General features: G+C 43.8%; 52 protein-coding genes and 1 rRNA gene (1 of these 53 only partly in view). 16 read left to right on the top strand and 37 right to left on the bottom strand.

Annotated elements, in window-relative coordinates; genetic code table 11:
* Both BDE27_RS14755 and gmhB read right to left on the bottom strand, forming a co-directional pair.
* Positions 1-11, bottom strand: a 16S ribosomal RNA gene (locus tag BDE27_RS14755) (it extends 1,532 nt beyond the left edge of the window).
* 366 nt (positions 12-377) lie between these two features.
* Positions 378-944, bottom strand: a complete 567-nt coding sequence (gene gmhB / locus BDE27_RS14750; RefSeq protein WP_099133528.1) for a D-glycero-beta-D-manno-heptose 1,7-bisphosphate 7-phosphatase — start codon at positions 942-944, stop codon at positions 378-380.
* A 178-nt stretch (positions 945-1,122) separates the two neighbouring features.
* Here gmhB and metN point away from each other — a divergent pair, with 178 nt between their 5' ends.
* The 6 genes from metN (at position 1,123) to proS (ending at position 6,800) form a co-directional block, all read left to right on the top strand.
* Positions 1,123-2,154, top strand: coding sequence for a methionine ABC transporter ATP-binding protein MetN (metN, locus tag BDE27_RS14745; protein ID WP_099133526.1), 1,032 nt, complete (start codon positions 1,123-1,125; stop codon positions 2,152-2,154).
* A complete protein-coding gene (locus tag BDE27_RS14740) occupies positions 2,147-2,800 on the top strand; it encodes a methionine ABC transporter permease MetI (RefSeq protein WP_099133524.1) in 654 nt (217 codons plus the stop codon). Before metN ends, BDE27_RS14740 begins: the two co-directional genes overlap by 8 nt.
* 166 nt (positions 2,801-2,966) lie before the next feature.
* On the top strand, positions 2,967-3,782 hold the full coding sequence (locus tag BDE27_RS14735) for a MetQ/NlpA family lipoprotein (protein WP_099133522.1): 816 nt from the start codon (positions 2,967-2,969) through the stop codon (positions 3,780-3,782).
* Between the two features lie 93 nt (positions 3,783-3,875).
* The gene (gene rcsF / locus BDE27_RS14730; protein WP_099133520.1) at positions 3,876-4,271 is read left to right on the top strand and encodes an Rcs stress response system protein RcsF; all 396 of its coding nucleotides are present in this window, start codon (positions 3,876-3,878) and stop codon (positions 4,269-4,271) included.
* A 22-nt stretch (positions 4,272-4,293) separates the two neighbouring features.
* On the top strand, positions 4,294-5,001 hold the full coding sequence (gene tsaA, locus BDE27_RS14725; protein ID WP_099133518.1) for a tRNA (N6-threonylcarbamoyladenosine(37)-N6)-methyltransferase TrmO: 708 nt from the start codon (positions 4,294-4,296) through the stop codon (positions 4,999-5,001).
* Between the two features lie 77 nt (positions 5,002-5,078).
* Entirely contained in the window at positions 5,079-6,800 is a 1,722-nt protein-coding gene (gene proS / locus BDE27_RS14720) for a proline--tRNA ligase (protein WP_099133516.1), read from the top strand.
* Positions 6,801-6,878: 78 nt separating this feature from the next.
* On the opposite strand, the gene nlpE is transcribed toward proS, so the two are convergent.
* The gene (gene nlpE / locus BDE27_RS14715) at positions 6,879-7,562 is read right to left on the bottom strand and encodes an envelope stress response activation lipoprotein NlpE (protein ID WP_099133532.1); all 684 of its coding nucleotides are present in this window, start codon (positions 7,560-7,562) and stop codon (positions 6,879-6,881) included.
* A gap of 311 nt (positions 7,563-7,873) precedes the next feature.
* Here nlpE and rof point away from each other — a divergent pair, with 311 nt between their 5' ends.
* Entirely contained in the window at positions 7,874-8,137 is a 264-nt protein-coding gene (gene rof / locus BDE27_RS14710; protein ID WP_099133514.1) for a Rho-binding antiterminator, read from the top strand.
* A 146-nt stretch (positions 8,138-8,283) separates the two neighbouring features.
* On the opposite strand, the gene tilS is transcribed toward rof, so the two are convergent.
* The 19 genes from tilS to rpsB form a co-directional block, all read right to left on the bottom strand.
* Entirely contained in the window at positions 8,284-9,645 is a 1,362-nt protein-coding gene (gene tilS, locus BDE27_RS14705) for a tRNA lysidine(34) synthetase TilS (protein WP_099133512.1), read from the bottom strand.
* Between the two features lie 32 nt (positions 9,646-9,677).
* Complete coding sequence (locus BDE27_RS14700) at positions 9,678-10,595, bottom strand: DMT family transporter (protein ID WP_099133510.1); 918 nt, start codon at positions 10,593-10,595, stop codon at positions 9,678-9,680.
* A gap of 213 nt (positions 10,596-10,808) precedes the next feature.
* Positions 10,809-11,768, bottom strand: a complete 960-nt coding sequence (gene accA, locus BDE27_RS14695; protein ID WP_099116998.1) for an acetyl-CoA carboxylase carboxyl transferase subunit alpha — start codon at positions 11,766-11,768, stop codon at positions 10,809-10,811.
* Between the two features lie 12 nt (positions 11,769-11,780).
* The gene (gene dnaE, locus BDE27_RS14690) at positions 11,781-15,263 is read right to left on the bottom strand and encodes a DNA polymerase III subunit alpha (RefSeq protein ID WP_099133508.1); all 3,483 of its coding nucleotides are present in this window, start codon (positions 15,261-15,263) and stop codon (positions 11,781-11,783) included.
* A 27-nt stretch (positions 15,264-15,290) separates the two neighbouring features.
* Positions 15,291-15,884 carry a ribonuclease HII gene (gene rnhB / locus BDE27_RS14685; RefSeq protein WP_099133506.1) on the bottom strand — a complete coding sequence of 198 codons (594 nt, stop codon included), beginning with the start codon at positions 15,882-15,884 and terminating at the stop codon, positions 15,291-15,293.
* The gene (gene lpxB / locus BDE27_RS14680) at positions 15,881-17,065 is read right to left on the bottom strand and encodes a lipid-A-disaccharide synthase (RefSeq protein ID WP_099133505.1); all 1,185 of its coding nucleotides are present in this window, start codon (positions 17,063-17,065) and stop codon (positions 15,881-15,883) included. The genes rnhB and lpxB overlap by 4 nt, the downstream gene beginning before the upstream one ends.
* Positions 17,066-17,073: 8 nt before the next feature.
* Positions 17,074-17,871 (bottom strand): acyl-ACP--UDP-N-acetylglucosamine O-acyltransferase, encoded by a 798-nt coding sequence (lpxA, locus tag BDE27_RS14675; protein WP_099133503.1) that lies wholly within the window; start codon positions 17,869-17,871, stop codon positions 17,074-17,076.
* A 3-nt stretch (positions 17,872-17,874) separates the two neighbouring features.
* Positions 17,875-18,327 (bottom strand): 3-hydroxyacyl-ACP dehydratase FabZ, encoded by a 453-nt coding sequence (gene fabZ, locus BDE27_RS14670; RefSeq protein WP_099133501.1) that lies wholly within the window; start codon positions 18,325-18,327, stop codon positions 17,875-17,877.
* A gap of 162 nt (positions 18,328-18,489) precedes the next feature.
* Complete coding sequence (lpxD, locus tag BDE27_RS14665) at positions 18,490-19,518, bottom strand: UDP-3-O-(3-hydroxymyristoyl)glucosamine N-acyltransferase (protein ID WP_099133499.1); 1,029 nt, start codon at positions 19,516-19,518, stop codon at positions 18,490-18,492.
* 4 nt (positions 19,519-19,522) lie between these two features.
* Positions 19,523-20,020, bottom strand: a complete 498-nt coding sequence (skp, locus tag BDE27_RS14660) for a molecular chaperone Skp (RefSeq protein ID WP_099133497.1) — start codon at positions 20,018-20,020, stop codon at positions 19,523-19,525.
* A gap of 72 nt (positions 20,021-20,092) precedes the next feature.
* A complete protein-coding gene (gene bamA / locus BDE27_RS14655; RefSeq protein ID WP_099133496.1) occupies positions 20,093-22,474 on the bottom strand; it encodes an outer membrane protein assembly factor BamA in 2,382 nt (793 codons plus the stop codon).
* A 34-nt stretch (positions 22,475-22,508) separates the two neighbouring features.
* Complete coding sequence (gene rseP, locus BDE27_RS14650) at positions 22,509-23,861, bottom strand: sigma E protease regulator RseP (protein WP_099133494.1); 1,353 nt, start codon at positions 23,859-23,861, stop codon at positions 22,509-22,511.
* 9 nt (positions 23,862-23,870) lie between these two features.
* Positions 23,871-24,734 carry a phosphatidate cytidylyltransferase gene (gene cdsA, locus BDE27_RS14645; RefSeq protein WP_099133492.1) on the bottom strand — a complete coding sequence of 288 codons (864 nt, stop codon included), beginning with the start codon at positions 24,732-24,734 and terminating at the stop codon, positions 23,871-23,873.
* A gap of 9 nt (positions 24,735-24,743) precedes the next feature.
* Positions 24,744-25,436 (bottom strand): polyprenyl diphosphate synthase, encoded by a 693-nt coding sequence (gene uppS, locus BDE27_RS14640; protein WP_244208802.1) that lies wholly within the window; start codon positions 25,434-25,436, stop codon positions 24,744-24,746.
* A gap of 313 nt (positions 25,437-25,749) precedes the next feature.
* Positions 25,750-26,946: a 1-deoxy-D-xylulose-5-phosphate reductoisomerase gene (gene ispC, locus BDE27_RS14635; protein ID WP_099133488.1), complete on the bottom strand. Its 1,197-nt coding sequence runs from the start codon at positions 26,944-26,946 to the stop codon at positions 25,750-25,752.
* Positions 26,947-27,130: 184 nt separating this feature from the next.
* Positions 27,131-27,688, bottom strand: coding sequence for a ribosome recycling factor (frr, locus tag BDE27_RS14630; protein WP_099133486.1), 558 nt, complete (start codon positions 27,686-27,688; stop codon positions 27,131-27,133).
* A gap of 171 nt (positions 27,689-27,859) precedes the next feature.
* Positions 27,860-28,588: a UMP kinase gene (gene pyrH, locus BDE27_RS14625; RefSeq protein WP_099133484.1), complete on the bottom strand. Its 729-nt coding sequence runs from the start codon at positions 28,586-28,588 to the stop codon at positions 27,860-27,862.
* 143 nt (positions 28,589-28,731) lie between these two features.
* The gene (gene tsf, locus BDE27_RS14620) at positions 28,732-29,589 is read right to left on the bottom strand and encodes a translation elongation factor Ts (RefSeq protein WP_099133483.1); all 858 of its coding nucleotides are present in this window, start codon (positions 29,587-29,589) and stop codon (positions 28,732-28,734) included.
* A gap of 168 nt (positions 29,590-29,757) precedes the next feature.
* On the bottom strand, positions 29,758-30,483 hold the full coding sequence (gene rpsB, locus BDE27_RS14615; protein ID WP_099133481.1) for a 30S ribosomal protein S2: 726 nt from the start codon (positions 30,481-30,483) through the stop codon (positions 29,758-29,760).
* 403 nt (positions 30,484-30,886) lie between these two features.
* Between rpsB and map the strand changes: the two genes are divergently transcribed.
* The 3 genes from map to dapD all read left to right on the top strand — a co-directional run bounded on the left by map (position 30,887) and on the right by dapD (position 35,370).
* Positions 30,887-31,684 carry a type I methionyl aminopeptidase gene (map, locus tag BDE27_RS14610; protein ID WP_099133479.1) on the top strand — a complete coding sequence of 266 codons (798 nt, stop codon included), beginning with the start codon at positions 30,887-30,889 and terminating at the stop codon, positions 31,682-31,684.
* Between the two features lie 169 nt (positions 31,685-31,853).
* On the top strand, positions 31,854-34,532 hold the full coding sequence (gene glnD, locus BDE27_RS14605; protein WP_099133477.1) for a bifunctional uridylyltransferase/uridylyl-removing protein GlnD: 2,679 nt from the start codon (positions 31,854-31,856) through the stop codon (positions 34,530-34,532).
* A gap of 13 nt (positions 34,533-34,545) precedes the next feature.
* Entirely contained in the window at positions 34,546-35,370 is an 825-nt protein-coding gene (dapD, locus tag BDE27_RS14600; RefSeq protein WP_099133475.1) for a 2,3,4,5-tetrahydropyridine-2,6-dicarboxylate N-succinyltransferase, read from the top strand.
* Between the two features lie 32 nt (positions 35,371-35,402).
* Here dapD and BDE27_RS20625 read toward each other — a convergent pair whose 3' ends face one another.
* Positions 35,403-35,516 carry a hypothetical protein gene (locus BDE27_RS20625; RefSeq protein WP_478207879.1) on the bottom strand — a complete coding sequence of 38 codons (114 nt, stop codon included), beginning with the start codon at positions 35,514-35,516 and terminating at the stop codon, positions 35,403-35,405.
* Between the two features lie 146 nt (positions 35,517-35,662).
* Here BDE27_RS20625 and BDE27_RS14590 point away from each other — a divergent pair, with 146 nt between their 5' ends.
* The gene (locus BDE27_RS14590) at positions 35,663-36,049 is read left to right on the top strand and encodes a DUF3461 family protein (protein WP_099133473.1); all 387 of its coding nucleotides are present in this window, start codon (positions 35,663-35,665) and stop codon (positions 36,047-36,049) included.
* A gap of 82 nt (positions 36,050-36,131) precedes the next feature.
* On the opposite strand, the gene BDE27_RS14585 is transcribed toward BDE27_RS14590, so the two are convergent.
* The 4 genes from BDE27_RS14585 to syd all read right to left on the bottom strand — a co-directional run bounded on the left by BDE27_RS14585 (position 36,132) and on the right by syd (position 38,859).
* Positions 36,132-36,578 (bottom strand): flavodoxin, encoded by a 447-nt coding sequence (locus BDE27_RS14585; protein ID WP_099133472.1) that lies wholly within the window; start codon positions 36,576-36,578, stop codon positions 36,132-36,134.
* Between the two features lie 35 nt (positions 36,579-36,613).
* Positions 36,614-37,366, bottom strand: a complete 753-nt coding sequence (gene truC / locus BDE27_RS14580) for a tRNA pseudouridine(65) synthase TruC (protein WP_099133470.1) — start codon at positions 37,364-37,366, stop codon at positions 36,614-36,616.
* 1 nt (position 37,367) lies between these two features.
* Positions 37,368-37,694 carry a YqcC family protein gene (locus BDE27_RS14575; protein WP_099133468.1) on the bottom strand — a complete coding sequence of 109 codons (327 nt, stop codon included), beginning with the start codon at positions 37,692-37,694 and terminating at the stop codon, positions 37,368-37,370.
* A 613-nt stretch (positions 37,695-38,307) separates the two neighbouring features.
* Complete coding sequence (gene syd / locus BDE27_RS14570) at positions 38,308-38,859, bottom strand: SecY-interacting protein (RefSeq protein WP_099133466.1); 552 nt, start codon at positions 38,857-38,859, stop codon at positions 38,308-38,310.
* Between the two features lie 312 nt (positions 38,860-39,171).
* On the opposite strand from syd, the gene BDE27_RS14565 reads away from it, so the two are divergent.
* The 5 genes from BDE27_RS14565 to BDE27_RS14545 all read left to right on the top strand — a co-directional run bounded on the left by BDE27_RS14565 (position 39,172) and on the right by BDE27_RS14545 (position 45,419).
* Positions 39,172-40,863, top strand: coding sequence for a cholesterol oxidase substrate-binding domain-containing protein (locus tag BDE27_RS14565; protein ID WP_099133464.1), 1,692 nt, complete (start codon positions 39,172-39,174; stop codon positions 40,861-40,863).
* Between the two features lie 263 nt (positions 40,864-41,126).
* Positions 41,127-41,972, top strand: a complete 846-nt coding sequence (queF, locus tag BDE27_RS14560; RefSeq protein ID WP_099133463.1) for an NADPH-dependent 7-cyano-7-deazaguanine reductase QueF — start codon at positions 41,127-41,129, stop codon at positions 41,970-41,972.
* Positions 41,973-42,085: 113 nt separating this feature from the next.
* A complete protein-coding gene (gene ppnN / locus BDE27_RS14555; protein WP_099133461.1) occupies positions 42,086-43,453 on the top strand; it encodes a nucleotide 5'-monophosphate nucleosidase PpnN in 1,368 nt (455 codons plus the stop codon).
* A gap of 72 nt (positions 43,454-43,525) precedes the next feature.
* Complete coding sequence (gene xni / locus BDE27_RS14550; protein WP_099133459.1) at positions 43,526-44,281, top strand: flap endonuclease Xni; 756 nt, start codon at positions 43,526-43,528, stop codon at positions 44,279-44,281.
* Between the two features lie 100 nt (positions 44,282-44,381).
* Positions 44,382-45,419, top strand: coding sequence for an IS630 family transposase (locus BDE27_RS14545; RefSeq protein WP_120211325.1), 1,038 nt, complete (start codon positions 44,382-44,384; stop codon positions 45,417-45,419).
* A 109-nt stretch (positions 45,420-45,528) separates the two neighbouring features.
* Here BDE27_RS14545 and BDE27_RS14540 read toward each other — a convergent pair whose 3' ends face one another.
* The 10 genes from BDE27_RS14540 to BDE27_RS14495 form a co-directional block, all read right to left on the bottom strand.
* Positions 45,529-46,944 carry a TolC family outer membrane protein gene (locus BDE27_RS14540; protein ID WP_099133458.1) on the bottom strand — a complete coding sequence of 472 codons (1,416 nt, stop codon included), beginning with the start codon at positions 46,942-46,944 and terminating at the stop codon, positions 45,529-45,531.
* Between the two features lie 5 nt (positions 46,945-46,949).
* A complete protein-coding gene (locus BDE27_RS14535) occupies positions 46,950-48,287 on the bottom strand; it encodes an HlyD family type I secretion periplasmic adaptor subunit (RefSeq protein ID WP_099133456.1) in 1,338 nt (445 codons plus the stop codon).
* A gap of 51 nt (positions 48,288-48,338) precedes the next feature.
* Complete coding sequence (locus BDE27_RS14530; RefSeq protein ID WP_099133454.1) at positions 48,339-50,111, bottom strand: type I secretion system permease/ATPase; 1,773 nt, start codon at positions 50,109-50,111, stop codon at positions 48,339-48,341.
* Positions 50,112-50,286: 175 nt separating this feature from the next.
* Positions 50,287-50,871 (bottom strand): tetratricopeptide repeat protein, encoded by a 585-nt coding sequence (locus BDE27_RS14525; protein WP_099133453.1) that lies wholly within the window; start codon positions 50,869-50,871, stop codon positions 50,287-50,289.
* A complete protein-coding gene (locus BDE27_RS14520; RefSeq protein ID WP_099133451.1) occupies positions 50,868-52,196 on the bottom strand; it encodes a hypothetical protein in 1,329 nt (442 codons plus the stop codon). The genes BDE27_RS14525 and BDE27_RS14520 overlap by 4 nt, the downstream gene beginning before the upstream one ends.
* Positions 52,197-52,375: 179 nt before the next feature.
* Positions 52,376-52,705 carry an AprI/Inh family metalloprotease inhibitor gene (locus tag BDE27_RS14515; protein ID WP_099133449.1) on the bottom strand — a complete coding sequence of 110 codons (330 nt, stop codon included), beginning with the start codon at positions 52,703-52,705 and terminating at the stop codon, positions 52,376-52,378.
* Between the two features lie 170 nt (positions 52,706-52,875).
* Positions 52,876-54,309, bottom strand: coding sequence for a serralysin family metalloprotease (locus tag BDE27_RS14510; RefSeq protein WP_099133447.1), 1,434 nt, complete (start codon positions 54,307-54,309; stop codon positions 52,876-52,878).
* A gap of 528 nt (positions 54,310-54,837) precedes the next feature.
* A complete protein-coding gene (gene rlmM / locus BDE27_RS14505) occupies positions 54,838-55,935 on the bottom strand; it encodes a 23S rRNA (cytidine(2498)-2'-O)-methyltransferase RlmM (protein ID WP_099133446.1) in 1,098 nt (365 codons plus the stop codon).
* On the bottom strand, positions 55,928-56,323 hold the full coding sequence (locus BDE27_RS14500; RefSeq protein ID WP_099133444.1) for a DUF423 domain-containing protein: 396 nt from the start codon (positions 56,321-56,323) through the stop codon (positions 55,928-55,930). Before BDE27_RS14500 ends, rlmM begins: the two co-directional genes overlap by 8 nt.
* 29 nt (positions 56,324-56,352) lie before the next feature.
* Positions 56,353-57,276: a transcriptional regulator GcvA gene (locus tag BDE27_RS14495; protein ID WP_099133442.1), complete on the bottom strand. Its 924-nt coding sequence runs from the start codon at positions 57,274-57,276 to the stop codon at positions 56,353-56,355.
* Between the last annotated feature and the right edge of the window lie 395 nt (positions 57,277-57,671).

Below are 57,671 nucleotides of genomic sequence, written 5' to 3'. Positions count from 1 at the left end.
CTCTTCAATTAAAAGTTTGATGCTCAAAGAATCTTACTGTTAGTTCATCATGAATTAACTGTCAGGTCACTCTTTAAGACTTTAATCTTTTTTGCCTTTCGGCATATCGATAGTGTCTTGCGAGTGCCCACACAGATTGTCTGATTAATTTGTTAAAGAGCGTTGGCAACCGGAAGTGCCTTCCGGGTTGCGAGGCTGCGTATCTTACGCTTTCCTCTTATCGTGTCAAGCCTTATTTTTCAGGGCTTTTCACGTTGTCATCCCGACAGGTTTGTGTGTTTGTCGTGACAACGGAAGCGCATTATAGGGAGCCTTCTAATTTAGGCAAGTCTTTTTTGTGATTTTTTATTTAAACGCTCACAATTTAACCCAAAAGGTTATTTTTGCCTATTTTTTATTACATTTGGCAAGTCTGACAAGCTATTAACGACCAAATCCGCAACCTGTTCTGCTTCTTCTATTATTGGTTTTCCTGTACGAACAAGAACCTTGGTACCAACTTTCGCAGCCTTGGCTGCCAACATATCTTCTATTTTATCTCCTACCATATAAGAAGAGGACATATCGATATGTAATGCTTTCTGTGCATCTAACAACATACCTGGTTGTGGTTTACGACAGTCACAGCTCTTCTTATATTCTTCATCCTCTGCTTCTGGATGATGTGGACAATAATAGATGCCATCAAGATCAACCCCCCTATCTGCCAATGACCAATCCATCCATTCTGTTAATTGCATAAATTGATCTTCAGTAAAAATCTTACGTGCAATGCCTGATTGATTGGTAACCAAAATCAGAGCGTAGCCCATTTTTTTCAATTCAAGCATGGCTTCAATAGCACCATCAATAAATTGAAAATTATCTATTTCATGTACATAACCATGATCGATGTTAATCGTGCCGTCACGATCTAAAAATACGGCGGGAATACCTTGAGTCACCTGATTACTCCAAGAATGTACCAAGTGGACAGTATCGCATGATTCATTACTGATTGAGAATGCAGCATTTAATTTATTCCTAGTTGACTTAGACGTCTAGACGCCTTAACATCCACTTTAATTCATGACTTGTTGAAATGTTCTCAAGTCATTCATCTTTACATCTAATAAGAAAAAAATGATAAGACTGACTCAGATAAATAAGATATTTCAACAAGGAACGCGCACGATAAAAGCGCTTTCAGATATCAACCTACATGTCCCGCAGGGACAAATATATGGTGTTATTGGTTCTTCCGGTGCAGGCAAAAGCACCTTAATTCGCTGTGTGAATATGCTTGAACGGCCGACTTCTGGTCAGGTATTAGTGGCAGGGCAGGATCTCACTTCTCTTTCAGAACGTGAGTTAACGCATGCACGTCGTCATATTGGCATGATTTTCCAGCACTTTAATTTATTGTCATCCAGAACCGTGTTTGACAACGTCGCGTTACCTTTGGAGCTTAATAACACGCCAAAAGCCGAAATAAAGGCTAGGGTTAACGAATTACTAGAGTTAGTTGGACTTACTGAAAAACATGATGCTTATCCTGCCAATTTATCGGGTGGTCAAAAGCAGCGTGTTGCTATTGCGCGGGCTTTGGCAAATTCTCCCAAAGTGCTTTTGTGTGACGAAGCCACCAGCGCTCTGGATCCAGCAACAACGCGCTCTATTCTGGAATTATTAAAAGACATTAACCGTCGACTGGGTTTGACCATTCTTCTCATTACCCATGAAATGGATGTTGTTAAACGTATCTGTGATCAAGTTGCCGTCATCAGTGGTGGTCAATTGATCGAACAAGATGTTGTGAGCGAGATATTTTCGCATCCCAAGACACCGGTTGCTCAGGAATTTATCAAATCTACGTTGCACTTGGATATTCCTGAAGATTATTTACAGAAGTTACAACCGGAATCCGCGCCTGATCGCAGTCCATTATTGAAGCTGGAGTTCACAGGTAAATCAGTTGATGCACCTGTAATCTCTATAGCCGTTCGCCGCTTTAATATCGACATCAGCATATTAAGTTCTCAAATTGACTACGCTGGCGGTGTGAAATTTGGGGTTATGCTGGCTGAATTAGATGGGGAAAACGATAGTATCAAATCAACAATTGCATTTTTAGAAGAGCATCATGTGAAAGTAGAGGTTCTCGGTTATGTCTGAAGGAATGATTTTATTAATGGCTAAAGGAGTCTGGGAAACCCTCGTTATGACTTTCGTCTCTGGTTTCTTTGGCTTTGTTATTGGATTGCCGGCGGGTGTGCTTCTATATGTTACTCGCCCTGGGCAGATAATTGAAAATGGCACGCTTTATCGCATACTTTCTGCATTGGTAAATATTACGCGTTCAATACCTTTTATTATTCTATTGGTATGGATGATCCCATTTACCCGTCTGATTGTAGGAACATCTATCGGCTTGCAGGCAGCCATTGTTCCGCTGACTGTGGGTGCGGCGCCGTTTATTGCTCGCATGGTGGAAAATGCATTGTTGGAAATCCCGACTGGCTTAATTGAAGCAGCGCGTGCAATGGGAGCAACCCCATTTCAGATCGTCAAAAAGATCTTATTGCCGGAAGCATTACCAAGTTTGATTAATGCCGCCACCATCACTTTAATTACATTAGTTGGTTATTCCGCAATGGGTGGCGCTGTTGGTGCCGGTGGCCTGGGCCAGATTGGCTATCAATATGGCTATATCGGCTACGATGCGACAGTGATGAATACCGTATTAGCATTATTAGTTGTTTTAGTGTTCTTAATTCAGGTCGGCGGTGATCATTTAGTGAAAGCCGTTAATCGCAAATAAATTATTTTCAACAAAGTGGCAAGGCTTATACCTATACCCGACAAATTTCAAGTTGCTGCTTTATTGGCTGCAATTTGAAAGATGAAGGGAATAAGAGCCTCATTATAGTAGTACGCAGTAACTTGATAAGACAGGTTATAAATCAGTATTCAATAGGGGTGAAAATATGTCAGTAAAATTGAAATCCATTGCTACAATCAGTGCATTGTTAGGTACATTAATTCTTGCTGGTTGCGGACAAGAACAACGTGATCCAAACCATATCAAGGTTGGCGTTATTGCAGGACCTGAACTTAAAGTTGCTGAAGTTGCTAAACAAGTGGCTAAGGATAAATATGGCCTTGATGTTGAGCTGACTACATTCAATGATTACGTTCTGCCAAATGAGTCATTGAGTAAGGGGGATATTGATGTGAATGTCTTCCAACATAAGCCTTTTTTAGATCAGCAAGTGAAAGAACGTAACTACAAATTGGCAATTGTTGGTAACTCTTTCATTTTCCCAATGGCAGCATACTCTAAAAAAATTAAGTCACTGGATGAATTGCAAGATGGTTCTCAAATTGCCATCCCCAACGATCCGACTAACCAAGGCCGCTCTCTGCTGTTATTACAAAAACAAGGTCTTATCACTCTGAAAGAGGGTGTTGGTCTGCTGCCAACTATTTTGGACATTACCAGCAATCCTAAGCACCTAGATATCGTACAGTTGGAAGCACCACAACTACCACGTTCACTGGACGACCAAAAGATTGCTTTCGCTATTATCAATAATACCTATGCGGGGCAAATTGGTTTAACACCAGAGCAAGATGGGATTTTTGTTGAAGATAAAGATTCACCTTACGTAAATATTATTGTCAGCCGTGAAGACAATAAAGATGCAGAAAATGTGCAAAAATTCGTGAAAGCATACCAGTCTCCAGAAGTAGAAAAAGAAGCCAATGAAGTCTTCAAGGGTGGAGCAATAAAAGGCTGGTAATCTTTCCTATTCAGACAATCAAGATTAAAATCATTGGGTGGGTATTTTTATATCCACCCATTTTTATTAAATAAAATATGAGGATTCAACTCGATGCGTGTGTTACCTATCTGTTTCATAGCGCTCTTTATAGCCGGTTGTACTTCATCACCAACCCAGTCCAATAAATCTGGTATATCAGATCCGAAGTTGAAACATCAGTCAGTCAAGAAAAGTAAGATGCCCTCTTATGTCCACCTCTATACCAAGCCGGATGAGCTTTTAGGTTTGCCATTTAAAGAGTTAGGTATTGTAGCCGGAGAATCCTGCCGTAATACGCTGCAAGACTCTCCCGCCAGTATTGCAACCGCACGACAAAATATGCTGACGAAAGCATCTTATCTAAACGCAAACGCAGTTTTACTTCATCAATGTGCAATTTTACCGGGTCAGGGTTGTTACCAAATTGCCATCTGTGAAGGCACTGCATTACTGACAACCAATAAATAATTATTATTAATAAAAAGCGCTTATGGCAGATTTTCATTTTACGCAAATAGGGACCATTCATTCTCCTTACAAAGAGAAATTTGCTATTCCCCGTCAACCGGGTTTGGTCGAAGATGGTACAGGGCAGCTAGAGTTACTTGCGCCTTACAACCAGGTTGATGCAGTACGCGGGCTGGAGCAGTTCAGTCATTTATGGATTATTTTTGTCTTCCATCAAACCATGGAGGGTGGCTGGAATCCATTAGTGCGCCCACCCCGTTTAGGAGGAAATGCCAAAATGGGCGTTTTTGCCACCCGTTCAACCTTTCGCCCCAATCCAATTGGCATGTCACTGGTGGAATTGAGAGATATTCAATGCGAGAACAACCGCGTTATTCTGGAACTTGGTAGTTTGGATTTGGTGGATGGTACACCAGTTATCGACATCAAACCTTACCTGCCTTTCGCCGAATCACGACCAGAAGCCAAGGCTGGTTTTGCCCAAGCCGCACCAGAGGCAGATATGGCAGTGAATTTCTCACCAGAAGCGGAATACCAACTTTTATCCCACAAAACCCATTATCCTCATTTGAGGCGCTTTATTAGCCAAGTATTAGCTCAAGATCCTCGTCCTGCCTACCGTAAAAAAGCGCAGGAAAACCGCCTATATGCCGCTCATATCTTGGATTTTAACGTCCGCTGGCGAGTTTTTAATACCACAACAGAAGTGGTTTCTATCGAACACCGCTAAAACTCCTTTTGACATCGCAAGCTCGCTGGTAGACTAGCGATTTGTCTTTATTTTTCGCTATCCAATGGAAACTTACTATGCGTACTAGCCAATATCTGCTCTCTACTTTAAAAGAGACGCCTGCTGATGCAGAAGTCGTCAGTCATAAACTGATGCTTCGTGCTGGAATGATCCGTAAACTCGCTTCAGGTCTGTACAACTGGATGCCGACAGGTGTCCGCGCGTTGAGAAAAGTTGAAAACATTGTTCGTGAAGAGATGAATAATGCGGGAGCGGTTGAGGTTTCCATGCCAGTAGTTCAGCCAGCAGATTTGTGGCAGGAAAGTGGCCGTTGGGAACAATATGGCCCAGAATTACTGCGTTTTGTTGATCGCGGTGAACGCCCTTTCGTTTTGGGACCAACCCATGAAGAAGTTATCACTGATCTGGTTCGTAACGAGGTCACTTCCTATAAGCAGCTTCCACTGAACCTGTTCCAGATCCAGACCAAATTCCGTGATGAAGTTCGCCCACGTTTTGGTGTCATGCGTTCACGTGAATTTATCATGAAAGATGCATACTCTTTCCACACCAGCCAGGAGTCCCTGCAAGAAATTTACGATAAGATGTACGATGCCTACAGTAAGATCTTTACCCGCATCGGCTTAGATTTCCGCGCAGTTCTGGCTGATACGGGTTCAATCGGTGGCAGTGCTTCCCATGAATTCCAAGTCCTGGCAGACAGTGGTGAAGATGATATCGTTTTCTCTACCGAGTCTAACTATGCAGCTAATATTGAATTAGCGGAAGCAGTTATGCCATCTCAAGAGCGTACAGCTCCATCTGAAGAGATGCGCCTGGTCGATACACCAAACGCCAAAACGATTGCTGAGCTGGTCGAACAATTCAATCTGCCAATTGAAAAAACCGTTAAGACTCTGATCGTTCACGCCGCAGAAGAAAGCGGACATAAACTAGTTGCCTTGCTGGTACGCGGTGATCATGAACTGAATGAGATCAAGGCAGAAAAATTGCTTTTAGTCGCCAGCCCGCTCACTTTCGCTACCGAAGAAGAAATCCGTACCATCGTGAAAGCAGGCCCAGGCTCTTTAGGTCCGGTCAACCTGCCGATACCTGTCATTATTGACCGCAGCGTATCTGTCATGAGTGATTTTGGTGCAGGCGCCAATATTGATGACAAACACTATTTCGGCATTAACTGGGAGCGTGATTTACCATTACCAGAAGTGGCTGATATCCGTAACGTCGTTGAAGGTGACGCTAGCCCAGATGGTAAAGGAACGCTGTTAATCAAGCGTGGTATTGAAGTGGGTCATATCTTCCAATTAGGCACCAAGTACTCTGATGCTTTGAAAGCAACTGTGCAAAACGAAGATGGGCACAATCAAGTTATCACTATGGGGTGCTATGGGATTGGTATCACCCGTATCGTTGCAGCAGCCATTGAACAGAACCACGATGATCGTGGCATTATCTGGCCAGATGCCATAGCCCCATTCCAAGTAGCTATTCTGCCAATGAACATGCATAAATCTTACCGTGTTAAAGAAGTCGCCGAAAAATTATATGCAGACTTACGTGCCAGCGGCATTGATGTCATTATCGATGATCGTAAAGAACGCCCTGGTGTTATGTTTGCTGATATGGAACTGATCGGTGTACCACATACTCTGGTTATCGGTGATCGTAACTTAGATAACGGTGAGATCGAATATAAACACCGCCGCACTGGTGATAAGCAGATGCTGAAACTGGAAAATATTGTTGATTACCTGAAAAGCCATATTCAACAAGCTTAATTTCGTTTGTCAGCTTTTAAGAAAACCTGTGTATTCATTACGCAGGTTTTTCAATAGATTATACGTCGCTGTTATGTGTTATTTCTTAGTATGACAGGAAGCAGCTTTGTCAAAACGAATTTTACCTGTTTGGACCACTGCATTATCAAACAAGCCATCTTCCATTGAAGGACGAACCGTATAATAGCCCTCTATTTCCACATAAACAGGGGTTCCACCTTCTACTCCCATGGCGCTATAGCCACGTTCTAAATCGATATTTTCCGCAGCATCATAACGCCTTCCAGTACCACATTCCGTAAAGAGAGCAGAATCAGCAAAATAGCTGTATTCTCCTGCCAGCTTTTTCGGTTTGACTTTATCTAATTCATAATTGAAGCTTGATTCAATTGGCTCGCCATCGATATCCAGCATAACCAAATTTTCGCCTTTCATCTGATAATAAGATTTTTGGCCGTCTTGCTGACTTAACACAACCTTTTTACCGTTTATCACCCAATGACCTGTTTCAAAGAACGTATTTTTCTCATCTTTGGCTTCCAAATAGGTTTGCCCCAATATATATGTCCCATCTTTAGCAAGTTGTAAGGTGGTCTCAATACCTGCACAATCCGCACAAGGTACAACACCACTAAACACGTTTTCGGTTGACTGAGACTTTTCCTGAGATACAGGGCTATTCTGGGTTACGGAAGTATTCTGACATCCCGCAGCTGTGAATACACCAGCAACCAACAATGCAAGCAATATTTTTTTATTCATCATTTGATCCAATAAATTCAAAAAGATAATCATTGACTTTCACGCAAAGCATAAACTTTACATAACAAAATTGACATTACTCTACTGGGTTCCAAAATGCACGGAAAGAGCAATCAAATAGTATGACTTTATTTTATTGTGTAATGGTAAGATACAGGTTCAATCCGCTTCCTGTTTTAACGAAATTCTCACCGACTTATTCAGTAATCACGGAAAGCTTACTGTGCTATAGTCGTAAGTAGCATTTTGCATTTGATTTTGGTCAATCACGGGCGGCACGATAACCGCCACTAACATAGTGGTGAGCAAATATGTCTATAGATAACGAAGAATATCAACCAATTAACTGTGATGATTACGATAACCTTGAGCTAGCATGCCAACGCCAGCTACATTTACATCTCCAATTGCGAGGTGGTGACACATTTGAAGGAAAAGCTAATAAACTGATTTTAAGAAAAAAAATTGAATATCTTCTCATCGATTCAAATGAAGGAACCCGTGAATTAAGGTTAGATTACATTATCAGTTTCAGCAATCCAGAAATTGGAACGATTGTTATCGAGCATTCTTAAATCTGATCGCTAATAACGATGAGAACCTTCTCCCCAAAGTCCTTATATAAGATAAGGACTTTTTATGTAAAAAGAAATCTTCATAGACCAATCAATAAGTCGTTATAGTCAACTCTACGTTTATCACTACGTGACTAACCATGCTATTAAATATGATGTGTGATTTTCTTCCACTGAACTGAAATTCCTTCGCCATCAGGCAAATTCTGCCCTTCTTTAGTGATGAAAACTCCCAGCGCAGCTATCAGTTTTTCGTTGTAATAGAGCAAAGGCGTTCTCTCCCTGAGCCAAGGTGCAACCCCAAATTCTTGCCACAGTTTTTTACTGTGGCGGGAATGTTGCCGTCCCACAATGCTAATATTGCCCTGGACACTATTACCCTGAAAACCAAAACGAATTGTCACTTGCTCATTACTGTTTGGCTTTCTCACTGTAATACCGTTTTCTTTAGAACAAAACAGCGTTCCCAATCCATCTGGTAACATCAATTCCTGCTGTAAATCCCATTCAAGAATAGTTCCCGCCAGATTCTGGTATTGGGGAAGTAGCCAAAGTTGCTGCCGATAACGACGAATATCATATTGCCCTAACCTAAAACGCGGCTCCGCATCTTGTCTGGCAAGTGCTACTTCTGACCAAATTCGTTGAAGTTGCTCGCGTGCCGGCATTTTTACCCCACACTGATGGAGCCACCGCCGCAACAACGCATTTCGTTTTGCTTCAGAACTGTTTTCCAAAGGAGGAATAGAGATCGAACCTTCCGCTGTAATCAATAAATCCAAAGATTCTTTCAGTAATTCATCCAGCAATTGTTCTTGCTCTCCACACAAGCTGGCACTGCGGGAAACCGCTTGTGAGAAATGAGGCCAACGCTGATTGAGTAACGGCATGATATTTAGACGCAGGAAATTGCGGTCATAACGATCATCTTGATTACTGTCATCCTCTACCCACTGTAATTTTTGTATCTGTGCATACTCTTCCAATTCTGCACGACTTACATTTAGCAATGGACGAATCAATGTTGTTCCCGCAAATGGCATTCTGGCAGGCATGGAAGATAATCCCGCCGGACCGCTGCCCCGTTTCAATGCTAGTAAAAACGTTTCTGCCTGGTCATCAAGATGCTGTGCCGTGATTAAAATTTCATCCTGCTGTAGCTCACGTTGGAATGCGTGATAACGCGCATGTCTAGCCGCAGCTTCAATCCCATTCTGGCGAGTATTAAGCTGGACTTTTTCGGTTCGGAAATCTACCTGCCAGTCAGCACAAATCTGACGACAATGTTCGACCCATAAATCCGCCTTTGGGTTTAAGCCATGGTGAATATGGATTGCCCTTAGCGCCATTCGTTCACTATTCAATTGATGAGATTGGGTTCGCAAACGAACAAGTAAATGCAGCAATACGGAGGAATCTAATCCACCGCTAAATCCGACCAAAATTTTTTTATGCTGGCCAATCTGTTCTGCCAATGTCATAAGCAAAAGATCATGAATATTTACCATTATGGAGCCAAACCTTTCTTCATTTTGCCTGATCAATCCTCAATCAGATCATCCATCAATTCATTTTGTTCGGAAGTCTTTCTTTTAGCACTGATACAGAGTAATCCAGAAACAATAACCAACACTAACCCAATCACATAGGCAGGGACAAACGCATCACCAAAAAACAGGATAATCCACATCATCGACAAGACGGGTGATAAAAATAAGATTGAGGCAACCTTATGGGAATCAGGGCCATTCATGGCCTTAAACCAAATAATATAAGAGATCCCATTCAGTATGATGCCGTTAAGTAATGTTGGCATCAGTGAATCACCGGCAGGTAATTTAATGCTGCTGAAAGCAAACATAAATACCGCGGAGACTAAGGTGGAACAGAGGAATACCCAAAATGTACTAATATAGGGATCAATAGCAAACTGTCTCGATAATACTGACATTAATGCAAAACAAAATGATCCGCTAAATACCAGCAACAATGCCTGCGGATGTTCCACTGCAATCTCGGTAATATTTCCTTTCGTGAAAGTGATCACAACAGCTATAAAACCCATTGCAATGCCAATCATTTGCCTGATCGTTAATTTCTCTTTAAACAGGAAAAATGACAATCCAATAATCATTAACGGCCAGCTATATTGGATTACCAAAACAGCAACACCATTTTCAATGGCATAACCATAGTAAAGCAGCAAATAGAAGAAACAATCCAAAGCACCTAAGATCAAAACCTTAAGCATAACGGGCAAAGGAATAAATAAAATGCCCTTCCAACTTTTCCCCATCATGAGGGCAACGACAAATACCGCTAAAACAGACAAAATATTTGACCAGAATAAATATTGGAAGTGATCCATCTCTTTCTGACCAAAACGCGATATAGAAGGAATAAAGCTCCAGATAAACACGCAAGAAAACGCATAAATAATATATTTATATTTGGCCATAGAAAAACTCAATTTATTATTTTAAAGCCCAGCCTACAAGGCACCCACTCCATCCCAACATCATCAGGCATGATAATATTAGATTATATATGCCATGATGATTTCGCCCTTATAAACAGCAAAACAGGTGGAAATACCAGGAAGTTATCACTCCTCAGTATTTCCACCTGAAATACTTTCCACCCGCGATTAGCGATTAAAAACTTTCAGATCTTAGCAGTAACCGTACTGCATTAAACGCTCATAACGACGGTTAACTAATTCTTCACTGTCCAGTTCACTCAATTCAGAAAGATCAGCCAACAATTGAGTTTTCAATGTTTCAGCGATTTCTTCATAGTGACGGTGCGCACCACCCAATGGCTCAGGAATAACAGTATCAATCAGATTCAATTCTTTCAGACGTGGGGCGGTATTCCCCATTGCTTCAGCTGCCAATGGTGCTTTTTCAGCGCTTTTCCACAAAATGGAAGCACAACCTTCAGGAGAGATAGTAGAGAAGGTACTGTATTGCAACATGTTGACTTTATCACCAACACTAAGCGCCAACGCTCCACCAGAACCCCCTTCGCCAATCACTGTACAGATGATAGGTACAGAAAGATGAGACATTTCACGCAAGTTACGTGCAATAGCTTCTGACTGGCCACGCTCTTCTGCGCCTACCCCAGGATATGCACCAGGAGTATCAATGAAAGTAATGATTGGCAATTTGAAACGTTCGGCTGTTTCCATCAATCTCAACGCCTTACGATAACCTTCCGGTGATGGCATACCAAAATTGCGGCGGATTTTTTCTTTGGTTTCACGCCCTTTCTGGTGGCCTATCACCATGACAGGACGACCATCAATACGTGCTAACCCACCCACAATAGCCTTGTCATCAGCATAGGCCCGATCACCCGCTAACTCTTCAAAGTCAGTAAATATGCGCTGAATATAATCCAATGTATAAGGGCGCAATGGATGACGTGATAGCTGGGAAATTTGCCATGCCCCTAAATCAGCGAAAATTTTGCGAGTCAGCTCCAGGCTTTTTTCCCGCAAACGCTGGACTTCTTCATCCAGATTGATATCTAGCTTTTCATCTTGACGGCTAACTGCGGTAAGCGAATCAATTTTCGCTTCCAGCTCGGCAATCGGCTGTTCAAAATCCAGAAAATTCAGACTCATAATGTTCCTATTCTAGTCAAATTCTAATTCTACCTGCTCATTACCCAGCAGAGTTCGCAGATCTGTCAAAAGGGTGTCTGTTGGCGTTACCCGCCATGTCGCCCCGAATCGTAAGCGGGCGCGGGCATCTACCCGCTGGTAATAAAGATGAACCGGTATTGTACCTGAGCGGTGTGGCTCCAATGCACCACGAAGACGGCTCAATAATTGTTCATCAATTTGCCTGTCTGATAATGAGATAGCAAGCCCACGTGCAAATTTTTCACGTGCCTCACTGATATCCATTAATTCACGAACTGTCATTTTAAGTCCACCGCTGAAGTCATCAAAGCTGACTTGTCCGGTAGCAATCAAAATTTTGTCCTGTTCCAATAAATGCTGATACCTTTCCAACGCATCAGAAAACAGCATAATCTCTAGACGTCCTGAACGATCATCTAATGTACTGATACCAATCCGATTGCCCCGTTTGGTCGTCACTATTTTGGAAGCTAATACCAAACCTACCACAGTTGTTACCTGACCACGAGGTGTTGGGTTCACATCTTTTAGACGTAATCCATTGGTATATCGTTCAATCTCTTTCAAATAACCTGTGATTGGGTGTCCAGTTAAGTACAAACCCAGCGTTTCCCGCTCACCATCCAATACCACCTGATCTGGCCATTTGGGAGTGCTGGCATACGAACGCTCAACTTGTTCTGGTTCTTCAGCCAATACACCAAACATATCGGTTTGACCCGTGGCTTCTGCTTTGGCATGTTGATCCGCTGCTTTCAGTGCCCCTTCCAGGGACGACATCAGTGCCGCACGATGTGGCCCCAGTCGATCAAAAGCACCGGACATGATCAGTTTTTCCATCACCCGCCGGTTTATTTTTTTGATATCAACACGTGCACACAGGTCGAATAGCTCTTTGAAATGCCCCCCTTTCTGCCGGGCTTCAATAATCGCTTCAATCGGGCCTTCACCCACACCTTTAATCGCACCAATGCCGTAAACAATTTCTCCATCATCATTGACATGGAAATGGTACAAGCCGCTATTGATATCAGGAGGAAGAACTTTCAGCCCCATGCGCCAACACTCATCCACCAACCCAACAACTTTTTCGGTGTTATCCATATCTGCTGTCATCACGGCAGCCATAAATTCTGCCGGATAGTGGGCTTTCAGCCATAATGTTTGGTAAGAAACCAGCGCATAAGCTGCGGAGTGAGATTTGTTAAAGCCATAACCCGCGAATTTCTCCACTAAATCGAAGATTTTCATGGCGAGCGTACCATCAACGCCCTGTTTTACCGCTCCCTCTTCAAATACTGATCGCTGTTTAGCCATCTCCTCTGGTTTTTTCTTACCCATTGCACGGCGCAACATATCTGCCCCGCCAAGGGTATAACCGGCTAAAACCTGCGCAATCTGCATCACCTGTTCCTGATACAGGATGATACCGTAAGTTGGCTCCAATACGGGTTTTAAGGATTCATGCTGCCATTCAACATCAGGATAGGAAAGTTCTTCCCGTCCATGTTTACGGTCGATAAAGTTATCTACCATGCCTGATTGCAATGGCCCAGGACGGAACAGTGCCACCAAGGCGATCATGTCTTCAAAACAGTCAGGGCGCAGGCGTTTGATTAAATCCTTCATTCCGCGCGATTCAAGCTGGAACACGGCCGTGGTTTCAGAACGTTGCAGCATATCGAAACTTTTCTGATCATCCAGAGGAATAGCTGCGATATCAATCAGTTCCAACCCTTTCTTGGCACGACGTGCATTCACCATCTCAAGTGCCCAGTTGATGATGGTCAGGGTTCTCAGACCAAGGAAGTCAAACTTAACCAGGCCTGCGTATTCCACATCGTTTTTGTCAAACTGGGTAACCGGGTTTTGCCCTTCTGGATCACAGTAAATCGGTGCAAAATCAGTAATTTTGGTTGGTGCAATAACAACACCACCGGCATGTTTACCTGCGTTACGAGTGACACCTTCCAGTTTGCGCGCCATGTCTATCAGCTCTTTAACCTCTTCATCCGCTTCGTAAATTTCAGGTAGCTGTGGCTCGGCGACAAACGCTTTTTCCAGTGTCATACCCGGATCAGAAGGCACCAGTTTCGATATTCGATCTACAAATCCATAGGGATGCCCAAGTACACGCCCAACATCGCGGATAACCGCTTTCGCCGCCATCGTACCAAACGTGATGATCTGCGATACCGCATCTCGTCCATACATATCTGCTACGTGATCGATAACCTGATCACGTTTTTCCATGCAAAAATCGATGTCAAAATCTGGCATGGAAATACGTTCAGGGTTAAGGAAACGTTCAAACAGCAGATCGAATTCCAGTGGATCGAGGTCAGTAATTTTTAACGCATAAGCCACAAGGGAGCCGGCACCAGAGCCTCGTCCTGGACCAACGGGAACACCATTGTCTTTCGACCACTGGATAAATTCCATTACGATCAGGAAGTAGCCAGGAAATCCCATCTGGTTGATAACGTTCAGCTCAATATCAAGACGCTCATCATATTCTGGACGTTTTTGCGCCCTGACTTCCGGATCGGGATAAAGAAACTCCAGACGTTCTTCCAATCCTTGCTTGGATTTTTCAACGAGAAAATCTTCAGTGCTCATTTCGCCCGTTGGAAACTGCGGCAGGAAATACTCACCAAGGCGGATTGTGACATTACAGCGTTTAGCAATTTCGACGCTATTTTGTAGCGCTTCAGGAATGTCTAAGAAAAGCTCGCACATTTCCTGTTCACTGCGTAGATATTGCTGAGGGCTGTAATTTTTAGGGCGTTTCGGATCAGACAGTGTATAACCATCGTGGATAGAAACCCGAATCTCGTGAGCTTCGAAGTCCTCGCTTTCAAGAAAACAAACGTCATTGGTTGCCACGACGGGAAGATTTTTTTCTGACGCCAGCACCACAGCCGCATGAAGATAGTTTTCTTCATCCTGACGTCCGGTACGGATCAACTCAAGGTAATAGCTGTCAGGGAAATATTCCTGATAAAAATCGAGGCATTGATCCACCATCGCACGATTGCCACGCAGCAGGAATTTACCCACATCCCCCATGCGCCCGCCCGACAGCAGGATTAACCCTGTTTTGTATTTCACCAGCCATTCCCGCTGGATAGTCGGGCCAATCGCGCCATAACCTTTTTGGTAAGCCTCAGAGATCAGTAAGGTCAGGTTTTGATAGCCTTCATTATTACGGGCAAGGATCGTCAGATGGGCATATTCATCCCCCAACAAATCACTTTCCACATAAAAATCCGCACCAATAATTGGCTTGATACCAGCACCATGGGCACTGCCATAGAATTTCACCAATCCACACAAGTTGGTAAAATCTGTGATCGCAAAAGCTGGCATCCCCAATTTGGCGACTTTTTTCACCAGTGAGCCGGTCTTAGCCAAGCCATCAATCATTGAATAATCACTGTGAACACGTAAGTGTACAAAACGTGGTTCTGTCATAATCTGCCCAGATACTTATCCCAGATTTTATCTAAGACCTAGCGCCCGTTTAACTGGCGCAAAACTTTTACGATGATGCTCCGTAGCGCCCAAAGAAGCCAATTTTTCCAGATGCAGGGCGGTTGGATAACCTTTGTGTTTCGCAAAGCCGTAGCCAGGGAACTGTTTATCCAGCTCTGCCATTTCCCTGTCACGTGTTACTTTGGCAAGAATGGAGGAGGCGCTTATTTCTGCAACCAGGCTATCGCCCTTCACGACAGCTTGAGCTGGCATGACTAATGCCGGACAGCGATTGCCATCAATCAGAACATAATCCGGTATGAGTGCCAACCCCTCAACAGCTCTTTGCATAGCCAGCATCGTGGCATGGAGGATGTTAAGTTGATCGATCTCTTCCGGCTCTGCACGACCCAGGTTCCAACATAAGGCTTTTTCTTTTATTTCCCAATACAGTGCTTCACGGCGCTTTTCTGTGAGTTTTTTCGAATCCATCAAGCCTGCAATGGGTTTAGCCGGATCAAGAATAACCGCAGCAGTCACTACAGCCCCTACCAATGGGCCACGTCCAACTTCATCAACACCGGCAATCAAATTCGCCTGTGGATAAACAAAATCCATCATCTTCTCGCTAATTCCAAAACGGCTTGCGCAGCCTTTTCATCGGCATCACAGCGAATGCTTTCATGCAAATGCAAGAACGTTTGTTTCAACGTTTCCACATCAGCACCACCTTGCACAAGAGGTAACAATGCCTCTGACAATGCTTGTGGTTTGCATTCATCCTGTAGTAATTCTTTGACTAATTCTTTTCCTGCCAGCAAGTTAGGCAAAGAAACATACGGTGTTTTCACCAGGCGTTTTGCCAGCCAAAATGTAAAAGGTTTCATTCTATAGCCGACCACCATTGGGCATTTGGCCAGCATACATTCCAGTGCAGCCGTACCGGATGCCAGTAAAGTAGCATCACTGGCAATCATGGCTTCACGCGCTTTGCCATCTAATAAATGGAGCAGCAAATCCGGTGCTATCTCGTTTTTAATGCGCTGAAACTGTTCACGCCGTTTGGCATTAACCAGAGGAACCAGTACATGCAAGTCGGGAAATTTCTCCCGCAATAATTGTGCAGTTTTTAAGAAGTCAGCACTGAGCATCTCTACTTCAGCATGACGACTACCAGGCAAGATCGCCAAACAGTGAGCAGTTAATGGAATACCCAGAATTTTTCTGGCAGCTGCTTTATCAGGTTGCAAAGGCATCGCATCTGCCATTGTGTGCCCAATAAATCGACATGGAACGTTAAACTGATCGTAAAAGGCTTTTTCAAAAGGTAAAAACGCCAATACCAAATCCGTTGCCCGCCCCATTTTAAACACACGTTTCTGACGCCATGCCCATACCGATGGGCTAACGTAATGGATTGTTTTAATTCCCTGCTGTTTAAGCCTGCCTTCCAAAGTAATATTAAAGTCAGGCGCATCAATGCCAATAAACACATCAGGCTTCAACGCGGTAAAACGTGCGGTTAAGTCTTTGCGTATTTTCAGCAAACGGGGCAAACGTCCCAGAACTTCAACGATCCCCATTACGGCCAGCTCTTCCATCTCATACCAGGCTTCACAACCTTCTGCCTGCATAAGAGGGCCAGCAACACCCACAAAGCGGGCGTGCGGAATTTTTGCTTTCAATGCTCGAATCAGCCCCGCCCCAAGGATATCACCGGAAGTTTCTCCGGCGACTAAACCAATTGTCAGCGGGCGCTGATTATCAACAGAAGAAAAGGTAGTCAAAGGAGTATCCTTCATCTACTTACTTAACGAATGATGCCACGACTGGATTTTGCGGAATGTTCCAGAAAATCACTGAATACTTTCACATGCGGGTTGTTTTCCGCTTGAAGATCAATCTCTTGCTTGGCTTCTTCCAATGTTTTTCCGCTGCGATAAAGCGTCTTATAGGCATTACGAATTGCATGCAGAGATTCTTTGTCAAACCCACGACGCTTCAGACCTTCGATATTCAATCCGAAAGGTGTTGCATGATTCCCCTGTGCAATGATGTAAGGAGGAACATCCTGAGCAACGCCGGAACAACCACCAACCATCACGTGAGAACCAATTTGACAGAATTGATGCACGGCCGTCATTCCACCAATAATGACATAATCACCCAGAATAACATGTCCGCCCAATGTACCATTGTTCGCAATAATACAACGATCACCAACGATGCAATCATGGGCGATATGGGCGTTGATCATCAACAGATTGTCACTACCAACTTTAGTCACGCCCCCACCCTGAACAGTGCCTCTGTGGATAGAAACACTTTCACGAATGCGATTACGGTCACCAATTTCAACGCGAGTGGGTTCACCCTGATATTTGAGATCCTGATTGACCTCTCCGATGGAAGCAAATTGATAAATCTGATTATCGCGGCCAATCTTGGTTATCCCATTAACCACAACATGAGATTTCAATTCAGTCCCTTCACCAATCTCAACTTGGGCACCGATATAACAAAATGGGCCAATGCGAACATTGACACCAATAACAGCACCCTCTTCAATAATGGAAGAGGGATGGATAACAGCGGTCTGATCAATCATGGATTAAGCCTCACGACGGCGAGCACACATCATTTCAGCTTCACAAGCCACTTCTCCATCGACTTTCGCTACGCCCCTGAAACGCGCAACTCCGCGACGTTCTTTAATAAATTCTACTTCCATGATCATTTGATCACCTGGCAGAACCGGACGCTTGAAGCGAGCGCCATCAATCGCTGCAAAGTAATACAATTCACCTGGTTTCAGTGATCCAACACTTTTGAACGCCAGAATGCCGGTAGCTTGAGCCATTGCTTCAAGGATCAAGACACCAGGAAAAATAGGCTTACCAGGGAAATGCCCCTGAAAGAATGGTTCATTAAATGATACATTCTTGACTGCGCGCAAAAATTTACCTTCCTCAAAATCTAAAACACGGTCTACCAACAAAAATGGGTAGCGGTGAGGCAGTAAATCTAAAATCTCTTCAATTTGCAGAGTATGATTATCACTCATCTAAATACTCTTCCTGTCATATAAGAATCATAATATTAACGACACGGCCTGCGTTAACTCCAAATTCAGAGTTATCAGGCAGGCCGCAAAAATCAAAAGCACAACCAAAAATGCTAACTAAAAACGTTTAATCAAAAATGTCGATCCAAGATGCGGGTATGATTACTCGTTTTCACCTTTCAGTTGGCGTTCAACTGACTTTAAGCGCTTATTCATCTCATTGATGTTCATGATTAAAGCGGCAGTCTTGCGCCAAACTTTGTTCGGTTGTAACGGGAACCCCGACGAGTATACGCCAGGCTCTGTAATTGGACGTATCACCATGCTCATACCAGTCACGGTCACTTTGTCACAGATTTCCATGTGCCCATTGATGACACTGGCTCCACCAATCATACAGTAGCGGCCAACTTTCAAACTGCCCGCCATAATGACACCACCAGCCACCGCGGTGTTGTCTCCAATTGTCACGTTGTGGGCAATCTGACATTGGTTGTCTATGATAACACCATTACCGATGACAGTGTTATCCAATGCGCCGCGATCAATGGCCGTGCAAGCGCCGATTTCAACGCGATCTCCGATGATCACTGTGCCTAGCTGTGGAATTTTAACCCAATTCCCACGCTCATTGGCATAACCAAAACCATCAGAACCTATAACAGCTCCCGATTGAATCAAACACAACTCACCAATTTCAACATTGTGATATATCGATACATTGGCCCAAAGACGGGTTCCTGCCCCAATCCGCGCATTTTTTCCAATAAAACAACCCGCACCAACGATAACATTATCACCAAGCATAACGCCGGATTCGATAACCGCATTTGCCCCCACCGCCACATTTTTGCCCAATACCGCCTCAGAGGAGATAACTGCTGATGGGTGGATATCCTGTGCAGGTTTCGGTGTCGTATCCATAATTTGCGCCATGCGTGCATAGGCCAGGTAAGGATCATTAACAACCAACGCGGCAACTTTGCAGTGAGGGAGATCTGCTTCGCGCAGCACAACCGCCGCAGCCTGACAGGTAGCAAGTTTGTCAGTATAACGACTGTCGGATAAAAATGTAATTTGCTCGTTATTTGCTGAATACATCGGCGCAATACCGGTGATGACGATATCGCCATCACCGTACAATTGCGCATTCAACTGCTGAGCGAGATCAGCCAATCGAATTGAAACCATCTACTTACTTAACCTGTTTCAGTACTTCTGCAGTGATATCTTTACCAGACGTAGAATACACCACGGTATTCGCATCCAGAACCAGATCGTAACCTTCTTTGCCTGCAACCACTTTAACTGCATCCTGAATACGGTTCAGAATTTTATTGCGTTCTTCCATCTGACGATGGCGGTTGTCGTTTTCAAAACTTTGTGCTTTCTGAGCAAAGTCATCACGTTTCGCCATCACTTCTTTTTCCAATTTTTCGCGTTCACTGGCTTTCATGGTTGAACTATCACGCTGTAATTTTTGGATTTTAGTTTGCAGATCAGATTCCATACGCTGTAATTCGGTTGCGCGGCCTTTAAACTCATTTTCCAACTGTTTTGCCACAGCTTCACGGGCAGGTAACTGTTGGAAAACTTCAGCAACGTTCACTAAAGCAATTTTATCTGCCGCCTGCGCACCCGCAGAAAACGCTAATGCTATACTCAAACCTGCTGCACACAATATTTTCTTCACTATAAACTCCTTTGACCTACGCTATTTTTACATATTAATAATAGGGCGATTTTTACCAAAAATGATTAATAATTACCAAACTCCGCCAATACTGAACTGGAACTGCTCCGCTCTATCACCTGCATATTCCTTAATTGGCTGCGCATAAGAGAAGCTCAAGGGCCCTAATGGTGATATCCATTGCAAAGCAATACCGGCCGAAATCCTGATGTTATTTGGCTTACTATAGTCTGGTATCCCAGCGTAAGTCTTATCCCAGTTGGTATCCCACACTGTTCCCGCATCCACAAATAACGAAGTCCGCAGGGAGTTAGCATATTTAGCATCCAGGAACGGTGTCGGGGTAATCAGTTCGAAACTAACAACTGCTGTCGCGTTACCTCCCACGGCATCGCGGGATGGGCTATTTTTCTCTGGTTTACCACTTTCATCTAAATAAACTGCTTTCGGACCGATATTATTCGACCGGAAGCCGCGAACACTGCTGGAACCACCGGCATAGAAGTTCTCATAGAATGGCATTTCCTTACCACCAAAACCGCCGCCATATCCCAGACGAGTGCGTCCCATCAACACCCATGAGCGATTATCATCCAGTGGATAATAAGCTGCTGAGTTCCAGGTGACTTTATAGAACTGGTTATCTGAACCAGGAATTGTCACTTTCGCATCCAGAGATGATTTCAGACCAGATGTTGGGAAGAAACCACGGTCAAGATTGTTGTAAACCCATCCCATGGTGACGGTGAAATCATTGGAGTCAAATTGCGCCTTGTCTTTAAAATTTGGATGTTTACCCATTTTATTCCAATAATGCCACATCGCGAGCTGTGGTCGCATATTAGACAACGCGTTATGGATATAACCCAGTCTAAACGACAGGCCATTATTTTCATTCAATGGGAAGCCGAGCGTTCCCTCAGTACCGTAGGCTTTATTGGTATAATTCGAAAGATCGGCATCATCGGCGCGAAAATCGTTATAGAACACGCGCCCACCCAAACTTACACCATCGACAGTGAAATAAGGGTCAGTCATAGATAAATCGGCTGATGTTGAATAGTCATTCTTACTGGCGTTGATGCTCACGGAATTCCCCGTTCCGAGCCAGTTGGCTTGTTGGAGACCAATCTGGAAACCCATGCCGCTTTCTGTGCCGAAACTAATACCAAAGTTCATCGAGCCAGTATTGCGTTCTTTGACTTTGTAAACCACATCAACCTGATCTGGACTGTCCGGTACACGTTCCGTTGCCACATCAACAGAGTCAAAATACCCTAGTCTATTTAGGCGTTCTTTGCCCTGTTCAACCAAATCACTCCCCAGCCAGGAGCCTTCCATCTGACGCATTTCACGGCGTAGTACTGAATCTTTACTTATATCGTTGCCTGAAAAACGAATTTTACGCACGTAGAAGCGATTGCCAGCATCAACATTCACATGCAGTTTAACCGTCTTATCGGTGTCGTTGATTTCAGGTTGTGTCATTACACGAGGATAGGCATAACCGTGGCGACCAAGCAGGTTTTTGATGGCGGTTTCCATCTTGGTCACTTCTGCACCGTTATACAAAGACCCCGGTTCGATTTTAGTCAATTCTTCGATTTGGGACTGGTAACCCGCTAAATTACCATTCAAATCAACACCGGCGATTTTATACTGATCGCCTTCGGTGATATTGACAGCGACATAAATACCTTTCTTATCTGGTGTCAGATTAACTTGAGTCGAGTCAATATTGAAACGAGCATAGCCTCGATCAAGATAGAAACTACGCAAGGTTTCAAGGTCACCTGCCAATTTTTGTTTCTGGTATTTCTGATCAGCCGTCATGTTCCACCAGGGAACATCATCCCTAAGTTGGAACTGATTAAGCAGCTCATTGGTTGAGAAGGCTTTATTACCAACAATATTAATTTGTTGGATCTTGGCAGAAACCCCTTCAGAGAAAACGAGCTTCAAATCAACACGGTTGCGGGGCAGTGGCGTGACAACAGCTTTTACTGTCGCGTTGTATTTACCAACACTGTAATAGAAATCTTCCAGCCCCTTCTCAATATTAGACAGCATAGTGCGGTCAAGAGCTTCACCAACACGAACACGAGAGGCCTCAAGGTTTTGCTTAAGCATGTCATCTTTCACCGATTTATTGCCGGTGAAAGTAATGCTGGCGATGGTTGGTCGTTCTTTTACCTGAACAACAAGTGAATTGCCATCACGTAAGACACGAACATCTTCAAAGTTTCCAGTTGCGAACAATGAATGAATCGTGCGGCTAATATCTTCATCACTAACCGTCTCACCCACTCGAACTGGCATGTTCAGTAATGCTGCACCAACGGTGACGCGTTGAAGACCCTCAAAGTGAATGTCCTGAACCACGAATCCGTCTGAACCGTATGCAGTGGCGCTGCCGAACAGCAGCGACGCTATGAGCAACTTTTTCATCGCCATCGTTGTTATGCGTTTTCCTAACCGGTCTCCCACCTTAAAGGCGGGAGAAATCATTGAAAAGTGCAAGCCCCATTAATAACACCAGTAACATAGCACCAATGCGATAACTGAAGTCTTGTACACGCTCGGAGACTGGCCCCCCCTTGATCTTTTCGATAGCAAGGAAAAGCAAGTGTCCACCATCTAGTACAGGTAATGGGAACAAATTAATGATCCCAAGATTGACGCTAATCAGCGCCAAAAACATTAAATAATACACCAAGCCAGAATCAGCCGATACTCCGGCGCCTTTGGCAATGGAAATCGGGCCGCTCAGGTTATTCAGTTTTAAGTCACCCACAATCAATTTGCCGATCATATTGACAGTCAGCTTCATTAATTGCCAAGTCTTGTCTCCCGCCTCATAAATGGCAGAAAAAGGTCCATATTGCTGAATAACCTTGTATTCATCCGCCAATGGAATGATTTTCAGTTCGGTGCCAGCAAACCCCTCCTCACTGCCATTGGATAATTTTCTGACTTCAGGGGTCAGAGACAAGGAGATCATTCCCCCCGCTCTCGCAACGTCCAATTTTAGAAGGACATTAGGATTCTTCCTGACAAAAGATGAAAAAGTGTGCCATACATCTACATCTTGATCGTTGACTTTAACGATCCTGTCCCCACTTTGTAAACCCGCTTTTTCAGCGGCTGAAGCAGGATAAACTTTTTCCACTTGCGAACTCAGCCGTGGTACAACAGGCATAATTCCCAAAGACAGCAAAACATCCTGCTTGGACGGATCAAAGGTCCATTGGCTCAAATCCAGTGTTTTTTTAACATTATCAAGCGCATTCAGAGGCAAGACGTCCATAGTGACCGATGTCGCCCCCACTTTACCTATCATGGCAAGACGTACTGAATTCCAATCAGGAGTTTCGATACCATTAACGGATTTTAGTTCCATTCCAGGCAAAATATTTGCCTGTGCAGCAATCGAGTTTGGCTTAACATCCAACACTACCGGACGTACAGATGGCACGCCAATCACAAAAACCAGCCAATAAGCGATCACCGCCAGAATGAAGTTTGCGATTGGCCCAGCGCTGATAACTGCCGCGCGCTGGCCAATAGTTTTGTTATTAAATGCCATATGACGACGTTCAGGAACAACTTCCCCTACCCGCTCGTCGAGCATTTTGACATATCCACCAAGGGGAATAAGAGCGATAACGTATTCGGTTCCCTGTTTATCTGTACGACGCCAAAGCACCTTGCCAAATCCGATGGAAAAGCGTTCAACATAGATACCGCATCGTCTGGCAACCCAAAAATGACCAAACTCATGCACTGTAATGAGAACACCCAAAGCAACAATAAATGCAGCCAGATTCCAGAGAATATCCATTACGTACCTTCAGAGAGTAAATCCAGAAGAAATCAACATAACCAGCCCAGCAAACACTGGAACTGCCGCAGTTAGACTATCAACCCTATCCATGACACCGCCATGCCCCGGAATCAATTGACTGCTGTCTTTGATCCCAGATTCCCGCTTGAACATACTTTCAGTCAAATCACCAAAGACCGAGGCAATCACCACCACCGCAGAAATCAGCAACAAATGTTCTGGCATCGTGGGGACAGGGGCAAATTTACCGAACAACCACGAAATCAGTGCAGCCGTTAATAACCCACCAACCAGCCCCTCAAGCGTTTTGCCTGGGGATACTTTTGGGGCCATTTTATGTTTACCCATTGTACGGCCAAAAATATAAGCACCTGAATCGGCAGCCCATACCAACAGCATGACGTACAGCAACCACCATGCGCCATCATAGGGATTATTTTCATAGCCCTGGGTACGCAGTACCATCATCCCACAATAAAATGGCACGATAGTCATAACCCCGAATAGCAGACGCAAGGCAACCGACGATTTCCAAATAGAAGCAGAAGCCGGATAAGTCACCACCAATAAAATGGCGGCCACCCACCAAAGCATGCCAGCCCACAATAGGTATACAACTTGTGGTTTCTCAATGAGGTGAGAAAAATCTGACAAAGAGTACTGCAAGGCCAATAGCCCTACAGCAAACAACGCAGCCAGCGTAATGCGTTTAACTTGAGTGAAGAGACCTGCAAATTGCCCCCATTCCCATGCAGCCAGTGCTGAAACAGCAATGACAACCAACCCAAACCCTGCTGGTGGGAGGAAAAACAGCGCTACAATAACAAGTGGAATCAATATCAACGTAGTTAAAAGACGGTACTTCAGCAAGTTCTCCTCCTATGATCCCACTTCGGCATCGTCTGGTGTTCCGCCAAATCGGCGTTCTCGTTTGGCAAAGGCATTAATCGCACCTTCAAAAACAGTTTCATCAAAATCAGGCCAAAGTATATCGGTAAAATACAATTCTGCATAAGCGATCTGCCATAGCAGGAAATTACTGATACGATGTTCGCCTCCAGTCCTAATCACCAGATCCACTTCGGGCTGCTGACTTAAATTGATGAAGTTATCAACTGTAGTTTCGGTAATCTCTTCGGGAGATAATTCATTGGCTTCAATCTTTTCAGCAATTTGTTTAAAACTCTGAACCAGATCCCAACGACCACCATAGTTAGCAGCAATATTAAGCTGCAATCCGGTATTGCCTGCTGTTAATTCAACAGAACGGCGGATACGCTCCTGCAACCGTGAGCTAAAACGACTGATATCACCAATCACAGACAATTTCACATTGTGTTTATTCAGACTCTTTACTTCATTATCGAGAGCAAAAACAAACAACTCCATCAATGAACTGACTTCCTGCTGTGGGCGATTCCAGTTTTCGCTGCTAAACGCATATAGCGTCAGCGAATTAATATTATGTTTCACTGAAAAACTCACGGCACTTCGTACGGCTTTAATTCCTGCACGGTGGCCAAAGACTCTTAATTTGCCCCGTTTTTTTGCCCAGCGACCGTTACCATCCATAATGATGGCGACATGTCTGGGTAACGTTGGCAATGAGTCATTATCACTGGGAGATATCACTCAAAATAATCCTTAAATAACTAAGCTGACTTTTTGGTAAACTCAATCACTGCCAAACCTGAAAAAGCCGTGTTACATGTCAACAATTAGCACGGCTATTTCAGGCGCGACTGAATGAAAGCCTTTAACCTGCGCTTATCTATGACTAGAATGCAAGCACCAGATAATTGAAATGGCTATTATAGCAACTGTAATTTACCCGCGAACTATATCATTTGCCAAAATGCAAACCTATACTTATTAATAAAACTTGCTATTTGGCAAAAGTGCTTATGGCTTCTCTCGCTAAGGCCCTGGCTATGTTATCGATTTCTAAGACCTCTTCGATACTTTGAGGTTCAGATAAATTTACTTTTTCAACGACCAACCGATTGATTGTCGCAATATCTGTGAAACGGATTCCACCTTGCAAAAAAACATCAACGGTTTCTTCATTTGCCGCATTCAACGCCGTTGTTGCCGCTTGCCCCTGGTGACAAGCCTCAATCGCCAATTTCAAACAAGGATAACGCTGATAATCCAGGGATTCAAAAGTGAGCAAACTCAATTCGGTAAAATCCAATGGTTTTGCCCCAGATGGAATACGATTAGGATAAGCCATCGCATAAGCAATTGGAGTACACATATCTTGCGTTCCCAGCTGTGCGATGATGCTGCCATCCTGATAACGAACCATCGAATGAATCACCGATTGGGGATGCAATAATACCTCCATTTCATCTGCGGATGCATTGAACAGGTAACGCGCTTCGATATATTCCAATCCCTTGTTCATCATGGTAGCAGAATCAACAGAAATTTTACGTCCCATTGACCAAATAGGATGAGCACACGCTTCATCCGGAGTCACGTTGGGCAGATTCGCCAAAGGTGTCTTGCGGAACGGCCCGCCCGATCCCGTCAGGATAATGCTGGAAATACCGTGTTTTTTTAGATTTGCCTTGCCAAGATTGTGCTGAACCCCCTCCGGCAGACTTTGGAAAATAGCATTATGTTCGCTATCAATTGGCAGCAATTGCGCTTTATATCGGACAACCGCATCCATAAACAGACGACCACTGGTAATCAAAGATTCTTTGTTAGCCAGCAGAACTTGTTTACCCTTACGGATAGCGGCCAAAGTCGGCAATAAACCTGCGACGCCAACAATGGCTGACATGACTTGATCGACGTCTTCCAATGCAGCTAAATCACAAATAGCGTCTTTACCAAACAGCACTTCGGTTTGACTTCCCTGCGCCTGTAATAACTGACGCAGAGCTTTTGCTGACGGCTCATCTGCCATTGCTGCATATTGTGGATGGAATTCCAAACATTGCTGTGCCATGACTTCAATATTTTTCCCGGCAACCAGTGCGATTACACTGAATTTTTCCGGATTATTGCGGACAACAGAAAGCGTACTTTTCCCAATCGAACCCGTTGAGCCAAGAATAGTTAACCGTTTCATTTTAATACTCTAAGTATGCTACTGATATAAAATTGCAATGGAAAATCGCAACAGAAAATCGTCATAGTTTGAGCGGTGCAGATCGCTATGTCCATCGCTTGAGAAAGAAATATGATACGAAGTGTAATATCCAGGATAAGAACAACGCCGCAAGAGCTGCGGCGTTGTATGCGTGAAACGGCAATTAAAAATCCATCAACTCAGTTTCTTTATTTGCCAACGCTTCATCAATTTTCTTAATGAAGCTGTCAGTCAGTTTCTGAATTTCATCTTGTGAACGACGTTCTTCATCTTCACTGATTTCTTTGTCTTTCAGCAGTGCCTTCACCTTATCGTTCGCATCACGGCGAATATTACGGATAGAGACACGGCCCTGTTCCGCTTCTCCACGCACAACTTTAATGAGATCCTTACGGCGCTCTTCTGTCAGTGGTGGCAATGGAACACGAATAATGGTTCCGGCAGAAGATGGGTTCAGGCCCAGATCAGAAGCCATAATGGCTTTTTCAACCGCCGCAGTCATAGAACGATCAAATACGGTGATCGCCAAAGTGCGGGCATCTTCTGCAACGACGTTTGCAATCTGACGCAATGGAGTCGCAGCGCCATAATATTCAACGCTGATGCCATCCAACAGGCTAGGAGAAGCACGGCCAGTACGAACCTTGCTAATTTGATTTTTCAGTGCTTCGACGCTTTTTTCCATGCGGTCTTGTGCGTCTTTCTTGATTTCATTAATCACGTTACAAACCCTTGGGAGATGGTTATTTTTTAGGCCACATTGCGTAAATCATAGATAAGTGAACCGAGTACGCTACGACATATGTGACCCTGTGTCATTAAATTTGGCGCATCAGGATGCTGATCATACCGTCAAATTTCACCAATGTCTCTGAGCACTAACGGTGAAAAATCAGCCATGAGAAATCAACGTACCTTCACTTTCCCCCATCACAACACGACGAAGTGCGCCTGGTTTGTTCATATTAAAGACACGAATTGGCAGGTTATGGTCACGAGCCAGCGTAAAGGCCGCCAGATCCATCACTTTCAATTCACGCTCCAATACTTCCTGATAAGTGAGCTTATTGTAGAGAACGGCTTCAGGATCTTTTGCAGGATCAGCAGAATAAACGCCATCAACTTTGGTTGCTTTTAACACAACATCCGCTTCGATTTCAATGCCACGCAGACATGCAGCGGAATCGGTCGTAAAGAACGGGTTACCAGTACCCGCAGAGAAAATAACAACACGACCGTGACGCAGTAAGCTGATCGCCTCAGCCCAGCTATAATTGTCACATACGCCATTCAGTGGGATGGCCGACATCAAACGGGCATTCACATAGGCGCGGTGCAAAGCATCACGCATTGCCAAACCATTCATCACAGTCGCCAACATGCCCATGTGATCGCCTACTACACGGTTCATTCCTGCCTCTGCCAAACCGGCACCACGAAACAGGTTACCGCCTCCAATAACGACACCGACCTGAATACCCAGCTCAACCAGTTCTTTGATTTCCTGAGCCATGCGGTCTAAGACGCTGGCGTCGATACCAAAACCTTCTGCGCCTTGCAGGGCTTCTCCACTGAGCTTAAGCAGGATTTTCTGATATACGGGTTTTGCATTGGTTGCCATGGTGTTCAGTCCTAAGCAGATAAGGATATTGGGGATCGATTAAGATTTACTCAATTACTACACATCCACGCTATGCAGCCCAGATGTAAAAATTCATCATGAGATAAAACAGAACCGCCAACTGGCGGCTCTGTTCAAGAAAATTAAGACTGTTTGCTCATTGCAGCAACTTCTGCTGCGAAATCAGCTTCAACTTTCTCAATACCTTCACCAACTTCGAAGCGGATAAAGTTGATAACCTTAGCATTGTTTTCTTTCAGCAGATCGCCAACAGATTTGCTTGGGTCCATCACGAAGTTCTGGCCAGTCAGAGAGATTTCGCCGGTGAATTTGTTCATACGGCCAGAAACCATTTTCTCTGCAATTTCGCGAGGCTTACCAGACTGCATTGCGATGTCCAGCTGGATCTGGTGCTCACGCTCAACAACGTCAGCAGGAACGTCAGTTGGGTTCACGTATTCTGGCTTGCTTGCCGCAACGTGCATTGCAATGTGTTTGATCAGTTCTTCGTTTGCGCCTTCAGCAGCAACCAGAACACCGATACGAGAACCGTGCAGGTAAGAACCAACCGCTTCACCTTCCAGAATAGCAACGCGACGAATGTTGATGTTCTCACCAATTTTCGCTACCAGGCCAGTGCGCTGTTCTTCGAACTTCGCTTTCAGTGCATCGATGTCAGCGTTTTTGTCTGCCATAACAGAAGTGATAACGTCTTTACCGAACGCCAGGAAGCCAGAATCTTTAGCAACGAAGTCAGTTTCACAGTTCAGCTCAACGATAGCTGCGAATTTAGCATCAGCCGCAACTTCAACCAGAATAACACCTTCAGCAGCAACACGGCCTGCTTTCTTAGCCGCTTTTGCCTGACCTGATTTACGCATGTTATCGATAGCCAGTTCGATATCACCATTTGCTTCAACCAGCGCTTTTTTACATTCCATCATGCCTGCGCCAGTACGCTCACGCAGTTCTTTTACCAGAGCAGCGGTAATGTCAGCCATTTGTTTTATTCCTCGATGTGTCTCGCGGGAAGATAATATTCCGCGTGGAAAGTTCTATATCAGATAATAGTTCTATATCAGATAGGTAAAGGGGGCCATAACAGGCCCCCTAACCAATATATTTCAATACCTGGTCAATAAGGGCTCAAACAAAATGAGCAGGCCTTATTATTCAGCGTCTACAAGACCTTCTTCAGCCTGAACAGCCAGATCTTGAGAACGACCTTCACGAACAGCGGTAGCTGCCGCAGTCAGGTACAGTTTAACTGCACGGATTGCGTCGTCGTTACCAGGGATGATGAAGTCAACGCCATCTGGATCAGAGTTGGTATCAACGATAGCGAATACAGGGATACCCAGGTTGTTTGCTTCTTTGATAGCAATGTGTTCGTGTTCAGCGTCGATAACAAACAGCGCATCAGGCAGACCGCCCATGTCTTTGATACCACCCAGGCTGTTTTCCAGTTTGCCAAGCTCACGAGAACGCATCAGCGCTTCTTTTTTAGTCAGCTTGTCAAAAGTACCGTCCTGAGACTGAACTTCCAGATCTTTCAAACGCTTGATTGACTGACGAACAGTTTTCCAGTTAGTCAGCATACCACCCAACCAACGGTGGTTAACGAAGTATTGGTCACAGCTCAATGCTGATTCTTTTATTGCTTCGCTAGCAGCACGCTTAGTGCCAACAAACAGAATTTTACCTTTACGGGAAGCGATTTTGTTCAGCTCTGCCAAAGCACCGTTGAACATTGGAACAGTTTTTTCCAGGTTGATGATATGAACTTTGTTACGAGCGCCAAAGATGAAAGGTTTCATTTTTGGGTTCCAGTAACGAGTCTGGTGACCGAAGTGAACGCCCGCTTGCAGCATATCGCGCATGGAAACAGTTGCCATTTTAGACCTCTATAAAGTTAATTGGGGTTATGCCTCCACAGATCCCATGACACCGACTCCTTGGCTGCGGGATGATTCACATTAAATGAGTTAACCGCATAAGAGCACCCCGGTGTATGTGCCGATCCGTGTGTGTTATTTACACATAATGAGTTTATTTAGTATCCCTGACAAATTGCATCATATCAGAAACAATTACGCAGAATACCGGCGCGCTTTATACCATAAACCACCACCAGACTCCAACATTTGTTACAGCTATGTTTGTGACAACTACGTTTATTACGGCTACTGATACAGGTTATATTGGCATCCATTCGGTGGGCTGATACCATTACCGACAACACTTTCCTTAATTAATATCAAGTAGTCGATAATATTCCGACTTAAATGGACCCATTTCATGGCTATTTCTATCAAAACAGAAGAAGACATTCAGAAAATGCGGGTTGCCGGACGTCTGGCCGCCGAAGTTCTGGAAATGATTGAGCCTTACGTTAAGGCTGGTGTCACTACGGGTGAACTTGATCGTATCTGCCACAAGCACATTACCGAAAAACAACAGGCCATCTCGGCTTGTCTGGGCTACCACGGATTTCCTAAATCCGTATGTATCTCCGTCAATGACGTGGTTTGCCACGGTATTCCAAGCGATGATAAAGCCCTGAAAGAAGGTGATATCGTCAATATTGACGTTACAGTCATCAAAGATGAGTTCCACGGTGATACGTCTAAGATGTTCATTGTCGGCAAACCAACCATTCAAGGTGAGCGCCTGTGTCGCGTCACTCAGGAGAGTTTATACCTTGCCCTGAAAATGGTTAAGCCTGGCATCCGTCTGCGTACCATTGGCAAGGCAATTCAGCAATTTGTAGAAAGTCACGATTACTCTGTTGTCCGCGAATACTGCGGTCACGGTATCGGTAGAGGTTTCCACGAAGAACCTCATGTTCTGCATTATGATGCTGATGATGGTGGTGTGGTATTGCAAAAAGGCATGGCATTCACCATTGAGCCGATGGTCAACGCGGGTGATTTTCGTATCCGCTCCATGAAAGATGGCTGGACAGTGAAAACCAAAGATCGCGGTTGGTCTGCACAGTACGAGCACACTATTGTCGTTACCGATAATGGTTGTGAAATCATGACATGGCGCCAAGAAGAAGAAGCGCATATCCCAGCAGTATTAGTGAACGCATAATTGCCAGCTAACGCAATTTATTAAATTTAATCAATAAGCTCCCTGCTACCTTCAACCTACGGGGAGCTTTTATCTCTGTCAATAATGCCTGTTCATCCTATAATTTTCTCAGTAATCTGGTCATCATAGTCTTTTTCCTCACGGGTTTTCTCACAATAGGTTTCTGCATATGCCGGTTGATATCTCCTTAGCACAAGCACCCGTTCCCCCTCTTTCTCCTGTGGAGTTTTCCCACGATGATCTGCATTTTCCCACCCTAAAACAGCATATTGATGAATTCCAGCTATGGCTTGAGCACGCATTCAAGGCAGGAATCTCACCGGACGCACTGATTTACACCCGCAGTGACTATATTGATCAACTTTTAAAGCGATTATGGCAGGAACAGGGATTTGATCAGATCGATTCCTTTTCCCTGATTGCGGTAGGTGGCTATGGTCGCCGCGAACTACATCCTCTCTCTGACATTGACCTATTGATTCTGAGCGAATCGCCATTGGCTGAAGAGCAATCAACTCGTCTTGGGCAATTTATTGCCCTACTTTGGGATATTCATCTTGAAGTCGGCCACAGTGTCAGAACATTCGAAGAATGCCAGCAAAAAGGGCTTTCTGATCCTACTATCGCAACTAACCTCATTGAATCCCGCTTAATTTGTGGGGACTTACCGCTATTTCTACGCTTGCAGAAATATATTTTCAGTGATGATTTCTGGCCATCCGCTCAATTTTTCGCAGCCAAAATTACTGAACAACAAGAACGCCATCAACGCTATCACAGCACCAGTTACAATCTGGAGCCTGATATCAAAAGCAGCCCAGGTGGGCTACGCGATATCCACACGTTACTTTGGGTCGCTCATCGCCATTTTGGTGCCACTTCCTTAGATGAAATGGTCAATTTTGGTTTCCTGACTCAGGAAGAACGCAATGAATTGAACGAATGCCAGAATTTTCTCTGGCGTATCCGTTTTGCACTTCATTTGGTTGTTACCCGTTACGATAACCGATTGCTGTTTGAACGTCAGTTTAGCGTCGCCCAGCTACTCGGTTATGAAGGGGAAAGAAATCAACCTGTCGAGCGAATGATGAAAGATTTCTATCGCATGACCCGCCGCGTCAGTGAGCTAAATAATATGCTGTTGCAACTGTTTAATGAAGCCATTTTAGCGCTGCAACCCAATGAGAAACCACGCATTCTTAACGCCGAGTTTCAATTGCGGGGAAACCGTATCGATCTCATTGATGAAACACTGTTTAGCCATGATCCCACTTCAATATTGAGAATGTTCTATCACATGGCTGAACATCGTGAAATTGAAGGGATCTATTCCACAACATTGCGCCAGCTTCGCTATGCCCGTAGAAATCTGACCACTCCGTTGTGCGAACGCCCCGAAGCACGAAAAATTTTCATGGATATTCTGCGCCATCCCCATGCTGTTACAGGGGCGTTGCTCCCAATGCACCTTCATAGTGTCTTAGGGGCTTATATGCCATTTTGGAGCAATATTGTCGGCCAGATGCAATTTGACCTTTTTCATGCTTATACCGTTGACGAACACACCATCCGCGTATTGCAAAAACTCGAAAGTTTTGCTGATGAAAATAACCGTGTGATCCACCCTCTATGTGTTGAACTTTACCCGCGTCTTCCTCAACCAGAGCTATTGCGGCTGGCAGCTTTTTTCCATGATATAGCCAAAGGTCGCAATGGCGATCATTCTGAGCTTGGTGCCAAAGATGCCTTCGTCTTCTCACAACAGCATGGCCTGACAAATCACGAAGCTGAATTAGTGGAATGGCTGGTTCGCGACCATCTGCTGATGTCAGTGACTGCACAGCGTCGGGATATTCAAGATCCAGAAGTCATCCAACAATTTGCCAGCCAGGTTAAAAACCAAAACCGCCTTAATTACTTAGTCTGCCTGACCGTTGCTGATATTTGTGCTACCAACGCTAAACTGTGGAATAGCTGGAAACAGAGCCTGATACGTGAACTCTATTTCGCCACTGAAACCCAGTTGCGCCAAGGTATTCAAAATACCCCTGATTTACGGGAACGCATCCGTAACAATCGCTTGCAGGCATTGGCTCTTTTACGCCAAGAAAATATCGACGAACAGCGTTTACACAATATCTGGAACCGTTGTCATGCCGATTATTTCCTCCGCCATACCCCTGATCAATTAGCATGGCACGCTAGCCACTTAATCCGTCACCCCGCCCAAGAACCCATGGTTTTGATCAGTACCGCATTCTCTCACGGTGGCACAGAAATTTTTATTTGGTGCCAAGATCGCCCTTCACTTTTTGCCGCCGTTGTTGGGGAATTGGACAAGCGTAATTTAAGTGTCCACGATGCCCAAATTTTCACCAATCGGGATGAAATGGCGATGGATACCTTTGTGGTTTTAGATCCTAACGGCCATCCACTGGCATTTGATCGTCACGAACCTATCCGCCGTGCTTTATTGCAAGTTGTGAACGATCCACATCCTAAAGTACCAAAAGCACGTAACCTGCCTGCCAAGTTGCGCCATTTTAATGTCCCAACCAACGTTAACTTTTTACCGACAAAAAATGCTCGCCGTACTTATATGGAGTTGGTTGCATTGGATCAGCCTGGATTATTGGCACGGGTAGGCAATATTTTCGCCGACTTGGGTGTTTTCTTACATGGAGCCCGCATTACGACTATTGGTGAACGTGTGGAAGACTTTTTTGTATTAGCGGATAAAGATCAAAACGCATTACATAAAAAAATAAGGGATGAACTATCAGAAAGGTTGACAGAGGCCCTCGATACACAGGATAAACTACAACAAGATTCTCTTAACAGAAATTAGGAACCGCATACTTATGCAGCAATTACAAACGACGATCGAAAATGCATTTGAAAACCGCATTAACATCACCCCAACTACCGTTGATAGCGCAACCCGCGATGCCATTAACCAGGTGATTCAAATGCTGGACAGCGGCAAATTGCGTGTCGCTGAAAAAATCGACGGAGAGTGGGTAACTCATCAATGGCTGAAAAAAGCGGTATTGCTTTCCTTCCGCATTAATGACAACCAGGTGATGGAAGGTGCTGAAAGCCGCTATTTCGACAAAGTTCCGATGAAATTTGCTGACTATGATCAGGCTCGTTTCGAAAAAGAAGGATTCCGTGTCGTGCCTCCTGCGGCCGTCCGTCAGGGAGCTTATATCGCCCGCAATACCGTATTGATGCCATCTTACGTCAACCTCGGTGCTTACGTGGATGAAGGCACAATGGTAGACACTTGGGCGACAGTCGGTTCCTGTGCACAGATTGGTAAAAATGTTCACTTATCCGGTGGTGTTGGCATTGGCGGTGTCCTGGAACCATTACAGGCCAATCCAACCATCATTGAAGACAACTGCTTTATCGGTGCACGCTCTGAGATTGTAGAAGGTGTTATCGTAGAAGAAGGCTCCGTGATCTCAATGGGTGTTTACATCGGCCAAAGCACCAAAATTTATGATCGCGAAACCGGCGAAATCCATTATGGTCGCGTACCTGCGGGTTCCGTCGTCGTATCCGGTAATCTTCCGTCGAAAGATGGCAGCTATAGCCTATATTGCGCTGTTATTGTGAAAAAGGTTGATGCTAAGACCCGTGGTAAAGTAGGTATTAATGAACTGCTAAGAAATATTGATTAAATTAAAAAGTAACAAGGCCACCCATTGGGTGGCTATCGACATTCATGCTGATTAAGTGTTTTTAACGTAGTTGACAAATTGCTAGGTTTTCTTCCTGAAAGCCCAGAAAGCGCGGCTATAGTTTCTGGCTTCTGTTCATCCATCATGCGAAGTAAAGCTTCGTATTTATTCTAATTTTTGTACGGATACCCTCCATCCCCATTCTCCAATTGACTTTTAACGATGACGAAATGGATAATAAATCCACTATTTTTGGCCTTTCCATTTCATTTAGATGACTAGGTGGCGCGCTATGTACGATAACTTGAAAAGTTTGGGGATCACACATCCTGAAGATATTGATCGCTATAGTCTCCGTCAGGAAGCGAATAACGACATTCTCAAGATTTATTTCCGCAAGGATAAAGGCGAATTCTTCGCCAAGAGCGTTAAATTTAAGTATCCACGCCAGTTAAAGACCATCTCTGACGCACACTCTAGCCAGGGTTATAAAGAAGTCAAAGAAATCAACACTAACCTACGTTATGTTATTGAAGAGTTAGATCAGATTTGCAAACATGATCAGATCGAAGTGGATTTGCAACGCAAAATCCTCGACGACTTACGCCATCTCGAACATGTCGTTGCAAATAAGATTGCAGAAATTGAAGCTGATTTGGAAAAGCTGACCCGTAAGTAATTATGTCAGTTTGTCATACACCGCTTATCCTCCCCAATTCTCCAATCCAATAAAGGCATAAGCGGTGTCGTAGAGCATTTCCTTATAACAAAGTTCCCCACTTCCCAACCCAGTCTTGAGCAAAGACTTCTGGTTCAACTATCTCTATGGCATCAATCAGTAGAACCTCACCGATTCGTTTGGCTCCCTGTTCCTGTAACAGGTCATCAAAAGTACGGCCACCACCACAGAAAGTGTCATAACTACTGTCACCTAGCGCAATCACGCCATAGCTCAGATCGGGCTGATAGCCCAACTTATCATTTAACTCTGTATAGAGCGGCTGGATATTATCCGGTAGATCACCCTGCCCTGTCGTCGAAGTGACCACTAAGACAACTTCCTGCAAATACTTTTGCCATTGTTCTAAGGTTGCATCTTCAAAAACCTCAACCTTATGCCCCTGCTGCTCAAGTATCTGCTGTGCTTCTTCCGCAACCGCTAACGCATTGCCATAAACTGTACCAACGAAAACACCAATCTTTGCCATAGATATTGATCTCTTTAATCGGTTTGATACTGCGTTCATTCATGAATAGTCAAACATTCCAGATCAGGTACAATACCCTGCCAGCCAAATTGCTCAAGCAAATGCTGCCATGGTTGATCCCAGCGCGCAGTGAGGAGAAGGCGCTTTTCTGTCACGGGATGCTTGAGTTGAAGGCGGCTGGCATGCAGCATTAACCTGCCAGTCTGATAATATTTAGCAACTCCTCGATTTTGTCGCAAATCGCCGTGCGTAGTATCCCCAATGATCGGGTGTCGAATATGTGCCATATGTCGCCGTAATTGATGCTTACGACCCGTTTTTGGCATCAGCTCCAACAGACTGAAACGAGATGTTGGATAACGCCCTATCTCAACCGGACGCTCTACTTTTGCCAACGAACGGTAATAAGTAACGGCTGGTTGCGCTGCTCTATCTGTATCAGCAAATTTATCCGCAATTTTATCCAACTGTTCCATTAGGGCGTAGTCGATAATATCATCACCTTCAACATAACCCCGCACAACTGCGTGATACGTTTTTTGTATATCGTGGAATTCAAATTGTTGTGCAAGTGTTCTGGCGACTTCACTTGAAAGCGCCATCAATAAAACGCCCGATGTTGGTCTGTCCAGACGATGGACGGGAAAAACATGCTGTCCAATTTGATCGCGCAATGTCTGCATCACAAAAACAGTTTCATGACGCGCCAGCCAGCTCCGGTGAACCAACCATCCGGCAGGCTTATTAACTGCAACAATATGCTTATCCTGATAAATAATCTCCAGCATATCAGGTATCCTGCGTAAACAGGTTGTCCAATGCCCGTAAGTGTTCAAGTAAAGGAAAAAAACGCTCTACTTCTTCTTTATACACTTCTTCAAAATACGGAGCGATGGTAAATGCCGTCGGCAAACAGGCTTCTTGTTCTATCAAGGCGCGCATCCGTGGAATTAATACCCACTGGAGCCACTCTTCTGCTGACATCGTATCAATGGAAAAAGGTTCAGTGCTTTCAAAGGATTCTGGTTTAGGTGGATAATTTTGCCATATCCCCACCGTTTTCATGGTAGCTTCAATTAATTGCAATTTACGTAAAATTTGTTTCTCGATACTCATGATGTTTCGTCTGATGCTTGTCTGTTGCTCAGATGACAAAAATTGCCACCGTATCATTGGGACGTAAGAGTATCATTGATACGATTGCAGCGGAAAAATTACAGTAGGAAAAATTGCGGTAATAGTTAACAGCAAATAACTAAAAGCAAATAGTTCAAAGCAAATAGAAGTGAAGTAAGAGGAGAGATTTTCCCTCTCCTCTTGAGTGGCTGTCATAGCAATCCTGCTACTTGGGGTGCTTCCTGCTGATTTCCCTGACAAAATACATCCTTGTCTACTATCCTTTATTCAATCATTATACTGATAGTTTTTAGCGTTCCTGCCTGTACCTAGTCATCCTTTGTACCATCTTCCCGATGGATTTATTCCCTGGTTATTGTTTTGCAATGGTTCCTTGCGGAACAGTGAAAGGATCTACGATCCAGCCTCTTGAAACAAGCAACTAAATCAGCATCGTAAGAGATATGAAAAACTCACACTAAGGGAACATTGCGCATCTTATTGATATAGAATGAAAATAATTTCACTGAATAATATTCACGCTATGATTAAAAGAGATATCTCACATTTCATGTGAGATATCTCTTACAAAAAAGCCAATCAATATCTGCAATCAACCATACACAACAGGATTGATAACCGAAAGGAAACTGGCTAAATCTGCGGATAAAATTTTCCTTTCATGGCTACCAAACTGTTCAAAAATCACTTGCCCTGTCAAATTACACACAGAGATCAACCCCATATCGGAATCAGTCGTCCCAATAAAGACGGTAGGCGAGAGTTTTAACCGTTTTTGTGTAATCAGATGGCCAATCAGGTTTTCCTGCAAGCGAATAAAATCATCTTCACTCCATACCTGAATCAGACTGAAATTTTGCTCTGCAAAACTGGCTGTCATATCACCCGCTAACTGCATCACATAGTAATCATGGATGGAGTCCTGCAAACGGATCTCCAGTGCAGTTTCTACCTTGCTAAGCTTTTCTTGGGCAGAAAACGGCCGTGGAAGCCAATGCACCACATCATCTCCCGTGCGCTCGATACAGGGTGAAGATATGCCATACAACTCACTGCTGGCTGGTGGAAACCCTGTTTTCTTTTGCCATAATTCAACATAACGTCGGGTAAAGTCAGAGAGTGCCTCTGTCACATTAAAGGTCATATGATTATATCATCCACATTTTCAGGCTTTATAAGGCTAATGTTACCATCTATCTTATTAAATTATAAAATTTATCATGGTTTTCTATTCTATATCCCCTCGATTTTAACTTAAAATATACAGGATATAGCATTATCAAATAAATAGCAGATATATTTTTATATCGGTTATTTATCAATTTATAATATTAACAACCTACTCAAATGATGAGCTGAATTTTATTCTCATAAAACAATTCTTAACAAATAGATTTATTATTGAATTTATATTAAAAAGTCATCCCCTACAGATTAAGAACTAAGGAAATAGAACATGCCATCATCAGATTCAATTAAACAAGAAGATATTTATTTACAAAATGAGATAATTACCAAAATAGAATATCACTTACCCAATTTTCCCAAAGAAGTCACCTGGAAAATGATTAACTTTAAAAATTGGTCAGGAGAAATTCACGCCGATAATATACCGTGCTGTATACCCAGAACTATTGAAGAGGTTATTTCCGTTATCAATTGGGCATGGAAAAAGAATTATAAATTAAGACCCATCGGGCAATCACATAACTGGTCACCACTGATATTGAAATCAGGGCAAAGTTTCAAAAATCGCATTATGTTGATGGATCTTTCCTCTCATTTTACTCATGTCAATATCGAACATCGCTCTCAATTTTCCATAGTAACCGCACAAACTGGCGTATTGATGGAAACGTTACTAACCCAAATGGAAGAACAGGGTTTAGGTTTTACTGCTACCCCCGCTCCTGGTGATTTAACACTCGGTGCTGCTCTCGCAATAGACGGGCATGGAACTGCCATTAAAGCCGTTGACGAGATCCCGCTTCCTGGACACACATTTGGCTCCCTCAGTAATACGATATTATCCCTATCTGCTGTTGTATGGAATAAAGAAAATCAGCTATATACCATTAAACGCTTTGAGCGAGATGAACCTGATTGTGCCCCCCTATTAACTCATGTCGGGTGCGCTCTGATTTTAGAAGTGCAATTTCAGGCAGGTAAAAATCAACGCCTTCGCTGCCGAAGTTTCACCGATATACCAGCAGATGAATTATTTTCTCTTCCAGAAAACTCAAAAGAAAAGCGGACTTTTAGTTATTTTCTGGATAAAAGCGGTCGAGCCGAAATAATTTTATTCCCTTTTACAAAAGCACCGTGGCTAAAAGTCTGGAATATAGCACCAACCAAACCAGCTTCCAGTATTGAAGTTAAAACACCCTATAACTATCCATTTTCCGATAATATTTCATCAACCCTATCGGATATTGCAGATAATATTCTTGCTAACTTCCCGCTAATTACACCTCTTGTCGGTGAAATGCAATATCAACTGACACATGCAGCCTTGCAAAACTATGGAAAAGATATCTGGGGTTGGAGTAAAAACTTATTGTTATATGTAAAACCAACAACATTGCGTGTTACGGCAAATGGTTATGCAGTATTAACCCAACGGACAAATATCCAGCTTGTACTGAATAAATTTTATACCCAATGGAAGAAATTAATACAACACTATGCTAACCAAGGAAAATATCCCATTAATGGCCCCCTTGAAGTCAGGGTTACGGGGTTAGATGATCCTGCTGAAGTGATGTATGCAGGAGCAACGGTTTCCAGCTTATCCGCTATTCGTCCCCGTTTGGATCATCCAGAATGGGATGTCGCCGTTTGGCTTGATGTCTTAACCTTTCCAGAAACACCCTATGCGATTGAATTTTGCCACCAATTTGAACAATGGCTATTCAACGAATTTGATGGTTCTTATGCCTCTGCTCGTGTTGAATGGAGTAAAGGTTGGGCTTATGGTTCTAACACCGCATGGGAGGATAAGGAAGTATTAACCAAAACAATCCCAGCGTCATTTACTGATGGTTTGCCTGCTGATAACAACTGGGCTTCAACCGTTTCAGCATTGCAGAAGCACGATCCACATCACATATTTAGATCGCCATTATTGGATACCTTGTTTTCTAGTTAACCGCTTTCTGATTAGAAAACCCTAATAAATAGCAGATATAGAAATATATCTGCTATTTAAGTTCAATAATACTGATACTTACTCAGCCCATCACGTCAATAATATCGACAATGACGTTGGCTCAGTGAACCTGAGGGATAATGCGCAATAAAAATACGAATCATCATGATTCCTTGATATAGTACAGATAATTTTAGTCACCAAGACGCTCTTTGTCGTAAAGACTATCTGAATGTAAGATTTTTTAGCCTTAAGGAATCCTAATGTCTTTATATCAAGATAATCACGCGCTTTCCCAACTCACATTGGGTAAACCAACCCCCTACCGCGATAACTATGATCCTACTTTATTACAAGCGGTTCCCCGCAGTATGAACCGCGAACCACTTGGGCTATTTCCTGATAATCTCCCTTTTCATGGTGCAGATATCTGGACCATGTACGAACTCTCCTGGCTCAACGCACGTGGCGTTCCTCAAGTTGCCATCGGTCATGTCAGCTTAGATGCGGCCAGTGAAAACCTTATCGAATCAAAAAGCTTTAAACTTTATCTAAATAGCTTTAACCAAACTCGTTTTGCTGATTGGGAAACAGTACAGAAAACCTTGCAACAAGATTTATCTGCTTGCGCCAATGGCAACATTGAGGTTGTTCTGCATCCCCTGCACGATTTCAGCCAACAACCAATTGGCGAATTTGCAGGAAAATGCATCGATAATCAGGATATTGACATTGATGATTATCAATTCAATCGCGATTACCTTAACAACGCAGCAACTGGCCCTGTTGTTGAGGAAACCCTGATTAGCCATTTGCTAAAATCAAACTGCCTGATTACCAACCAGCCCGATTGGGGATCGGTTATGATCCGCTATCAAGGCTCAAAAATCGATCAGGAAAAACTATTGCGCTACTTAGTTTCTTTCCGACATCACAATGAATTTCACGAACAATGTGTCGAGCGCATATTCAATGACCTAATGACGTTATGTGCGCCTGAAAAACTCACTGTTTATGCACGCTATACCCGTCGGGGAGGATTAGATATCAATCCGTGGCGCAGTAACGAAGCGTTTATTCCAACAACAGGAAGGTTAGCCCGCCAATAATCGAAATAACCTGATTAATGACCGCTAGCTAAACTGTTGGATGAAGTCAGCTATACCCAATAGGGTATAAATCATTACTGAGGAATCCCCACAAGGGGTAAAAGGAGTCATTCTTGATTACACATGTCAATCCATTAGGATCAATGGATTTACTCTCTCAGCTTGAAGTAGATATGCTTAAGCGTACCGCAAGCAGTGATTTATACCGCCTTTTCCGTAACTGTTCACTGGCGGTTCTCAATTCAGGTAGTCAAATAGATAGCAGTAAGGAATTACTATCAAAATATCAGAATTTTGATATCAACGTACTGCGTAGAGAGCGTGGCGTAAAGCTGAAACTCATTAATCCCCCCGAAAAAGCCTTCGTTGATGGTAAAATCATCCGTTCTCTGCAAGCCAATCTTTTTGCAGTACTGCGCGATATTTTGTTTGTCCACGGGCAAATTACCGATGCACAGAAGGCACATAATTTGGATATGGGAAATGGTATGCATATTACCAATACTATTTTCTCTATCCTACGCAACGCCAAGGCACTGCATATCTCAGAAGAGCCTAATATGATTGTTTGTTGGGGCGGCCATTCCATCAATGAGAAAGAGTATTTATATGGGCGCAAGGTAGGCAATGAGCTTGGATTACGTGAACTGAATATCTGTACGGGTTGTGGTCCTGGTGCAATGGAAGCCCCGATGAAAGGTGCCGCAGTGGGACATGCCCAGCAGAATTACAAAAAAAGTCGTTTTATCGGTATCACAGAACCTTCAATTATTGCGGCAGAGCCACCTAATCCGCTGGTGAATGAGCTAATCATCATGCCTGATATTGAAAAACGTCTGGAAGCCTTTGTCCGTATCGCCCATGGCATCATTATCTTCCCTGGCGGAGTGGGAACGGCAGAAGAATTGCTGTATTTGTTGTCTATCCTGATGCATCCTGAAAACAAAGATCAGGTTCTGCCGCTGGTCTTGACTGGCCCAAAAGAGAGCGCCAATTACTTCCAGGTGCTGGATGAATTTATCGTTAATACCCTGGGGGAACAGGCTCGCAATCACTATCACATTATTGTGGATGCCCCCTCAGAAGTCGCACGTATAATGAAAAAAGCCATGCCGAAGGTCAAAGAAAAGCGCCGCGCGACCGGAGATGCCTATAGCTTCAACTGGTCACTGAAAATCAGCTCTGATCTACAATCTCCATTCACTCCAACCCATGAAAACATGGCTGACTTGAATTTATACCCAAACCAGCCATCGGAAAAACTTGCCTCCGCACTGCGACGCGCATTTTCTGGTATTGTGGCAGGCAATGTCAAAGAAGTGGGTATTCACGCCATAGAAAAACATGGGGCATTCAAGATCCACGGCGATGCAGATATCATGCATCGCATGGATAACCTCCTGCAAGATTTTGTCGAGCAAGATCGCATGAAACTCCCTGGAGGCGCTGCTTATGAACCATGTTATGAGATAATCAAATAAATCGCGGATACCTTTGCTCAATTCAATGAGGCGGGTGCCAGGGAATAGCGCCACGGATGGAATATAACGACCATGATACACCTTTTGATTGTAGATGCCTTAAACCTGATTCGACGCATTCATGCAGTACAGGGAAGCCCTTGTATTCCTGCCTGTGAACATGCGTTAAAACAGTTAATCATCCATGCATCACCAACCCACGCTGTTGCGGTATTCGATGAAGATGGCCGCAACCATAGCTGGCGCCACCATCTTTTCCCTGATTACAAAGCGGGTCGTGCTGCCATGCCAGACAACCTACAGCAAGAATTGCCCCTAATTAAACAGGCATTTAATGCGTTGGGAGTCGCTTGCTGGCACGCGGAAGGGCATGAAGCGGATGATTTAGCCGCAACACTGGCAACCAAAGTCGCTCACAGCGGGCATAATGTCACAATCGTTTCGACCGATAAGGGCTATTGCCAGCTCCTTTCTCCCAATATTCAAATTCGGGATTACTTCCAAAAGCGCTGGCTGGATCTGCCTTTTGTCCAGCAGGAGTTTGGCGTTGAACCAGACCAACTTCCCGACTATTGGGGACTTGCAGGTATTAGTAGCAGTAAAATTCCCGGCATTCAGGGAATTGGCCCAAAAACCGCCGCCACCCTGCTGCAACAAGCAGGTTCACTGGATAATTTATTTCAAAATTTGGACGCCCAGCCAGATAAATGGCGAAAAAAATTGGAGTCTCACAAAGAAATAGCTTATATCAGCCGTGAAATCGCTTCGTTAAGAACTGATTTGTCTCTACAGGGTAATTTGCAGCAATTGCGGCTTATTAGTAGATAAAACCCGGCTCTTTCTATCGGTACGTGCGCCTATAGGTGTATATACCAATCGCCATTGAAGATGCTTGATTTCTTATCCAAATCAGATCATGCATGCAACCATGAAAATTCATCTGACACCAGAACAAAAACACGCCCTTGAATTGATGCATGATACTACTCGCGACAGTCGAGTCTGTGATCGCATTAAGGCGGTGCTTTTGGCCTCAGAAGGTTGGACTGCTCAGATGATTGCACAGGCCTTGCGTATTCATGAAAGTACGGTCAGCCGTCACCTGAAAGATTTTATCGCGCAGGAAAAGCTCACCCCAGAAAATGGCGGCTCTGAAAGCCATCTCTCTGCCGAACAAACCGCCGACCTGATTGATTATTTGACCGCCAATTTGATGCATACCACAACCCAAATTGTGGCCTATGTCCAAGCCCGTTGGCAGGTTTCTTTCAGCGTGGGCGGAATGACAAAATGGCTTCACCGCCAAGGTTTCAGCTATAAAAAACCCAAGGGTGTTCCTCATAAATTCGATGCGCACAAACAGCAACAATTTATTGATGACTACAAGGCGCTGAAAGAGGAAGCGGGGCAGAATGAACCGATCCTATTTATTGATGCGGTGCATCCTTCACAGTCCACAAAGCTCAGCTATGGCTGGATGAAAGCAGGAAAAAATCAGGTAAAAGGGATCGAAACCACCGGCAGTCGTACCCGTCTCAATATTCTGGGCGCCCTGAATTTACAACGGATTGAAGACACCGTGATCCGTGAATATCCGCGCATCAATGCCGAAAATATCGCCTATTTCTTCGGTGCGCTCCGAGAAACTTACCCGCTTTCGCAAAAAATCCACATCATTTTGGATGGAGCGGGTTACCATCGAGCCGAGTTGGTGAAAGATATTGCGTATGTCCTGAATATTGAATTGCATTACCTCCCGCCTTACAGCCCAAACCTCAATCCGATAGAGCGATTGTGGAAGTATATGAATGAGCAAGTGCGTAACAATATCTATTTTCCGGATGCGAAGACCTTCCGTGAAACTCTTCGTCACTTTTTTCATGTCACTTTGCCAGAAAAAGCGAAAGAGCTCACGACTCGACTGACTGATAATTTTCAGATTTTAAAACCTGCATCTTCAAGTTAGATTGGTATATACCTAGATGTATGTGCGTGATACCCGTTTCTATTATGCGGATCTCAAGGATAAAGAAAACGTGGTATCACACTTTAATCATTTCAATAATGCAATCATCTCAACCAAAATAATCAGCAACTAACTTAATATGTTCACTCTGTAGTTGACCGGATTCATCTAATAACCCAACCCATGCTTTCATATAGTCATATTTTGCCTGAGAGAGTTCACGACGGGCGGTATAAAGCTGTTGCTCAGCATTCAATATATCGACATTCACTCTCTGCCCCAATGCCACACTTTTTTGAGTCGCTTTCACTTGTAATGCAGCCGCTTCCACCGCCGTTTCATAGGCTCGTATCCGCTTTTCACCATTCACGCAAGCGTTATAATTACGCCGCAGTGCATTCAGAATTTCTCCTGTCTGGGCATCCATTTCGAATTTAGTCTTACCATAATTTGCAGCTGATTGGCGCACCGCTGCCGCAGTACCTCCGCCATTATAGAGATTCATGGATATCCGCAATCCAATGGAATCTGTCCGGTATTTTTGGTCGATGCTGTTGTCGCTACTAGATTTATTTTCGCTATGGGAAGCATATAGCTCCAATTTTGGCAGATATCCCGCCCGGTTACGCTCAATATCATGATACGCCACATCCACTTTCTGGCGGGCAGCAGCCAGTTGTGGATTCTGACGTAATGCCAGTTGTTCCCAATCGGCATAGTGTGCTAAATCCAGTTTGATGGTTTTGAATCGCGGAGAGTCGGATAAACGATTAACAGGCACATCTGCTGGCAACGGTATGCCAACTAATAACTGTAAGCCACGAATAGCAGCATCCAGCTCATCTTGCACTGTTAACTCATCAGCCAATACCTGACTGTAACGCGCCTGGGTTTCCGCTACATCGGTACGGGTGCCTTCACCGGAAAAAAATAATTTCTGGTTACGTTCCAGTTGCCCCTCATAGGCTGCCCGCTGTTGGGCAACCTGTGCTAACCGATCTTGTGCATAAGCTACGGCCACATAACTGTTCACCACTCTGACTGCCAATTGCTGGCTATCAACCCGAAAGCGGCTATCACTCATCAAAGCATAAGCCTGACGGGTTCGATAACGCGCCCATGCCTCGAAATCGATCACGGGTTGGGTCAAAATAATCGCACCACTATAGCTATCATACTGTCGATCACGGCTCTCCTTGACGATCCTTCCCCGCTGATCCAAAGATTGCGAATCCATCTTCTGCCAATTTCTAGGTGCATTCTGGTAACTGAAAGATAGCTTGGGCAACAGTTCCACCAGCCCAAGGTTTTTCTCCTCTCGCCCCGCTTCCTGCTCTTTGATAGCAGCCTGAAACGTCGGATCGTGCTGTAATGCCAGCGCATAAGCCTCCGTTAAGGAAAGCGCACTGGCAAAACGGGGAAATATCAATATCGACACCAGTAATACTGATGCTGGCAACAATGTCCTGGAAAATAGGGGAGATAAATAAGTCCGTCTATTGGCAAAACTGTGATATATCAACATCCCCATTACTCCTCAATCAGCGAGGTAGACGTCCTGTCCATTAATGGCTTGAACAGATAACTCAACAACGAACGCGAACCTGTTTTGACAAATACCTCAACAGGCATCCCCGGTTTGATATTCAACCCTGCCAGTTTCTCCATGCTTTCAGGACTGACTTTCAATCGCATCTGGTAATAAGGTTCTCTTGTCAGACCATCCACCAAACGGTCAGCAGAAACCACCATTACCTTACCCGTGACTTTCGGCGTCCGGTTTTGGTTAAATGCGGTAAACATCAAATCAACATCTTGCCCCACAGTAACTTTATCAATCAGGTTCACCATTAAACGCGCCTCGACTTCCAGCGCACTCTGGGTCGGCAGGATCTCCATTAATTTCTCACCAGAAGCCACCACACCACCTTGGGTAAACACGGTTAAGCCAACCACCGAGCCATCTACCGGAGCAATAATAGAAGTATGTGACCGATCAAATTGTGCCGTTTCCAGCTTATTTCTCAGCTCATTCGCCAAGACCTGTACATCAGCTAACTGGCTGCGCACTTCACGTTGATAATCCGCCTGACGCTGGATAACTCGCTGCTGCGTTTCCTGCCGCTGTTTTTCAAGTTGGCCAATTTTTCCGGTCATTTCCGCGATACTGCCACTTAATTCACTTTGGTTACGCAGTAATTCCAGATAGCGGTTGCGGGGGAAATAGCCCTCTTCCGTCAGGGGCTGCAAATTCGTCACCTGTTCCTTGAGAGAGACTTGCTGCTGCTGTTTACTCACCAGAGCTTCACGCAGCCCCCTGATTTGAAAATTCAGTCCCTCTTCGGCCTGCTGCATTCCCGCCAGATCACTACGCAACATTTCACGACGTGATAAAAAGAGCTGTTTTTGCAAGGCCAGAGTCTCATTAATACGCGGCTCCGATTGTTGATTCAGTAACATAGGTGGAAAAACAATGGCATCTTGCCCTTGCTGTTCGGCCAAAAGTCGGGCTTCTGTTGCCAATGTGGTGTAAAGCTGCTGTTTCAGGGAATCAATTTGTGCATTAACCTGCACCTGGCTGAGCTGAACCAAAACCTGTCCAGCTTTCACTTGCTCCCCTTCTTTCACCTGAATTTGGCTGATAATGCCATTAACCGGAGACTGTATCGTTTTACGGTTACCATCAACCACGACAGTACCAGAAGAAGCCACCCCTTTATCGAGTGGCGCAAATGCCGCCCAGATGAAAAACCCCACAATGCCGATCCCAATAATCAGCCAACCTATTCGCAGGTAACGATTTGCATCCAGCGGCAATAATTCCGACACCTCATTTTGGGCGTCCTTTGCGTGAGTCTGATAGGACATCTTTACTCCCAGATAGAAATATCCCAAGGATTGAAATATGGCTGAATCATGTTACGAGGCACGTTCGACCGCTTTTAACTGTGATTGTGACGAAGACTGAGATTGGGATAGCGCCGCCATTACTTGCTGGGAAGGGCCAAACATTTTCATTTTCCCCTGTACCAACAGCAAAATTTTGGTTGTTTGTGAGAGCAATGAAGGTCGGTGCGTGATAACTATCACTGTCTTACCTTGTTCTCGCAATTGCGCGATCGCATGGCTTAAGGCTTTTTCGCCAATATCATCCAGATTCGAGTTAGGTTCATCCAACACCACAAGCGATGGGTTGCCATACAAGGCACGCGCCAAACCTATTCGTTGTTTCTGTCCACCGGATAACCCCATGCCACCCGCACCGATTACCGTGTCATAACCCCGCTCAAGATTAAGCACCAACTCATGAACACCGGCTTTTTTCGCCGCCTCAATAACTTTTTCAGGTTCAACGTCATTAAAGCGTGCGATATTTTCCGCAATCGTACCGCCAAACAGTTCAATATCCTGTGGCAGATAACCAATGGATGCCCCTAACTCATCTTTGTTCCATTGGTAGATATCAGCATCATCAAGCCGTACAACACCTTCTTGCGCCGGCCATATCCCTACCAGCAGGCGAGCCAATGTCGATTTCCCCGACGCACTGGGACCAATCACACCCAGAACATCACCGGCATTCAAGGCTAAATTGATATCCTGCAAGACATATTGATTATTTGGTGATAATCCGTTTTGCGAGGCCTGGAGTGCCCGTGTTTTACTCGGTGGCATTGCCGATACTTTTTCCATCAGCAACACGCCCTTAGGCGCTGGCAATGACATGCCACTTTTGCGTTCTGGCTGCGCTTTTAGTAACTTATCCAGCCGCTGCCAGGACAAGCGGGCAGCATTCCAACTCTTCCATGCCTGTATCAATTGTTCAATCGGCGACAACGCTCTTCCCATCAAAATGGAACCCGCAATCATCATGCCGGGGGTAATATTCCCTTCAATCGCCAACCAGCCACCCAAGCCAAGAATCAACGACTGCAAGGCCATACGGATCGTTTTGGTCAGTGCCGTGATAGCGGCCGAACGTTCACTGGCAATACGCTGAAAATTGAGAAAACGCTGATGCAAGCCAAACCAACGACGGCGCAGTGCTGGCAACATACCAAGTGCTTCAATCACTTCGGCATTACGCAAATTGGTACTGGCTAAATTGGCTGAGCGCAAAGAAAGCTTACTGGCTTCTGCCAAAGGTGCTTGAGATAACCACTGGTTCAGCACCGCCAGCGCGATCAATATGATCGCCCCAAGTAGCGCCAACAACCCCAAATATGGGCTGAACAGGAAGATGACGCAAAGATAGACAGGGAACCAAGGGGCATCAAAAAAGGCAAACAGGGCATTGCCGGTTAAGAACTGACGGATGGTCGCCAAATCATTAAGCATTTGCCCTGCATCAGTGGAACCATTTTTCAGGTTGGATTCATAGGAAGCGGTATAAACCCGTTGATTCAGGCACATATCAAACTGACTGCCGATGCGGATCACCACCTGACTTCGGATATACTCCAGCCCGCCCATCATGGCGAACATACCCAACGTGATCAACGTCAGCATCAGCAAGGTCATTTCATTACTGGATGGCAGTACTCGATCATATACTTGCAGCATATAAATGGAGGGAACCAGCATCAGCAAGTTGATAAATGCTGTAAATAATCCAATAGTCCAGAAGACCTTACTGTGTGCACGGATAACCTCCGTGATTTCATTCCCTTGCTGCTTGAGATTACTTACCATTCTTCTTTTCCTGCTTAAAACGCAATCAATTATAATTAACAACAAAAACAGCAATAATTAATTTTTAACTCGGCTGTTTATTCATCATACGGCGGCTATCATTCCCTTCTTTGGCCGCCGTATTTTTAGATAATTTTCATGAAATCAAATTACGCTATTTATTTCATGTCTAAATTTATTTTCCTGATTTTTTTAATTTAACGACATCATTCCAATTGTTAATAAAGTACGTGCATTCATTACACCCAATTTGACTTGCTTTCTTATAATACTCCTTCGCTTTATTAAAATCTTGTTTTACGCCTATTCCATTCAAATAATTAGTCCCAATAGTGCGGTAACCTTCAAAATAGCCATTTTCTCCAGCCTGTTCAAAAAGAGCGCGTGCTTCAGCGAATTTATTTTCTTCTTCAAGAATAAATCCTAAATTAACCATAGATTTTAGCTTAAATTTATCATTTCTAGAAATAGATAAATGATATCTTTCACTGGCCTCCTGATGATTACCTACAGTGTTTTGTATTACGGCAAGCATCCAATTTGCTTCGGGATCTCCAGCATTTGCTTTATTTACCAACTCAAAATATTCACTTTCATTTTTAGGCATTGGAATAGGTAATGCTGATAAAAAATCATCCGGATAATTAAATATAGCCGATGGAATATTATGATTGGTCATGTTTGAACTCTGCGCCATAAAAGATAAAAATAATATGGAATAAATGAAATTCTTTTTATTTTTAAAAAATAAACCAATCATAATATAACCTCGCTAAAAATATCATTTACTCCTACTATGTCAATGTGAGAGGTAACTGATTCAATTGTCTTATTTTTATCCACTGCAAAATACACATCAACTATCTTAGTCACATTTCCATTATCCCAGTTCACGGTGCTTTCCAGCCCATGAATGTTACCGTTAATATCTTTGAATCCGTTTTCCTTATGCGCAAGATTGATAGAAGAAATCCCTGATTCACTTAATTTATGTAACTCTCCGCTGTCAGTTATCGCATCATGATTAGCATCAATCCATAACTCTAATGAGTTCCACAGACTATCATTTTGATCAAAAATACCATCATTATTATCATCGAGATCGGCTAATGCCGCGAATCCATGATCTGCTTTGGTGCCATTTTTTAAGATCGAGTTATTCCCAAACAGTTCATTTCCATTGTTTATTTTCCCATCTCTGTTTTTATCCCATACTAAAAATGCACTGTTTGACTCTATCCATCCTGAGCTTTCAATAATTCCGTTATTATCGTGATCAAAAAAGAGGTTACCGTTTTCTGCTATAGTCGTAATACCATCACCAGTGAGATCAATAACAAGTGGGGTTTCTTTGTTTTCAAATTCATTAATGTGTTGTTCAATAATCTCTTTCACTTGATTTAAATCTAAACCTAGAAGATGTATTATCCCATCTGGAGTTAATCCGTGTAATGGTTGAATATAATCTAAATAATGTGCATCATTATCTGCCTCTGTGACTGCTAAAATAGAGTTTACAAAATCTATACAATTATTGGTAAGGAGATTATAATTTTCTTTGAAATCTGAAAAATTCGCCCAATCATTATCAAAATTACCATTTTTCAATTCAGAGATGTATCTTTCTATATTACCAACAACATTCTCTGAATATAATGGATATGTGACACTGACAACCTTTGATGCATCGTATGCCATAGAATCTCTAAATGTTAGGTTATCAACTCCTCCGACTCTTTTGTCATCACCTAGACCCCATCCGATAGATTCTCCCTGAAATTCAACCCATGCATGTCCAAAAGGAGATGCGCTAACGATTCCTGCTTCATTCGTATATTTCGTCCCTGATGGGGCTATTTTTATTGTTATACCACCATGGTATGGCAATAAGTCGGCATCAGTTCTGTTATGATATGTACCTGGAGACTTTCCACGCATGACGTCGTAGGCCCCAATAAATCCATATGAGTGTCCAGAGGGTATTGGCGACATAGGTCCAGATGGTATCGATGTCGGTGACCAAGGCTTAGTTGTTACAGGTGACATAGGCCCAGATGGCGTAAATGGAAATGGAAAAACTGGCATAACGGTTTCCTTATTGAAAGTTAAAGAAATTTCACCTCACCCTGAGGGAAGATTAATGATAATAGAAATCATTTTCAATAAAAATATTAATAATTGCCAACCAGCCACCTAAGCCAAGGATCAACGACTGCAAAGCCATACGTATAGTTTTGGGCAACACCGTGATAGCGGCTGATCGTTCACTGGCAATACGCTGAAAATTGGGAGAATGTCATGACCAGTTCCCTGCCATCAACAAAGTAAGCAATCCACTGTTCTGACTCATGACTAAAAAAAGCCACACTATTGCCATCATCATCAGTCAATGTGATGCCATCTGGAGATGGATACCATCCTTCAACAGGCTGCCCAATCAACTCAGTCACACACGCATTACCTTTTAAAGCCCAAATTGAGCCTTCGGGTAAACGGACATCGGTCAATTCAATACTGCACAGCTTATTTCCATCGGAGAGTTGCCATAATCCTTTCAACTCACCTGCGGTTGGAAGCCTCAAACTACTCGCCATACATCCTCCTGCCAAAAAAAGAGAGAAAATTATCGATAAGAGCAATTTCGATCTATAAAACCGACAGCCACAACGCAAGAAGTTCACCATTTTCACCTTTCCATCATGTCCATAATATTGCCGTATCCTGAGGGGAACACGGCAATATTCTATTAATGTGATGACATCAATTAGACGATGAAATCTGCTTCAGTTAACGGTTGACCGACCACTTTCACCAGAAAATCGTTGCCCGCCAGATCACCACCAAGGCTGATTTCCAGATCAGTTACCTCCTTCACTTCGTCATAAGTAAACAGGACTTCGCCTGCCTTACCTGAGAACGAATCCACAAATTTGATATCGCCATTACCACCGAAATTGAATTCAGACAAATCGATCTTATCCTCACCAGAGACGAAATCGTGGATCCAGTCTGGATTATCTTTCAGCGATTCTTTTCCATCCAGATAAACAAAGGTATCGTTACCTTCTCCACCCCACAGATGATCACCGCCCAGACCGCCATAAATGATGTCATCGCCTGCGCCACCTTTCAGGGTGTTGTCTGCACTGTTACCGACCAGAATATCGTCGCCGCTGCCGCCAATCGCGTTCTCAATAACGACACCACGGGCAATAGAAACGTTGCCTTTCAAACCACCAACGTCAGAGAAAGCGCCTTCATTCAGGTTGATACGCTGATTTTGGGTAAAGCCGGAGAAATCAAAAGTATCTTCACCCCCCGCATCCCAGACACTGAACACCAGTTTGCTGTTCGCATCAGTGGCCGTCATAAAGTCGCGGTCGGTATTGGAATTAAAACCATATATGGTATCACCCGTACGGGTTTCCATATTTGCACCATACAATTTCTGAATGGCAGAGATATCATTCAACAGAGGCGCCGATGAATATTCATATTTAAAATCTTGGCCTGTATATTTTTCAGTGAAATAACTCATGACCGTATAGGCACGAGTATCTTCAAAATATTCTGCTTTAGTGATATAGCCTGGCCGCACTTTATCAGAAGCATCATAATCGGCAGGGTGCTCCAATCCTAGTGCATGGCCAATTTCATGGGTGAAAGTCTGACGAGCATAACCATTCACATCAATATCATTGTCTACAAAAGTATGGCTTGTAGAGTCATACCATGTAAAAGCGTTTTTTTGTCCTTGTGGCAGAGTTGCAAATGCATAATCATCGTTGTCACTATGATCAAAGAAACCAAAAGTGATATTCGCTTTTTTAGCACTACTTACTTCGGTAAATTTAATATTGGCAACATCAGACCAGGATTGTAAAGAAAGTTTCGCTGCTTCTTTTTGTTCTTCATTAAAAGCACTGAAGCCAGAAATTTCAAACAACGGCATTATAGCCGGTGTCGACTCCATGAAATAGTACGATAATTTCAAAGTGCCAGAAGAATCAACATACTTATTGGACCACTTATAGTGGCCTCGCAGAAGCTTATCAGGTGCATTGTCTCCTAATGGCTCATGAGCAACCCGAATAGAGGTGTCGTAATTTGGAACATAGGCTTTAAGAAATGAATTAACTTCCTGAACGGAATTGGAATCAGATAACCCTGTATAGGTATACTTTTTCTTTGAGGCCATATAAATCTCCTGTAAAAACAAGACAAATATCCTAAAAACCCGAAATTTTGATAATAACGGAGGTAAAAGTTTTAAATTCTTTCTAAGCCCCACTTAGAAATAAAACTCCAGAATAAAATAGCGTTAGTTACTGTCTGTGTAAAAATAATTAATATACTTTTTTAGAATACATATTGAACAAATTTAATTTATGTAATTAATTATTAATTTCTCAATGAAATTTTTTTGATAATAAAAAAACAACATGATTTAGTAATAAATAATGTTGTTTTTATCTGCTAAAAATTGATCTTAAGAAAGAATTATCTCTTTACCTTTTTTTCTCTACTTTTTTAAAGGCGGGTTGTTTTTTATTCAACTTGAAATTAATTCCATATCCCTGGATTTCACATTGTGTATTTGCGATAAGGGTAACTGAAATAGTTGAATTAAGTGGTATGACAACAGATAAATAGGATAATAAGACGATAGATAGAATAAATAAGTGCTGCCAATAAGGCAGCATATTTAACACAGTAAAGGATTATATCAATAATCCCGATCAGCAGCATACAGAGACCAGATACGACGAATGTGTACAGTGATCTCTTCACGATCGTGATACAGGTGTTTCGCCTGAATCTGCGCATTCACACCATTCTCTTTCAATTGCTGTTCTATTTTTTGCAATAGATGAGCGACTTCCTCATAACGCTTTTTCATCGGCAATTTAAGATTGAATATAGCCTCACGGCACCAGCTTTTTACCAGCCAATCTGTCATAAGTTGGGCAACTTTGGCAGGTTTCTCAACCATATCACAAACCAGCCAGTAAATATTTTTCACTGATGGTTCAAATTTAAAACCATCCACACGATGATGCTTTACTTGGCCTGTTTCCATCAAACTATCAGCCATCGGGCCATTATCTACCGCATGAACCATCATACTGCGTTTTACGAGTTGGTAAGTCCATCCTCCCGGACAAGCACCGAGATCCACTGCGTGAAGGCCGCTACCCAGACGCTCTTCCCATTCGTCATAAGGAATGAATATATGAAAGGCTTCCTCCAGTTTCAGCGTGGAACGGCTTGGTGCATCTGAAGGGAATTTCAGGCGAGGAATGCCCATATAAAAACGGGAGTTATTATTGCTATAGGAATACCCCACATAACAACAGCCCGAAGCGATGAAAAAGACATGGATAACAGGACGACTATAATTTTCCTTTGCCAGCAAAAGCTTTTCCTGACGCATCGCATTACGTAACGGAACCGTAAACTTACGGCAAAACTTCATCAGCTCCTTGCTTTCATTGGTATCCGGCACCTCGACACGCAGTTCACCTGCCCTCTCAATGACACCAATCAGCATACCGACAATCGGGGTAATGCGATCTTCCTGCGGTAAATCTTTCAGCAATTCGCCTACAACCAACATTTGACGAGCAAAAACCAATTCACCGAACGGTATTTCACGGATCAGGCGATCCGCATCATCGGGCTGATAACACTCAAACAGCACATATCCACTGTTCTCTTTCACGCGGGCAAAACCGTAAATTTCTTTTTTACCCGCCTTATCGGTAATTTCTGCTGCACACTCTTTTTCAAAACCTGGGCGGCAATATAAAGCAACTTTATTCATGGCTAGGCGCCGATTTCCTTAGACGCAGAGCGCCAATTAATACACATAACCAACCAATGAGAAAACTGAACCCACCGATTGGTGTCAAATAAACCAGAAATTTTAGCGGTAAAAAGACCAGACAATAAAGACTGCCACTAAACAGCACAATTCCCGCCGTGAAAAAAATCCCACTCCAACCAAACGGTGCTACAGGCTCGCGCATCGACAAAGCTACCAGAGCCATCATGGCGAGTGTATGCAGACCTTGATATTGCAGGCCGGTATGAATCCATTCCATCTGACGTGGTGTCAGGATAGGTGCTAACATATGTGCTCCCATCGCGCCCAATGCCACGTAGAAAAAACCACTGATCCCAACAAAAATAAGCATAGTTCGACTGCACATCACAGGCTCCTGTCTCTGTTTGCCAGTTATTAGGGGTGCTGGGTAATAAATCCTAACCTTTCTTGCTCAGTTGCAGCCTGGGTTAGTATCCACTTGCGGAAAGCCGCGATCTTGCCCAATTCTGCCTGATTATCGTGACAAACCAAATAAAATGCATTCTTGCTGACCAAAACATCATTAAATGGGCAGACAAGACGACCCGCATCAATTTCATTTTGGGCCATAACATTATTGGCTAGCGCAACACCTTGACCATGTACAGCCGCCTGAATCACCATCGCACTATGGCTGAATATTGGTCCCTGCTGGACATTAATTTGTTGCTGCATATCAAGCTGGCGAACATAGGCTTGCCAATCCCGGCGGGATGAATCATGCAACAAAGTATGCCTGGCAAGATCTGCGGGAGTTTTCAATGGGCGATCACCCGTCAGTAACGCAGGAGAACAGACAGGCAGCAGATATTCGGGATAAAGGCGATCGGTACGCAACCCCGGCCAGTTGCCTCGGCCATAAAAAATCGCGACATCGACATCATCAGCCAGTTTATCTTCTTCCCGATCCACTGCCTGAATGCGAACATCAATTCCCGGAAAACTCTGATTAAAACCTGAAAGCCGCGGCACTAACCACTGAATCGCAAAACTGGGGGATAAACTGACCGTTAACGCCCCCTTAGCACTACGAGCCTGAAGTTTGCGAGTCGCGTCATTGATAGCAGTAAAAATCTCCTTGATATCGAGATAGTAACTCTGCCCATCTTCCGTCAACAATAGCGAACGGTTACGGCGACGAAAAAGCTTTAATCCCAGAAAATCTTCCAGACTTTTCATTTGATGGCTAACAGCGGCCTGAGTCACAAATAATTCTTCTGCCGCTTTAGTAAAACTTAAATGACGGGCCGCGGCATCAAAAACGCGTAACGCATTGAGTGGAGGTAAACGTTTAGACATGTTCGTTTCTTATGTAGTAGTGACGATACCGGTAACTCTTTTCATTCAGTTATTAGTTTTTGTAATCCGAAGCATTATAATTTGTCCATTGATGATATACCAGCAAATCCCTATAGTGTGCGCACTTCCTAAGCCGGAACGAAAAGTCTCTTTGTAGCGATACATTGACGCTTTTGGCTTTGTGGTTGTGATGTTGTGTTTGCAAGTTGTCTGGGAAACCAGGCTTTGTAGCATAAGCTACTGTTTTTTTTCACTTCCTGTACATTTACCCTGTCTGTCCATAGTGATTTTTTATTGCACCGCAATGGCGGTGCTTTTTTTCCCGACTTTCTCCTGTAGAATTCCTCATCTCTTGGTTAAAGAAAAACTTATTCTTTATCACACAACGATTAAAT

The sequence above is a fragment of the Xenorhabdus ehlersii genome (genome assembly GCF_003610465.1).
Lineage (GTDB): Bacteria > Pseudomonadota > Gammaproteobacteria > Enterobacterales > Enterobacteriaceae > Xenorhabdus > Xenorhabdus ehlersii.
Note: the sequence above shows the minus strand (reverse complement) of the source record. Positions and strands in the feature narration are given on the sequence as shown.

Bases quoted from the DNA above. Each gene is read 5' to 3' on its own strand.
- lpxB (WP_099133505.1), bottom strand. From the start codon at position 17,065: ATGAAGGATACTCCTTTGACTACCTTTTCTTCTGTTGATAATCAGCGC.
- BDE27_RS14585 (WP_099133472.1), bottom strand. From the start codon at position 36,578: ATGGCAAAGATTGGTGTTTTCGTTGGTACAGTTTATGGCAATGCGTTA.
- BDE27_RS14535 (WP_099133456.1), bottom strand. From the start codon at position 48,287: ATGTCCTATCAGACTCACGCAAAGGACGCCCAAAATGAGGTGTCGGAA.
- BDE27_RS14515 (WP_099133449.1), bottom strand. From the start codon at position 52,705: ATGGCGAGTAGTTTGAGGCTTCCAACCGCAGGTGAGTTGAAAGGATTA.
- pyrH (WP_099133484.1), bottom strand. From the start codon at position 28,588: ATGGCAACCAATGCAAAACCCGTATATCAGAAAATCCTGCTTAAGCTC.
- BDE27_RS14735 (WP_099133522.1), top strand. From the start codon at position 2,967: ATGTCAGTAAAATTGAAATCCATTGCTACAATCAGTGCATTGTTAGGT.
- BDE27_RS14495 (WP_099133442.1), bottom strand. From the start codon at position 57,276: ATGTCTAAACGTTTACCTCCACTCAATGCGTTACGCGTTTTTGATGCC.
- glnD (WP_099133477.1), top strand. From the start codon at position 31,854: ATGCCGGTTGATATCTCCTTAGCACAAGCACCCGTTCCCCCTCTTTCT.
- rpsB (WP_099133481.1), bottom strand. From the start codon at position 30,483: ATGGCAACTGTTTCCATGCGCGATATGCTGCAAGCGGGCGTTCACTTC.
- tsaA (WP_099133518.1), top strand. From the start codon at position 4,294: ATGGCAGATTTTCATTTTACGCAAATAGGGACCATTCATTCTCCTTAC.
- truC (WP_099133470.1), bottom strand. From the start codon at position 37,366: ATGCTGGAGATTATTTATCAGGATAAGCATATTGTTGCAGTTAATAAG.
- BDE27_RS14590 (WP_099133473.1), top strand. From the start codon at position 35,663: ATGTACGATAACTTGAAAAGTTTGGGGATCACACATCCTGAAGATATT.
- rnhB (WP_099133506.1), bottom strand. From the start codon at position 15,884: ATGATGGATTTTGTTTATCCACAGGCGAATTTGATTGCCGGTGTTGAT.
- BDE27_RS14545 (WP_120211325.1), top strand. From the start codon at position 44,382: ATGAAAATTCATCTGACACCAGAACAAAAACACGCCCTTGAATTGATG.
- syd (WP_099133466.1), bottom strand. From the start codon at position 38,859: ATGACCTTTAATGTGACAGAGGCACTCTCTGACTTTACCCGACGTTAT.
- BDE27_RS14530 (WP_099133454.1), bottom strand. From the start codon at position 50,111: ATGGTAAGTAATCTCAAGCAGCAAGGGAATGAAATCACGGAGGTTATC.
- dnaE (WP_099133508.1), bottom strand. From the start codon at position 15,263: ATGACAGAACCACGTTTTGTACACTTACGTGTTCACAGTGATTATTCA.
- nlpE (WP_099133532.1), bottom strand. From the start codon at position 7,562: ATGAATAAAAAAATATTGCTTGCATTGTTGGTTGCTGGTGTATTCACA.
- dapD (WP_099133475.1), top strand. From the start codon at position 34,546: ATGCAGCAATTACAAACGACGATCGAAAATGCATTTGAAAACCGCATT.
- BDE27_RS20625 (WP_478207879.1), bottom strand. From the start codon at position 35,516: ATGATGGATGAACAGAAGCCAGAAACTATAGCCGCGCTTTCTGGGCTT.
- ispC (WP_099133488.1), bottom strand. From the start codon at position 26,946: ATGAAACGGTTAACTATTCTTGGCTCAACGGGTTCGATTGGGAAAAGT.
- BDE27_RS14510 (WP_099133447.1), bottom strand. From the start codon at position 54,309: ATGGCCTCAAAGAAAAAGTATACCTATACAGGGTTATCTGATTCCAAT.
- tilS (WP_099133512.1), bottom strand. From the start codon at position 9,645: ATGGTAAATATTCATGATCTTTTGCTTATGACATTGGCAGAACAGATT.
- map (WP_099133479.1), top strand. From the start codon at position 30,887: ATGGCTATTTCTATCAAAACAGAAGAAGACATTCAGAAAATGCGGGTT.
- fabZ (WP_099133501.1), bottom strand. From the start codon at position 18,327: ATGAGTGATAATCATACTCTGCAAATTGAAGAGATTTTAGATTTACTG.
- uppS (WP_244208802.1), bottom strand. From the start codon at position 25,436: ATGGATGGTAACGGTCGCTGGGCAAAAAAACGGGGCAAATTAAGAGTC.
- BDE27_RS14525 (WP_099133453.1), bottom strand. From the start codon at position 50,871: ATGATTGGTTTATTTTTTAAAAATAAAAAGAATTTCATTTATTCCATA.
- BDE27_RS14700 (WP_099133510.1), bottom strand. From the start codon at position 10,595: ATGGCCAAATATAAATATATTATTTATGCGTTTTCTTGCGTGTTTATC.
- lpxA (WP_099133503.1), bottom strand. From the start codon at position 17,871: ATGATTGATCAGACCGCTGTTATCCATCCCTCTTCCATTATTGAAGAG.
- BDE27_RS14520 (WP_099133451.1), bottom strand. From the start codon at position 52,196: ATGCCAGTTTTTCCATTTCCATTTACGCCATCTGGGCCTATGTCACCT.
- lpxD (WP_099133499.1), bottom strand. From the start codon at position 19,518: ATGGTTTCAATTCGATTGGCTGATCTCGCTCAGCAGTTGAATGCGCAA.
- BDE27_RS14740 (WP_099133524.1), top strand. From the start codon at position 2,147: ATGTCTGAAGGAATGATTTTATTAATGGCTAAAGGAGTCTGGGAAACC.
- rlmM (WP_099133446.1), bottom strand. From the start codon at position 55,935: ATGAATAAAGTTGCTTTATATTGCCGCCCAGGTTTTGAAAAAGAGTGT.
- rseP (WP_099133494.1), bottom strand. From the start codon at position 23,861: ATGGATATTCTCTGGAATCTGGCTGCATTTATTGTTGCTTTGGGTGTT.
- BDE27_RS14500 (WP_099133444.1), bottom strand. From the start codon at position 56,323: ATGTGCAGTCGAACTATGCTTATTTTTGTTGGGATCAGTGGTTTTTTC.
- proS (WP_099133516.1), top strand. From the start codon at position 5,079: ATGCGTACTAGCCAATATCTGCTCTCTACTTTAAAAGAGACGCCTGCT.
- rof (WP_099133514.1), top strand. From the start codon at position 7,874: ATGTCTATAGATAACGAAGAATATCAACCAATTAACTGTGATGATTAC.
- rcsF (WP_099133520.1), top strand. From the start codon at position 3,876: ATGCGTGTGTTACCTATCTGTTTCATAGCGCTCTTTATAGCCGGTTGT.
- metN (WP_099133526.1), top strand. From the start codon at position 1,123: ATGATAAGACTGACTCAGATAAATAAGATATTTCAACAAGGAACGCGC.
- BDE27_RS14565 (WP_099133464.1), top strand. From the start codon at position 39,172: ATGCCATCATCAGATTCAATTAAACAAGAAGATATTTATTTACAAAAT.
- bamA (WP_099133496.1), bottom strand. From the start codon at position 22,474: ATGGCGATGAAAAAGTTGCTCATAGCGTCGCTGCTGTTCGGCAGCGCC.
- queF (WP_099133463.1), top strand. From the start codon at position 41,127: ATGTCTTTATATCAAGATAATCACGCGCTTTCCCAACTCACATTGGGT.
- accA (WP_099116998.1), bottom strand. From the start codon at position 11,768: ATGAGTCTGAATTTTCTGGATTTTGAACAGCCGATTGCCGAGCTGGAA.
- xni (WP_099133459.1), top strand. From the start codon at position 43,526: ATGATACACCTTTTGATTGTAGATGCCTTAAACCTGATTCGACGCATT.
- BDE27_RS14575 (WP_099133468.1), bottom strand. From the start codon at position 37,694: ATGAGTATCGAGAAACAAATTTTACGTAAATTGCAATTAATTGAAGCT.
- BDE27_RS14540 (WP_099133458.1), bottom strand. From the start codon at position 46,944: ATGTTGATATATCACAGTTTTGCCAATAGACGGACTTATTTATCTCCC.
- tsf (WP_099133483.1), bottom strand. From the start codon at position 29,589: ATGGCTGACATTACCGCTGCTCTGGTAAAAGAACTGCGTGAGCGTACT.